Source organism: Jiella pacifica, from assembly GCF_010500815.1.
Lineage (GTDB): Bacteria > Pseudomonadota > Alphaproteobacteria > Rhizobiales > Rhizobiaceae > Jiella > Jiella pacifica.
In genome coordinates this window covers 56,301-113,088 of record NZ_JAAAMG010000013.1, presented here as the reverse complement: position 1 = coordinate 113,088, position 56,788 = coordinate 56,301, and the positions used below count along the sequence as shown (strand labels likewise).

50 protein-coding genes (2 of these 50 only partly in view) are annotated in these 56,788 nt (G+C 67.1%); 19 read left to right on the top strand and 31 right to left on the bottom strand.

Annotated elements, in window-relative coordinates; all coding sequences use genetic code 11:
* From gbd to GTK09_RS16205, 10 genes are all read right to left on the bottom strand, one after another.
* Positions 1 to 720: the 5' portion of a 4-hydroxybutyrate dehydrogenase gene (gbd, locus tag GTK09_RS16250; protein ID WP_163464408.1), read on the bottom strand. Its footprint begins 390 nt before the window's first position; 720 of the gene's 1,110 nt are visible here — the first part of the coding sequence; it begins with the start codon at positions 718 to 720; its stop codon lies off the left edge, out of view.
* Positions 721 to 805: 85 nt separating this feature from the next.
* Positions 806 to 1,969 (bottom strand): fumarylacetoacetate hydrolase family protein, encoded by a 1,164-nt coding sequence (locus GTK09_RS16245; protein WP_163464406.1) that lies wholly within the window; start codon positions 1,967 to 1,969, stop codon positions 806 to 808.
* Between the two features lie 222 nt (positions 1,970 to 2,191).
* Positions 2,192 to 3,190: an ABC transporter permease gene (locus GTK09_RS16240; RefSeq protein ID WP_163464404.1), complete on the bottom strand. Its 999-nt coding sequence runs from the start codon at positions 3,188 to 3,190 to the stop codon at positions 2,192 to 2,194.
* A 62-nt stretch (positions 3,191 to 3,252) separates the two neighbouring features.
* Positions 3,253 to 4,761, bottom strand: coding sequence for a sugar ABC transporter ATP-binding protein (locus GTK09_RS16235; protein ID WP_163464509.1), 1,509 nt, complete (start codon positions 4,759 to 4,761; stop codon positions 3,253 to 3,255).
* A gap of 82 nt (positions 4,762 to 4,843) precedes the next feature.
* Positions 4,844 to 5,929, bottom strand: coding sequence for a sugar ABC transporter substrate-binding protein (locus GTK09_RS16230; protein ID WP_163464402.1), 1,086 nt, complete (start codon positions 5,927 to 5,929; stop codon positions 4,844 to 4,846).
* A gap of 229 nt (positions 5,930 to 6,158) precedes the next feature.
* Positions 6,159 to 6,872 carry a ribose-5-phosphate isomerase RpiA gene (rpiA, locus tag GTK09_RS16225; RefSeq protein WP_163464401.1) on the bottom strand — a complete coding sequence of 238 codons (714 nt, stop codon included), beginning with the start codon at positions 6,870 to 6,872 and terminating at the stop codon, positions 6,159 to 6,161.
* Positions 6,873 to 6,909: 37 nt separating this feature from the next.
* On the bottom strand, positions 6,910 to 7,749 hold the full coding sequence (locus GTK09_RS16220) for a MurR/RpiR family transcriptional regulator (protein WP_163464399.1): 840 nt from the start codon (positions 7,747 to 7,749) through the stop codon (positions 6,910 to 6,912).
* Positions 7,746 to 8,435: a phosphoglycolate phosphatase gene (gene gph / locus GTK09_RS16215; RefSeq protein ID WP_163464397.1), complete on the bottom strand. Its 690-nt coding sequence runs from the start codon at positions 8,433 to 8,435 to the stop codon at positions 7,746 to 7,748. The genes GTK09_RS16220 and gph overlap by 4 nt, the downstream gene beginning before the upstream one ends.
* Positions 8,432 to 9,982 (bottom strand): xylulokinase, encoded by a 1,551-nt coding sequence (gene xylB / locus GTK09_RS16210; protein ID WP_163464395.1) that lies wholly within the window; start codon positions 9,980 to 9,982, stop codon positions 8,432 to 8,434. The genes gph and xylB overlap by 4 nt, the downstream gene beginning before the upstream one ends.
* Positions 9,982 to 11,436: an NAD-dependent succinate-semialdehyde dehydrogenase gene (locus tag GTK09_RS16205; protein ID WP_163464393.1), complete on the bottom strand. Its 1,455-nt coding sequence runs from the start codon at positions 11,434 to 11,436 to the stop codon at positions 9,982 to 9,984. The genes xylB and GTK09_RS16205 overlap by 1 nt, the downstream gene beginning before the upstream one ends.
* Positions 11,437 to 11,876: 440 nt before the next feature.
* Here GTK09_RS16205 and GTK09_RS16200 point away from each other — a divergent pair, with 440 nt between their 5' ends.
* The 3 genes from GTK09_RS16200 (at position 11,877) to GTK09_RS16190 (ending at position 14,913) form a co-directional block, all read left to right on the top strand.
* Complete coding sequence (locus GTK09_RS16200; protein ID WP_163464391.1) at positions 11,877 to 12,641, top strand: SDR family NAD(P)-dependent oxidoreductase; 765 nt, start codon at positions 11,877 to 11,879, stop codon at positions 12,639 to 12,641.
* A 73-nt stretch (positions 12,642 to 12,714) separates the two neighbouring features.
* Positions 12,715 to 14,457 carry a D-lactate dehydrogenase gene (gene dld / locus GTK09_RS16195; protein ID WP_163464389.1) on the top strand — a complete coding sequence of 581 codons (1,743 nt, stop codon included), beginning with the start codon at positions 12,715 to 12,717 and terminating at the stop codon, positions 14,455 to 14,457.
* A 210-nt stretch (positions 14,458 to 14,667) separates the two neighbouring features.
* On the top strand, positions 14,668 to 14,913 hold the full coding sequence (locus GTK09_RS16190; protein WP_163464387.1) for a DUF2188 domain-containing protein: 246 nt from the start codon (positions 14,668 to 14,670) through the stop codon (positions 14,911 to 14,913).
* A gap of 21 nt (positions 14,914 to 14,934) precedes the next feature.
* Here GTK09_RS16190 and GTK09_RS16185 read toward each other — a convergent pair whose 3' ends face one another.
* The 4 genes from GTK09_RS16185 to GTK09_RS16170 all read right to left on the bottom strand — a co-directional run bounded on the left by GTK09_RS16185 (position 14,935) and on the right by GTK09_RS16170 (position 20,115).
* Complete coding sequence (locus GTK09_RS16185; RefSeq protein ID WP_163464384.1) at positions 14,935 to 17,001, bottom strand: 3-hydroxyacyl-CoA dehydrogenase NAD-binding domain-containing protein; 2,067 nt, start codon at positions 16,999 to 17,001, stop codon at positions 14,935 to 14,937.
* Between the two features lie 268 nt (positions 17,002 to 17,269).
* On the bottom strand, positions 17,270 to 18,160 hold the full coding sequence (gene kdgD / locus GTK09_RS16180; protein WP_163464382.1) for a 5-dehydro-4-deoxyglucarate dehydratase: 891 nt from the start codon (positions 18,158 to 18,160) through the stop codon (positions 17,270 to 17,272).
* Between the two features lie 60 nt (positions 18,161 to 18,220).
* Positions 18,221 to 18,964, bottom strand: a complete 744-nt coding sequence (locus GTK09_RS16175; protein ID WP_246217948.1) for a FadR/GntR family transcriptional regulator — start codon at positions 18,962 to 18,964, stop codon at positions 18,221 to 18,223.
* Positions 18,965 to 19,131: 167 nt separating this feature from the next.
* A complete protein-coding gene (locus GTK09_RS16170) occupies positions 19,132 to 20,115 on the bottom strand; it encodes a 2-hydroxyacid dehydrogenase (protein WP_163464378.1) in 984 nt (327 codons plus the stop codon).
* Between the two features lie 238 nt (positions 20,116 to 20,353).
* Between GTK09_RS16170 and GTK09_RS16165 the strand changes: the two genes are divergently transcribed.
* The 5 genes from GTK09_RS16165 (at position 20,354) to GTK09_RS16145 (ending at position 25,486) form a co-directional block, all read left to right on the top strand.
* Positions 20,354 to 21,259 carry a dihydrodipicolinate synthase family protein gene (locus GTK09_RS16165; RefSeq protein ID WP_163464377.1) on the top strand — a complete coding sequence of 302 codons (906 nt, stop codon included), beginning with the start codon at positions 20,354 to 20,356 and terminating at the stop codon, positions 21,257 to 21,259.
* Between the two features lie 102 nt (positions 21,260 to 21,361).
* A complete protein-coding gene (locus tag GTK09_RS16160) occupies positions 21,362 to 22,345 on the top strand; it encodes a Bug family tripartite tricarboxylate transporter substrate binding protein (RefSeq protein WP_163464375.1) in 984 nt (327 codons plus the stop codon).
* Between the two features lie 56 nt (positions 22,346 to 22,401).
* Positions 22,402 to 22,878, top strand: a complete 477-nt coding sequence (locus GTK09_RS16155) for a tripartite tricarboxylate transporter TctB family protein (protein ID WP_163464373.1) — start codon at positions 22,402 to 22,404, stop codon at positions 22,876 to 22,878.
* On the top strand, positions 22,878 to 24,398 hold the full coding sequence (locus GTK09_RS16150; RefSeq protein ID WP_163464371.1) for a tripartite tricarboxylate transporter permease: 1,521 nt from the start codon (positions 22,878 to 22,880) through the stop codon (positions 24,396 to 24,398). The genes GTK09_RS16155 and GTK09_RS16150 overlap by 1 nt, the downstream gene beginning before the upstream one ends.
* Positions 24,399 to 24,550: 152 nt before the next feature.
* Positions 24,551 to 25,486 carry an AEC family transporter gene (locus tag GTK09_RS16145; protein WP_163464369.1) on the top strand — a complete coding sequence of 312 codons (936 nt, stop codon included), beginning with the start codon at positions 24,551 to 24,553 and terminating at the stop codon, positions 25,484 to 25,486.
* Between the two features lie 26 nt (positions 25,487 to 25,512).
* Here the strand turns inward: GTK09_RS16145 and GTK09_RS16140 are convergent, their stop codons facing one another.
* Positions 25,513 to 25,836 carry an NIPSNAP family protein gene (locus tag GTK09_RS16140; protein WP_163464367.1) on the bottom strand — a complete coding sequence of 108 codons (324 nt, stop codon included), beginning with the start codon at positions 25,834 to 25,836 and terminating at the stop codon, positions 25,513 to 25,515.
* A gap of 226 nt (positions 25,837 to 26,062) precedes the next feature.
* Here GTK09_RS16140 and GTK09_RS16135 point away from each other — a divergent pair, with 226 nt between their 5' ends.
* Positions 26,063 to 27,301, top strand: a complete 1,239-nt coding sequence (locus GTK09_RS16135) for a mandelate racemase/muconate lactonizing enzyme family protein (RefSeq protein WP_163464364.1) — start codon at positions 26,063 to 26,065, stop codon at positions 27,299 to 27,301.
* Positions 27,302 to 27,357: 56 nt separating this feature from the next.
* Here GTK09_RS16135 and GTK09_RS16130 read toward each other — a convergent pair whose 3' ends face one another.
* Positions 27,358 to 28,218 carry a DMT family transporter gene (locus GTK09_RS16130; protein WP_163464362.1) on the bottom strand — a complete coding sequence of 287 codons (861 nt, stop codon included), beginning with the start codon at positions 28,216 to 28,218 and terminating at the stop codon, positions 27,358 to 27,360.
* Positions 28,219 to 28,338: 120 nt separating this feature from the next.
* Here GTK09_RS16130 and GTK09_RS16125 point away from each other — a divergent pair, with 120 nt between their 5' ends.
* Positions 28,339 to 29,745 carry an aminotransferase-like domain-containing protein gene (locus GTK09_RS16125; RefSeq protein ID WP_163464360.1) on the top strand — a complete coding sequence of 469 codons (1,407 nt, stop codon included), beginning with the start codon at positions 28,339 to 28,341 and terminating at the stop codon, positions 29,743 to 29,745.
* Between the two features lie 59 nt (positions 29,746 to 29,804).
* Here GTK09_RS16125 and GTK09_RS16120 read toward each other — a convergent pair whose 3' ends face one another.
* The 6 genes from GTK09_RS16120 to GTK09_RS16095 all read right to left on the bottom strand — a co-directional run bounded on the left by GTK09_RS16120 (position 29,805) and on the right by GTK09_RS16095 (position 37,300).
* Positions 29,805 to 31,382: an acetolactate synthase large subunit gene (locus GTK09_RS16120; protein WP_163464358.1), complete on the bottom strand. Its 1,578-nt coding sequence runs from the start codon at positions 31,380 to 31,382 to the stop codon at positions 29,805 to 29,807.
* Between the two features lie 194 nt (positions 31,383 to 31,576).
* A complete protein-coding gene (locus GTK09_RS28030) occupies positions 31,577 to 32,539 on the bottom strand; it encodes a 3-hydroxyacyl-CoA dehydrogenase NAD-binding domain-containing protein (RefSeq protein ID WP_312869903.1) in 963 nt (320 codons plus the stop codon).
* Positions 32,536 to 34,449, bottom strand: coding sequence for a TRAP transporter permease (locus GTK09_RS16110; protein WP_163464356.1), 1,914 nt, complete (start codon positions 34,447 to 34,449; stop codon positions 32,536 to 32,538). Before GTK09_RS16110 ends, GTK09_RS28030 begins: the two co-directional genes overlap by 4 nt.
* 141 nt (positions 34,450 to 34,590) lie before the next feature.
* Positions 34,591 to 35,565 (bottom strand): TAXI family TRAP transporter solute-binding subunit, encoded by a 975-nt coding sequence (locus GTK09_RS16105; RefSeq protein WP_163464354.1) that lies wholly within the window; start codon positions 35,563 to 35,565, stop codon positions 34,591 to 34,593.
* Positions 35,562 to 35,945, bottom strand: a complete 384-nt coding sequence (locus tag GTK09_RS16100; protein ID WP_163464352.1) for an AtuA-related protein — start codon at positions 35,943 to 35,945, stop codon at positions 35,562 to 35,564. Before GTK09_RS16100 ends, GTK09_RS16105 begins: the two co-directional genes overlap by 4 nt.
* A complete protein-coding gene (locus tag GTK09_RS16095) occupies positions 35,945 to 37,300 on the bottom strand; it encodes an acyclic terpene utilization AtuA family protein (protein ID WP_163464350.1) in 1,356 nt (451 codons plus the stop codon). The genes GTK09_RS16100 and GTK09_RS16095 overlap by 1 nt, the downstream gene beginning before the upstream one ends.
* Positions 37,301 to 37,415: 115 nt before the next feature.
* Between GTK09_RS16095 and GTK09_RS16090 the strand changes: the two genes are divergently transcribed.
* From GTK09_RS16090 to GTK09_RS16050, 9 genes are all read left to right on the top strand, one after another.
* Positions 37,416 to 38,360, top strand: coding sequence for a LysR family transcriptional regulator (locus GTK09_RS16090; protein ID WP_163464349.1), 945 nt, complete (start codon positions 37,416 to 37,418; stop codon positions 38,358 to 38,360).
* An 83-nt stretch (positions 38,361 to 38,443) separates the two neighbouring features.
* Entirely contained in the window at positions 38,444 to 39,004 is a 561-nt protein-coding gene (locus GTK09_RS16085; protein WP_163464347.1) for a carboxymuconolactone decarboxylase family protein, read from the top strand.
* Positions 39,005 to 39,149: 145 nt separating this feature from the next.
* On the top strand, positions 39,150 to 41,831 hold the full coding sequence (locus tag GTK09_RS16080; protein WP_163464345.1) for a type 1 glutamine amidotransferase family protein: 2,682 nt from the start codon (positions 39,150 to 39,152) through the stop codon (positions 41,829 to 41,831).
* Positions 41,832 to 41,962: 131 nt separating this feature from the next.
* Positions 41,963 to 43,039, top strand: a complete 1,077-nt coding sequence (locus GTK09_RS16075; protein ID WP_163464343.1) for an ABC transporter substrate-binding protein — start codon at positions 41,963 to 41,965, stop codon at positions 43,037 to 43,039.
* Entirely contained in the window at positions 43,029 to 43,925 is an 897-nt protein-coding gene (locus GTK09_RS16070) for an ABC transporter permease (protein WP_163464341.1), read from the top strand. The genes GTK09_RS16075 and GTK09_RS16070 overlap by 11 nt, the downstream gene beginning before the upstream one ends.
* 10 nt (positions 43,926 to 43,935) lie before the next feature.
* Entirely contained in the window at positions 43,936 to 44,715 is a 780-nt protein-coding gene (locus GTK09_RS16065; protein WP_163464339.1) for an ABC transporter permease, read from the top strand.
* The gene (locus GTK09_RS16060) at positions 44,702 to 45,760 is read left to right on the top strand and encodes an ABC transporter ATP-binding protein (protein ID WP_163464337.1); all 1,059 of its coding nucleotides are present in this window, start codon (positions 44,702 to 44,704) and stop codon (positions 45,758 to 45,760) included. Before GTK09_RS16065 ends, GTK09_RS16060 begins: the two co-directional genes overlap by 14 nt.
* Positions 45,761 to 45,767: 7 nt before the next feature.
* The gene (locus GTK09_RS16055) at positions 45,768 to 46,379 is read left to right on the top strand and encodes a cysteine hydrolase family protein (protein WP_163464335.1); all 612 of its coding nucleotides are present in this window, start codon (positions 45,768 to 45,770) and stop codon (positions 46,377 to 46,379) included.
* The gene (locus GTK09_RS16050; RefSeq protein WP_246217947.1) at positions 46,376 to 48,646 is read left to right on the top strand and encodes an MGH1-like glycoside hydrolase domain-containing protein; all 2,271 of its coding nucleotides are present in this window, start codon (positions 46,376 to 46,378) and stop codon (positions 48,644 to 48,646) included. The genes GTK09_RS16055 and GTK09_RS16050 overlap by 4 nt, the downstream gene beginning before the upstream one ends.
* A gap of 46 nt (positions 48,647 to 48,692) precedes the next feature.
* Here GTK09_RS16050 and doeB read toward each other — a convergent pair whose 3' ends face one another.
* From doeB to ehuA, 9 genes are all read right to left on the bottom strand, one after another.
* Positions 48,693 to 49,709: a N(2)-acetyl-L-2,4-diaminobutanoate deacetylase DoeB gene (gene doeB / locus GTK09_RS16045; RefSeq protein ID WP_376768009.1), complete on the bottom strand. Its 1,017-nt coding sequence runs from the start codon at positions 49,707 to 49,709 to the stop codon at positions 48,693 to 48,695.
* A 5-nt stretch (positions 49,710 to 49,714) separates the two neighbouring features.
* A complete protein-coding gene (doeA, locus tag GTK09_RS16040; protein ID WP_163464333.1) occupies positions 49,715 to 50,896 on the bottom strand; it encodes an ectoine hydrolase DoeA in 1,182 nt (393 codons plus the stop codon).
* A 16-nt stretch (positions 50,897 to 50,912) separates the two neighbouring features.
* Positions 50,913 to 51,905, bottom strand: coding sequence for an ectoine utilization protein EutC (gene eutC, locus GTK09_RS16035; RefSeq protein WP_163464331.1), 993 nt, complete (start codon positions 51,903 to 51,905; stop codon positions 50,913 to 50,915).
* Positions 51,905 to 52,897 (bottom strand): hydroxyectoine utilization dehydratase EutB, encoded by a 993-nt coding sequence (gene eutB / locus GTK09_RS16030; protein ID WP_163464329.1) that lies wholly within the window; start codon positions 52,895 to 52,897, stop codon positions 51,905 to 51,907. Before eutB ends, eutC begins: the two co-directional genes overlap by 1 nt.
* Position 52,898: 1 nt before the next feature.
* Positions 52,899 to 53,675, bottom strand: a complete 777-nt coding sequence (eutA, locus tag GTK09_RS16025; RefSeq protein ID WP_163464327.1) for an ectoine utilization protein EutA — start codon at positions 53,673 to 53,675, stop codon at positions 52,899 to 52,901.
* Positions 53,672 to 54,349: an ectoine/hydroxyectoine ABC transporter permease subunit EhuD gene (gene ehuD / locus GTK09_RS16020; protein WP_163464325.1), complete on the bottom strand. Its 678-nt coding sequence runs from the start codon at positions 54,347 to 54,349 to the stop codon at positions 53,672 to 53,674. The genes eutA and ehuD overlap by 4 nt, the downstream gene beginning before the upstream one ends.
* Before the next feature lie 15 nt (positions 54,350 to 54,364).
* Complete coding sequence (ehuC, locus tag GTK09_RS16015) at positions 54,365 to 55,024, bottom strand: ectoine/hydroxyectoine ABC transporter permease subunit EhuC (protein ID WP_163464323.1); 660 nt, start codon at positions 55,022 to 55,024, stop codon at positions 54,365 to 54,367.
* Between the two features lie 464 nt (positions 55,025 to 55,488).
* Positions 55,489 to 56,346, bottom strand: coding sequence for an ectoine/hydroxyectoine ABC transporter substrate-binding protein EhuB (ehuB, locus tag GTK09_RS16010; RefSeq protein ID WP_163464321.1), 858 nt, complete (start codon positions 56,344 to 56,346; stop codon positions 55,489 to 55,491).
* 72 nt (positions 56,347 to 56,418) lie between these two features.
* On the bottom strand, positions 56,419 to 56,788 hold the 3' portion of the coding sequence (ehuA, locus tag GTK09_RS16005; RefSeq protein ID WP_163464319.1) for an ectoine/hydroxyectoine ABC transporter ATP-binding protein EhuA. 407 nt of this gene lie beyond the right edge of the window; 370 of the gene's 777 nt are visible here — the last part of the coding sequence; its start codon lies off the right edge, out of view — the gene reads right to left on this strand; it ends in the stop codon at positions 56,419 to 56,421.

The following is a 56,788-nucleotide window of genomic DNA, read 5'->3' as shown; positions in this document are numbered from 1 at the left end:
CATGTCGCGCCGCGCAGCGACGTCGGAGCCGTCGGCGACCGCCCGCTCGATGGCCCTGAGGCCGCAATCGAGCCCATGCAGCGCGATCGCTTCGGCCGGCGGATTGAAGGCCGGCGCCATGTAGGTTTCGAGGCAGTGTGAAATGGCGTCCATGCCGGTGGCGGCCGTCAGCTTCGCGGGCAGCCCGTAGGTCAGCTCCGGATCGCAGAGCGCGATGGTCGGCAGGTTGTGCGGCGACAGGATGCCGAGCTTGCGGCCGTCCGCCGTAATGATCACGGATGCACGACCGACCTCCGAACCGGTTCCGGCGGTGGTCGGGATGGCGATCAGCGGCGCGATCCGGCCATGGATCTTTCCCGCGCCTCCGTTGACGGCGGCATATTGGCCCAGCGGCGGCTCGTGGCCGGTGAGAATGCGGACAGCCTTGGCGAGATCCAGCGAAGAGCCGCCGCCGAGGCCGACGATGCCGTCGCATTCCTTGGAGCGATACAACTCCAGCGCCGCCATCACCGCATCTTCGGTGGGATTGGCGGGCGTGCCGTCGAAGATCACCGCATCGGCCAAACCGGCGGTGACCCGCTCGACGAGGCCCGTCGTCACCAGCCCCCGGTCCGTGCAGACGAGCGGGCGCTTTACGCCGAGCTCCGCAAGAAGATCGCCGAGGCGGGAAATCTCGCCTTCACCGAACTCGATTCGCGTCAGATATGAGATCAGCGCCATGGGGCACCCGCCATGCCGAAACGATTGAGCGTCCGCATCAGTCCCTCCCTGTCACACATATCGTGACGCATATGATCAGGCGACGCTAGGCCCGCGCCGAAGGCCCGCCGATGAGGCGTCGCGCGGCGAGATTGCGCATCAGGGCGCGCGCGCCGAAGGTCCAGGGCGGACACTCCGTCGACAGGGCGACAGTGTTTTCAAGACAGCCGAGCTTCGGGGCTGCGATCCGGACGACGTCGCCGACCTTGTGCGTGAAGCCCTCGCCCGGATGGTCGCGATCCTGCGTCGGCGCGAAGAGCGTGCCGAGAAACAGCATGAAGCCATCCGGATACTGGTGATGGCGCCCGACGGTCTGGCTCACCAGATCCTCCGGATCGCGGCTGATCTGGCTCATCGAGGAATGCCCATCGAGACGAAAGCCTTCCGGCCCGTCGATCGTCAAAGTGAGTTCGGCCCGGCGGACGTCGTCGAGCGTGAAGCCGTCGTCGAACAGCCGGATCATCGGCCCGATCGCCGTCGAGGCATTGTTGTCCTTGGCTTTCGAGAGGAGCAGGGCCGAACGACCCTCGAAATCACGCAGATTGACGTCGTTGCCGAGGGTGGCGCCGAGGATGCGCCCCGCCGACGAGACGGCGAGGACGATCTCCGGCTCGGGATTGTTCCAGTTGGAGCGCGGATGGAGGCCCACCTTGCTGCCCGTCCCGACCGCCGCCATCGGCTGGCATTTCGAGAAGACCTCGGCATCCGGGCCGATCCCGACCTCGAGATACTGGCTCCACAGCCCTTCCTCGATCAGCGCCGCCTTGGCGCGCTCGGCCTCGGGCGACCCGGCGCGGATGTCGCGCAGGCTCTCGCCGATGGCAGCGCCGATGCGGCCGCGGATCGCCTCGGCGCGCGAGGGGTCTCCGCTGGCTTTCTCCTCGATCACCCGCTCGATCATCGAACTGGCGAAGGTGACGCCGCAAGCCTTCACCGCCTGCAGATCGCAGGGCGCCAGAAGATAGGGCTTGCTGCCCGAGCGATCGGTTTCCGCGGCGATCTCCGCCAGGGCGCCGAGATCCCTGCCGACGGCTGTGCGGACATAGGACGCCGGATCGGCCATTTCGCAGATGTCGCTGACGGTCGGTGCCGTGGATGAAGTGATGTCGACGAGCCGTCCGTCGCGCAAGGTGACGACGGCCGGGCCGTTCGCTTCGGGCGAAAAGGCGCGGCCGAGATACAGCCCCGAAGGCTCATCGATGACAGACATGGCGTTCCCTGTATGCAGTGTCGTGAACGGAACCACAGAAAGCGCGGTCGCGCCCGGGGGCAAGGCCGAACTGGCATCTATCCCCAGCGTCGCTTGCTATCAGCGTCGGAAAAACGGGCGACGCCGCGGTCGCGCCCTGACGCGCCGCGGCGAAGAAGCCCCCCGGCCCCGGACACGACCCGCTCGTGGGGGGCACCGAGCCACGGTCGGGAGCCGGATCCGCTATTGGAAATAGCGCACCCGGATGGCGTCGATGGCCACGGCGATGAAGATCATCACGCCGCCGATCATGCCGACATAGAAGGACGGGACGGCGATGATCGCAAGGCCGACCTGGATGACGGTGAGCAGCATGACACCGCCGAACACGCCGACCACGTTGCCGCGCCCGCCGAAGACGCTGACGCCACCGATGATGGGCGCCGCGATGGCATAGAGCAGGAAGCTGCTGCCTTGGTTCGAGGTGATCGCCATCTGCCATGAGGCCAGCAGGAAGCCGCCGATCCCGGCGAGGAAGCCGGCGATCGTGAAGGCGACGATCTTGGTGCGATCGACGCGGATGCCGGCGGAATTGGCCGCGGCGGCATTGCCGCCGACCGCGTAGATGCTGCGACCGAGGACGGTGCGCCGCAGGAGGACGGCCATGAAGATCAGCGCCACGACGAAGACCAGCGGCATGATCGGCCAGCCGTCGATCGTCGCCTGGCCGATCCAGGTGTAGCCCTCCGGCAGGCTGGTGATGGTCTTGCCCTGGGTGAGCGCCAGAAGCGCGCCCTGCAGGATGATCATCATCGACAGGGTCTGGATCAGCGAGACCATGCGCAGCCGGGTGATGCACAGCCCGTTGAAGAAGCCGATCGCCGTCGCGACGGCGATGCCGAACAGGGCGCCCAGCCACCACGGCGCGCCGTAGTCGGTGACGGCCAGCGCCCCGACGGCGGAGGAGAAACCGAGATTGGCCGGGATCGACAGGTCGATCTCGGCGACGAGCAGCGGCAGGGCGACGGCAGTGGCCAGCATGCCGAGCACGGTCGCCTGGACCATGATGTTCTGGAAATTGAAGACGGTGAAGAAGAACGAGTTGAACAGGCCGAAGAACACCACGAGGATGGCCAGCCAGATCCACACGACATTGTGCAGAACCCAGCCGACGATCGCCCGATTGGAGGTGCCGCTGCGCGGTCTGGGCGCCGCCTCCGCCTTGATCGAAACGTTGCTCATGATCGAACTCCTGGATGGTGCCGGCGTGGCGCTGAGGGCCTCGAGCCGTATTCTACGCCGCGTCAGCCGCTGATTTGCCGGAGGCGGTCCTTGCTGATCGCCTCCCCCGTCAGCTCCCCGACGATGCTTCCGGCCGAGAACACGCAGACGCGATCGACCAGGCGGATCATCTCGTCGGAGTCGGTGGTCACGACGATCACGGCGACGCCCTGTCCGCTCAATTCGTCGATGATCCGGTGAACGTCCTGCTTGACGCCGACGTCGATGCCGCGCGTCGGCTCGTCTAGGATCAAGAGTTTCGGCTCCGTCGCCAAGACGCGCCCGAGACAGACCTTCTGCTGGTTGCCGCCGCTGAGCGTGTCGATGGCGACCTCGGGGTTCGGCGCCTTGACGCCCATGCCGGCGAAGTAGCGCGAAATGATCTCCCGCTCCGCCTCCACGTCGACGAAGCCCCGGCGAGAGAGCGCCGGCAGCGAGGACAGGGACATGTTCGCGCCGATCGACAGATGCCCCACCAGACCGTCCTTGCGGCGGTCGTCGGAGAGAAACGCGATGCCTCGCCGATAGGCCTCGAAGGGATGGCCGGGAAGCTTCACGGCCGGCGAATTGGGCTCCAGCCGCATCGTGCCATCCTTCGCATGGACCAGCCCGAACAGGCAGCGCGCGAACTCCTTGGCGCCGGCGCCGGGCAGGCCTGCGAAGCCGACGATCTCGCCGGGATGAATGCGAAAGGCGTCGACGGCGACGTTGCGGGCGCGAACGCCTTCGACGACGATCGCCGCCTCATCCGCGCCAAAGGTACGGCGCTGGCGCTGGAACAGCGAAAGGCCGCGGCCAAGCACGAGTTCGGACAGCATGTCGGAGGTCATCTCGCCGACGTCGTCGGAGCCCCCCGCGAGCTCCCCGTCCCGCAACACGCTCACGGCGTCGCAGATCTCGAGGATCTCGTCGTTGTAGTGCGAGATGAAGATGAAGGTGACGCCTTCGGCCTTGAGGCGGCGCATGAAGGCGAAGAGCTGCTGACGCGCCTCGACGTCGAGCGAGGCGGTCGGCTCGTCGAGGATGACGACCCTGCCGCCGCTGAACATCGCCCGAAGGATGTTCAGCTTGCGGCGCGCCACGGCGTCCAGCGTTCCGGCCCTTTGGCCCGGATCGATGTCCGTGTCCTGAAGCATCCTGGCCGCGTCCCGGCGAAGCCGTTTCCAGTCGATCAGCCAGCCCTTGCGCGGCCAGATGCCGAGAAGAAGGTTCTCCGCGACGCTCATGTGATCGATGATCATCGGCTCCTGGGTCACCAGGAAGACGCCGGCCTTCTCCATTTCCTTGACGTCGTGGCCCTGCACCTCGATCCCGTTCAGGGTGATGGTGCCGCTGGTCGGCTGCCGTTGGCCCGAGATCATGCCCACCAGCGTGCTCTTGCCGGCGCCGTTCTCGCCCAGCAGGCCGTGGATCGAGCCGCGGCGGACCGAGAGGCTGACGGATTTGAGGGCGGAAAACCGTCCGTAGGTCTTGGTGAGATTGGCAATGCGCAGGATATCGGCGTCAGCCGTCCCGGCATTGCCGACTGTCATATGCTGCACCCGGCTCTCCCTGGCTCATCCTCGCGCATCGAGGCATGCGGGCCCTCGCCCGCATGCCCGGGACGCATCGGGCCTATTTGTAGGCGATACCCCATTCCTGCTCGGCGATGTTGCCCCAGTGGCGCTTGTCCTCGGCGTTCGAGGCATCGATGACGAAGGGCGGAATGATCAAGGCGGGGCCGGTCTTGGAATCGACGATTTCGCCCTTTTCCCAGAAGTACTTGTCGTTCTCGTAGGCGCCGAGCGGAACGGCCTCGCCCTTCATCGCATGCTTCTCGAGCATGTCGACGGCGATCTGGCCGTAGGCGATCGGATCCTGCGAGACGCAGGCATCCATGTAGCCTTCCTTGATCAGCTGCAGCGCGATCGGCTCGCCGTCGATGTTGATGAAGATGACATGGCCCTCCTCACCGACCTTCTTCCAGCGGTCGCGCTGCTGCAGCGCGGTGGCGATGCCGCGGGCCGGGCTGTCGCTCGGCGCATGGACGGCGTCGAGATCCGGATATTCCGACAGCGTGGACAGCGTCACCGACAGCATCAGGTCGAGCTGGCCTTCGGTCGGCCGGCTGAGCAGCTTGATGTCGGGATGCTTGGCCATCTCGGCCTCGAAGCCCTCCTTGCGGAGGCGCCAGGCGACGCTCTGCAGGGCGCCGAAACAGTTGAGCACCGTGCCCTTCTTGGAGCCGTACTTCTTTTCCAGCCGCTTGATGATCTCCTGGGCGGCCATGACGCCGCCCTGGTAGTTGTCGAAGGAGACGGTGATCGCCACGTCGCCGCCGTCGGCGGGCGTATCGATGATGGCGACCGGCACCTTGCGCTGGTTGTAGCGGGCGATCGACGAGGCGATCGCCTGGCTGTCGATCGGGTCACAGACGATCGCCGAGGGCTGGCTCAGAAGCAGGCTCTGCCACTGCTCGAGCTGGCGGGTGTTGTCGAAATTGGCGTTGGTGGCCTGGAACTCCCACTCGCGCCCCTCGACGGCGCGCCGCACCGCCTCTTCCTGGATGACGAAGAAATAGTAGTCGAGGCTCTTGTTGCTGAACGGCACGAAGACGCGGTCGGCGGCCTTGGCAAAGCCCGGCATGCCGAGGCTGGCGGCGCCGAGGGCGAGCCCGCCCCTCAGGACGGAACGGCGTGAGACGTCGAATTTCTTGAACATTTTATCCTCCCAGATGTGGTTCGATGTGAATGTAGTTTTACTAGTACGTTTTACATCACGGGGCCTGTCCGCCGTCAAGGCGACTCATCAACCCAACCCGACATTTCGGCGATTTTCTTCAGTTATTTCAGTGTATCAACGACTGGAGACAACCGTCCGGGGCCCACGCGGGCGAACGATCTCATTCGCTCACTCGCGTCGCATCTTGTAAAACTAGATTTACTCCAGTTCAGTTCGCCGATCGCTCGCTCACATACGCGGTTCCGTCGAAGCAGCCGACGACCATGGCGCTCGACTCGCGGGTGAAGAGACCATTCTCCACCACCCCCGGGATCATGTTCAGCGCCACCTCCAGGCCCTCGGCATCGCCGATCGACCCGCAGTGGCAGTCGATGATGAAGTTGCCGCTGTCGGTGACGACCGGCGCGCCATTCTTCATGCGTCGAACGAGCTCCGTTCCGGCAACGCCGTAGTTTGGCAAGGTGCGCCGGATGGCCCTCTCGGTCTGCTGCCAGGCATATTGGACGACCTCGACCGGCAGCGGAAAGCGACCCAGCGTGTCGACGATCTTGGTCTCGTCACAGATCGTCACCATGCGGCGGGAGGCATGCGCGACGATCTTCTCCCACAACAGGCACGCTCCGCCGCCCTTAATCATCCGGAACTGCCGGTCGATCTCGTCCGGACCGTCGATCGTCAGGTCGAGCATGTCGATGTCGTTGACGTCGGTCAGTTCGATCCCGACTTCCCGCGCCACCGCGCTCGTGCTGTTCGACGTGGTGGTGCAGGTGAGCTTCAGGCCGTCGGCGACCCTGGCGCCGAGTTCCCGCACGAAAATGTGCGACGTCGTTCCCGATCCGAGGCCGACCTTCATGCCGTCCCGTACGTAGGTGTCGATCACCTTGATGCCGGCCAGCCGCTTGGCGTCGTCTTGTGTCGTCATGTCAGATCCTTCGATCATGAGCGGCGCATCGGCCGCGTCAGAGCTTTTCGGTAAGCCAGGAGTCGAGGGCCGGCAGCTGGTCGGGAAATTCGTTGCCCGTCATCACGGCGATGGCCGTGACCAGCATGTTGACCACCAGGTGATGGTTCAGCCGCGAAGCCAGCGGCGTCAGAAGTTCGGTGTGGTCGTAGGGCGTCACCGCGATCACGTGATCGCTCACCGCCGCCAGCGGCGTGTCGCCGGCGGTGATCGACAGCACCGTCGCGCCCTTTTCCCGCGTCGCCTTGGCGAGCTCGACCATCTGCCGCGTCGCGCCGGACTGGGAGAAGATCAGGGCGAGTTCGCCGGGCCGGGCGAAACCGGCCTGGGTGCGCTGCCGTTTCTCGCCGAGGATCGCCGAGCATCGAAAGCCGAGGCGCTGGAACTTGTGCTCGGCATCGATCGCCGTCACCTCGGAAATGCCGGTGGCGTAGATCGCCAGCCAGGAGGCGGCGTGGATGGCCTTGGCCCCAGCCTCGATCTGTGCCGGAACGAGGTCTTCCAGCGCGCGCTGGATGGCGCTGAGCGAATTTTCGCAGGTCTTGCGGACGATGTTCTCGACCGTGTCGTCCGCGGTGATCTTGTCGTAGTGGAACGGCGCCCGGGGGACGATGTTCTGGGCCAGATTGACCTTGAAATCCTGATAGCCGTCGAAGCCGAAGCGCCGGCAGAAGCGGATGATGGTCGGATCGCTGACGCCGCAATCCTTGGCCAGCACCGCCATGCTCATGTGAATGACGTCGTTCGGCCTGGCATTGACTGCCTCCGCCACCCGGCGCTCGGCCGCCGCCATCTTGGGCATTTCCTCACGGATCTGGTGGAGAAGGCTCTGGATCATGCCGGCACGTCCGCCGCCTTCGCCCGGCCGAGATGAAACAGCAGATCGCGCAGCCGCGAGATCCGGGTCGCGTCGGCATCGACGACGTGCGAGCCGCCGCCCCACGGCACGATGAAGAACGGCACGCCGGCACTGCGCGCACAGGCGCTGTCGACCTCGGTGTCGCCGACATAGGCGATCTCGTCCTTGTCGAGCCCCATTGCGTCGACGACCGCGAGAAGATGCGCCGCGTCGGGCTTGCGCCGCGGCGCCGCGTCGGCGCCGATGGCGCTGTCGAAAAGCTCGGCGATGCCGAGGATGGACAGCACCGTCTGCGTCAGTCCGTGCGGCTTGTTGGTGCAGATGCCTAGCCTGAGTCCGGACGCCTTCAACGCCCTCAGGTCTTCAGCGACATGGGCGAAGAACGTCGTGTGCGTCGCTGGTGCCTCGGCGTAATTCTGCAGATAGGCATTCTTCGACGCCTCGACGAAGGCGTCGTCGGTCGGCAGGCCCTGCTCCTGCAGGATTCTCAGAAGCAGCGTCTTCGGACCATCACCGATGAAGCGTTCGACATAGTCGGTCTCGAGCGGCGCCCAGCCATGCTCGGCGAGGACGCGATTGACGGCCGCCGCGATGTCAGGCGCGCTGTCGATCAACGTTCCGTCGAGGTCGAAGACGACCGCTTTGATCTGGCCCTCGGCCGTCATGCTTGCTCCTCAGTATCGAAGATCGGATCGGCCAGCCTTCCGAAGGTGCCCTGCAGCGTCGGATAGAGCGTCCGGTAGATGCCGAACATCTCGGCGTAGACGCCCCGCTGCTTCGACGGAGACTGCCGCGACACCGGTCGGCAATGGCTGGCCGCGATGCTCGCATCCGGCCAGATGCCGACGCCGACGCCGGCGACGATGGCCGCGCCGAACGCTCCGCCCTCCGCCGCGCCCTCGGTGGTGACGACGTCGCAGCCGAAAACGTCCGCCTGGATTTGCCGCCAGAAGGGCGAGGCCGCGCCGCCGCCGGAGGCGCGGATGCAATCGGCGGCGATGCCGGCTTCGGCCATCAGGGCGTAGATGTCGCGCAGGGCGAAGACGACGCCTTCCAAGACGCTGCGGATCACGTCACTTTCGCCGTGACGCGCGGTCAGGCCGAGAAACGCCCCACGCGCATCGGGGTCGGGATAGGGACAGCGTTCGCCGTTGAGATACGGCAGGAAGATCAGCCCGCGGGACCCGGCCGTGCTGGCGGCGGCGCGCTCCATCAGGCGGTCGAAGGGGATGTCGTGCCAACCGTTCTCGGTGAGGTCGCCGAACCCCTGCGCCAGCCGCCGCAGCCAGGCGAGAGCGCCCCCGGCATTCAGCGAGACACCCATGCAGTGCCAGCGGTCCGGCGCAACGTTGCAGAAGACCTGCAGGCGGCCATCGGGATTGTCGCGCGGCGCATCGAGCGCGCAGGCGAGAATGCCCGCGGTGCCGACGGTCGTCTGCAGATCGCCGGGATCGATGACGCCCGAGCCGATGGTCTGGATGACGGAGTCGCCGCCACCGCCCACCACCGGGAGCCCTGCGGGCAGACCGAAGAAAGCGGCGGCCGAGGCCGAAACCCGGCCTGAGACCTCTTGGGATTCATGACACGCCGGCAACATCGCCGGATCGATGCACGCCGCCTCCATCACCGTCTGCGACCAAGCCCGCCGACGAACGTCGAAAAGGCCGGTGCCCGACGCGTCGGAGACCTCCGTCGCAAGCTCACCGGTCAGCCGCAGGCGCAGGTAGTCCTTGGGATTGAGCACATGGCGCAGCCGGCTATAGAGCTCCGGCTCGTGCTTGCGCATCCAGACGATCTTGCCGCCGGTGTAGCCCGGCAGCATCCGGTTGTTCGTCTCGGCGAGCAGCGCCGGCAGGCCGCCGACCGCCTCGGTCATTTCCGCGCATTCGACCGCAGTGCGCTGGTCGTTCCACAGGATCGCCGGACGCAACACCCGATGCGCCTCGTCCAGCGGCGTCAGCCCGTGCATCTGGCCGGAGAGGCCGATGGCGACGACTTCGGTCGCCGGACGCTTGGCGAGGACGCCGGAGATGGCGGCGCGCGCGCCGGTGATCCAGTCTTCCGGATCCTGCTCCGACCAGCCCGGCCGCGGCGCGCTGGCGTCGTAGGTCGCCGTGTGGGTCGCAAGGACCGTGCCGGCAGGATCGAGCAGCAGCGCTTTGCAGCCGGACGTGCCGATGTCGATGCCGAGGATCGCCGTGTCAGCCGCCATCAGGCATCCTCCGGCTCGTCGAAACAGATCCGCACATGCTTGAAGTTGAAATATTCCAGCATACCCTCGCGGCCGTGCTCATAGCCGACGCCGCTCTGCTTGCGACCACCATAAGGGGCGTTGATGATGCCGGCGTCGACGTTGTTGATCGCGACGTTGCCGTAGTCGAGCCGGGACGAGATGTAGCGCATCTCGTCCATGTGCTTGGTGTAGGCGTAGGAGGCGAGGCCGTAGGGGGTGTCGTTCGCCTTCTCGACCGCCTCGGAGAGGGTGCGGAACGGAGCGACGCCGACCAGCGGACCGAAGGTCTCCTCGGTCATCACCTGCATCTCGTGGGTGCAGTCCGCGAGAACCGTCGGGCGGAAGAAGAAGCCCTTCCTGAATTTCTCGCCCTCCGGCGGGCGACCCCCGGCCATCAGCCGCGCACCCTTCTGCAAGGCGTCGGCGAGATGGGCTTTCGTCTTTCCGAGGGGCTCGGCCGAGGCCATGGCGCCGAGATCGGCGCCCGGATCGTCGAGGCCGTTGTCGATGGTCAAGGCGTCGGCCGCCGCCGCAAGCTTCGACAGGAACGGCTCGTAGACGCTTTCGGCGACATAGATGCGATTGATGGCAATGCAGATCTGGCCCATGTTGCGGAACGAACGCCGCGCCGCGCCCTTGACCGCCGCGTCGAGATCGGCGGTGGCGGTGACGATCATCGGGCAGTTGCCGCCGAGCTCCAGGGACAGCTTCTTCACCGTCAGGCTGGATTGCTGGATCCTGAGGCCGACCGCGCCCGAGCCGGTGAAGGCGACCTTGTCGACGAGCGGGCTTTCGACGAGATGCTGGCCGACGCTCGACCCCTTGCCGGTGACCATGTTGACGACGCCGGCGGGGATGCCGGCATCATGCAGGGCGCGGGCGATCGCCAGCGGCGAGAAGGGCGTCAGTTCCGGCGGCTTGACGACGATCGTGCAGCCGGCGGCAAGCGCCCCGCCGATCTTCCAGCCGATCAGCTCGGCCGGATAGTTCCAGGGCGAGATCGCCGCGACGACGCCGATCGGCTCGCGAACGACGAGGCTCTGATAGGCGTTGCTTTCGTTCGGGATGATCTCGCCGTGAACGCGGACGCCTTCTTCCGCATAGAAGTGCAGGGTCTGGGCGAGCTTGGACACCTCGCCCCTCGCCTCGTTCAGCGGCTTGCCCTGCTCGGTCGTCATCGCCCGCGCGATGTCGTCCTTGCGCTGGTCGATCAGTTCTCCCGCCTTGTGCAGCAACTCCGCCCGCTTGAACGGAGAGAGGCCGGCCCATGCCGGAAACGCCTTGCGGGCGGCGTGGATGGCGCGATCGATCTCTTCGGTGGTGGCGTTGGTGATCGTCCCGATCGTCTCTTCGGTCGCCGGATTCTGCACCTGAAGGACGTCGCCGGTGCCCGGCACCCACTCGCCGCCGATCAGCATTTCGCTCTCGAACATCCGTTCGCCCTTCCGTCACGGCCGCTCATCGCCGCAGCGCCTGCGCGCCCTGTCATCATCGTGGCGGCATAGCTAAACTAGATCTGCGTCGAACGGAAGGCTGAAATTTGTGGAAATCCTTCAGTGGGGACTCGTAGCGCAATCCATCCCGGAATGTGGCGCAGCCCGGTCATCGGTCGATTTGAATGGAAGAAATATCCGTCAAATTAGATTCATAGAGATGCTTTTTCGCGTACCACTGTAACGCCTTCGCTTCGAATAATGGATCGGTGGCTCCCTCCCCGTTGACGGTCTCAGCACCCATCATATAGTTTTGCTATATCTCTCTTCCGGCGATGATCCGGCACTGCGTCGGCTTTTCGATACCAGACGCCGCCATGGTCGGGATGATGCCTCGCCGTTCGATGCCACTATGCGGAAAACCCGCCGAAGGAACTGCCATGACGGATTATCGCCGAAAGCTCGACCTTTCCGGCAAGACGGCGCTGGTGACGGGCGCCGGGCAAGGGATCGGGGCGGCGATCGCCATGGCACTCGCGCAAACGGGCGCCGACGTGCACTGCACCGATATCGACGCCACCCGCGCCGAAGCGACGGGCGCGGCGCTGCCCACGGGCCGGGTCGCCGGCATTCACCGGCTCGACGTCACCGACACGGCGGCGCTTCGGTCACTTGCGGACAAGCTTCCGGCCCTCGACATCCTGGTTTGCAACGCCGGGGTCGTCACCAACACACCAGCCGAGGAGATGGACGACGACGAGTGGCAGAAGGTCGTCGACGTCAATCTGACCGGCGTCTTCCGCACCTGCCGCGCTTTCGGTCGGAAGATGGTTGCAAACGGCAGGGGATCGATCGTCAATGTCGGCTCGATGTCCGGCCAGATCGTCAACTGGCCGCAGCCGCAGTGCCACTACAACGCCACCAAGGCCGCCGTGCACCACCTGACGAAATCCCTGGCGGTGGAATGGGCGGCCCGCGGCGTGCGCGTCAACGCCGTGGCGCCCACCTATATCAACACCCCGCTGATCGCCGGCGTCGCCGAGGGATCGGCCGAGTTGGTCGACCAGTGGCTGAAGATGACCCCGATGGGACGTCTCGGCGAGCCGGAGGAAATCGCGTCCGTGGTGCAGTTCCTCGCCTCCGATGCGTCGAGCCTGATGACGGGATCGATCGTTTCGGTCGATGGCGGCTATACGAGTATCTGACGATTCCTCGGGCGCCGAGCGAGCGGCCGGATCCGCAAATCGAACAGGGAGGGGAGATGTCTCCCCGCGCAGCATGAGCGATCTCGTCGCAGAACTTCAGGACATAGTCGGAGCGCGTCACGTGCTGACCGGCCAGAATGCGACGCGGCGCTTCCGCAAGGGCTACCGCTACGGCGACGGTGACGTCCTCGCGGTGGTTCGGCCGGGCAGCCTGGTCGAACAGTGGCGTACGCTGAAAGCCTGTGTCGCGGCGGATGTCGCGATCATCTGCCAGGCCGCCAATACCGGCCTCACCGGCGGCTCGACGCCAGACGGCGATGGCTACGACCGGCCGATCGTCATCGTCAACATGCTGCGGATGGACCGCATCCATCTCCTCGATTCCGGCCGTCAGGTGATCTGCCAGCCGGGGTCGACGCTGAACCAGCTGGAAAAGCGGCTGCGCCCGCTCGGCCGCGAGCCCCATTCGGTCATCGGCTCGTCCTGCATCGGCGCTTCGGTGACCGGCGGCATCTGCAACAATTCCGGCGGCGCGCTGATCCGCCGCGGCCCCGCCTTCACGCAGATGGCCCTTTTCGCGCAGGTCACGGAAACTGGCGAACTACAATTGGTCAATCACCTGGGGATCGAGGTCGGCAACGACCCCGAGGTGATCCTCGCGGCGATCGATGGCGGCTCGTTCGACGAAAGCCAGATCGCGTTTCCGGCCGATCGCTGGGCCTCGGACCGCGAGTACCAACACCATGTCCGGCAGGTCGACGCAGCCTCACCTGCCCGCTTCAATGCCGACCCGCGCCGCCACTACGAGGCGTCCGGCTCGGCCGGCAAGGTGGCGGTCTTCGCCGTCCGGCTCGACACGTTTGCGGCCGACGAGGACGTTGCCGTCTTCTACATCGGCAGCAACGACCCGGCGGAGCTGGAAGCCATCCGGCGCGAGATCCTGACCGGTTTCGACAACCTGCCGATCGCCGGGGAATACATGCACCGCACCGCCTACGACGCCAGCAGACGGTACGGGAAGGACCTGTTCCTGTTCATCAGGCATTTCGGCACGGACAACGTGCCGAAGGCCTTTGCGGTCAAGAGCCGGATCGACGGGATCACCGAAAAGCTCGGCCTCGGGGGCGCCATCTCCGACCGCTTCCTTCAGGGGGTGTCGCGCCTGTTCCGGGAACATCTGCCGAAGCGGATGAACGATTACCGAGAGCGCTACGCCCACCACCTCTTGCTCAAGATGGGCAATGGCGGCTCGGCCGAGGCGCGCGCCTATCTCGAAGGCCGGTTTCCGTCGGCCACCGGAGACTTCTTCGAATGTGACGCCGAGGAGGGGAGCGCAGCCTTCCTCAACCGCTTCGCCGTCGGCGGCGCGATCGTGCGCTACCGCGCCGTCCATCCCACGACGGTCGAGGACATCGTCGCTCTCGACGTCGCCCTGCCCCGCAACACGCTGGACTGGTTCGAACGGCTGCCGCAGGAGATCGAGGACAAGATCGCCTTCAAGATGTATTGCGGCCACTTCTTCTGCCACGTCCTCCACCAAGAATATCTCGTCCGCAAAGGCGAGGACTGCCTGGCGATCGAGCACGCGCTGTGGAAGCTTCTCGACGCGCGCGGGGCGGAATATCCGGCCGAGCACAATGTCGGGCATCTCTACGACGCCAAGCCGGCCTTGCGGGACTTCTACCGCAAGCTCGACCCCACCAACACGTTCAATCCTGGCATCGGCAGGACGTCGAAGCTGAGATGCTGGGCCGGAGAAGCAGAAAACGAAGCCGTGTGCGACTGCGCCACGCAGCATGTGCGGACGGTTGCCTGATCGAACGCGGGGCGTTCCGCGGCGGCGCGCATGACCTGGAGAACGGCAGGCCGCAGCCCCGAGCCGAGCCGTCCTGTCGAGCGGCCTTGCGCCAATGCGCGCGTCGCACGCCTTGCCGGCCGGCGGATCGACAGCATTTGGGTCGAGGACTTTCGAGGACGGCGCCAGCCAAACGGGCGGCAAGTCCTCGCTTCGAATGGAGAACGGCCCATGGCACAGATCACCTATCACATCGTCGAGCATGACGGCGGCTTCGCCTACAAGCTGGGCGACGTCTATTCGGAAACCTTCGCAACCCACGACGCGGCCTTCCTCGCCGCCCGTCAGGCCGCCGTCAGGCAGCAGCAGCCCGGCGAGACCGCCGGCATCGTGTGGGAAGACGCCGGCGGCAAATGGCACGCCGAGGTCTCGTCCGGGGGTGACAGGCCAAGGACGGCGGTCGAGGACGACACTTAGGTCGCAATTTCTGCAGGCCCCTCACCCGCCGATCCGCTCCAGCATCGCCTCGACGTCGCCACGCCTGAAGCCGTGGCCGACGGCGGCCGCGACTTGCGGAAGCGCTGCCAGAACGGCGGAACGGCCCTCATGGGCGGCCCACCAGAGCGGGCCGCCGCGCCAGCGGGGAAAGCCGTAGCCGTTGACGAAGGCGACGTCGATGTCGCTGGCACGCTGGGCGATCCCCTCGTCGAGCACCAGCGCCGCCTCGTTGACCAGCGCCGCCAGCGCACGGTCCCGGCATTCCTCGTCCGGGATCGCCCGGCGCTCTCGCCCCGCAGCTTCAGCCTCTGACAGGATCAGGCGCTCGACCGCCGGGTCGGGATGGCGCTTGCCGCCGTCGTAGCGATACCAGCCGGCGCCGGTCTTGCGGCCGAGCCGGCCGACGTCACAGAGCATGTCGGGAAGCTTGACGTAGCGCTCGGCGGGATCGCGCGTCGCCGCGAGGCGTTTGCGGCGGGCAAAGGCGATGTCGAGGCCGGAGAGGTCGGAGACGGCGAGCGGGCCCATTGCCATGCCGAAGCCCTCAAGCGCGGCATCCACCTGCCAGGGCAGCGCCCCGTCCTCCACCAGCATTTCCGCCTGGCCGCGATAGGCGGCGTAGAGCCGGTTGCCGACGAAGCCCTCCCCGACCCCGGCGACGATCGCCGTCTTCTTCAGCCTGCGGCCGAGCCACAGCCCGGTCGCCAGCGTCTCGTCGGAGGTCTTTGCCCCCCGCACCACCTCGAGCAGCTTCATGACGTGGGCGGGGCTGAAGAAGTGCAGGCCGACGACCCGGTCCGGCCGGCCGCTCGCGGCGGCGAGCGCGTCGAGATCGAGATAGGAGGTGTTGGAGGCAAGGATGGTCTGCGGCGCGGCGATCCGCCCGAGATCGGCGAGAAGCGCCGACTTTACCGCCATGTCCTCGAAGACCGCCTCGACGACGAGCTCGACCTTTGCCACGGCGGCGAGATCGGCGACGGGCGAGAGCCGCGCCCGCATCCCGGCCGCTTCGTCCTCGCCGATCCTCCCCTTCGCCGCGTCGCCGGCGACGAGGTCCTCGACGCGCTCGCGGCCGGCCGCGAGAGCGGCTTCGTTCTGCTCGATCAGAACGACGCCGAACCCCGCCCGCAGCAGCGCATAGGCGATGCCCGCGCCCATCGTGCCGGCGCCGATGACCGCCGCCAGTTGGATTTTGCGAGGCGCGGCCGAAAGACCGTCCACCCGCCCGGCCGCGCGCTCGGCGAAGAAGACGTGGCGAAGCGCCACGGCCTCGGGGCTCAGGCGGATATCCTGAAAGATACGGCGCTCCTCGGCAAGGGCCTCGTCGAAGGGCGTGGTGGCGGCAAGCTCGACCAGCCGGGCGGCCGCGATCGCCGCCGGCCGATGCTTGCCGGCCTTCAATGCCGCGCTCCTTGCCGCCTCCAGTTCGGCCGGATCGGCGGCTGGAACCGCAAGGTCGCGAACCCGCCGCTTGCCGCCGAGCCGCCGGGCAAGGTCCGCAGCAGCCATGCGCAGATCGTCGCCCGCAACGGCGTCGATCAGTCCGAGCCGCAACGCTTCCTCGGCCGCGATGCGCCTGGCGCCGCAGATCATCCCGAGCGAGGTTGGAATGCCGGCAAGCCGGGGGAGACGCTGGGTCCCGCCGGCTCCGGGCACGATGCCGAGCCCGACCTCGGGAAGTCCCATCACGGTTCCGGTTGCGGCGACGCGGCCGTCGCAGCCGAGCGAAAGCTCGAATCCGCCGCCGAGGGCCGCCCCGTCGAGGGCCGCGACCACCGGCAGGGCCATCGCCTCGATGGCGGCGATGACGGACGGAAGCTGCGGCTCGCCGAGCGGCGCGCCGAACTCTTTCAGATCGGAACCGGCGACGAAGGTGCCGTTCGCCCCCGCCAGGACGACGCCGACGATCCCCTCCATGCTTTCGATTGCAGCGAACGCCTCGAGAAGGCCGCGGCGTACGTCGTGGCTGCCGGCATTCACCGGCGGATTGTCGATGACCACGACAGCGACATCGCCGTCGATCCGAAGCTCGATCTTTCCGTTGCCGAACGTCTCGTCGCGGTTCATGGCGACCACCTCCCCAATTCATCTGATGAGGCGGCTTTAGACCATATTCCGAAGCCTGCCGAGCAGCGCCCCGCCCCGCCAGGGGTCGCTACCGCATCGGCGCCCCGGAGAAAACAGGCTTGGTGCGTCGCGCCGCGAGTTTCCCTTCGAGCACCGGAACACGGCACCCGGACATGACAACGCCCGGCGATGCCTGCATGGATCATCGCCGGGCGCGAAGCCGCTTGCAGCCGCGCCGGCGGCGAGGAGGCACCGGCGCTCGGGCGGATCAGATCAGTTCGCGGAGCATGGCCTTTTCCTCCGCCGTCAGATCGGTGAGCGGCGGGCGGACCGGGCCGGGCGTGCGGCCGACCAGCTCGACGCCCGCCTTGATGATCGACACGGCATAGCCCACCTCGCGGTCGCGGATCCTGGCGAAGGGGAAGAAGAACGCGTCGAGGATCTTCGCCATCGTCGCCTTGTCGTCGGCGCGCATCGCCTTGTAGAAGCTGACGGCAAGCTCCGGCACGAAGTTGAACACGGCCGAGGAATAGGTGGTGACGCCGATGGCGTTGTAGGCCTCGGCGAAGAGTTCGTGGGTCGGCATGCCGCCGACATAGCAGAGCCGATCGCCCAGCTTGGCTGTGATTTGCCTGACCTGGCCGATCTGTCCCGTACCGTCCTTGAAGCCGACGAGATTCGGACAAGCCTCGGCGAGGCGGGCGACCGTGTCTGCGGTGGCGACCGAATTGGCGCGATTGTAGATGATGACGCCGAGACCGGTAGCGTCACAGACCGACTTCACATGCCGGAAGATGCCCTCCTGCGACGCGCCGATGAGATAATGCGGCAGGAGCAGCAGCCCGTCGGCGCCATTGGCTTCCGCCGTCCGGGCGATCTCGGCCGCCAGACCGGCGCCGTAGCCGCAGCCGGTGATGATCGGCACGGTACCGGCAGCTTCTTTGGCCGCCTTCGTCACGTCGCCGACTTCCTTCGGCGTCAGCGAGAAGAATTCCCCGGTGCCACCGGCGGCGAACAGCGCCGCTGCCTCGAAGCCGGACAGCCAGTCCACATGCGAGCTGTAGCTTTCCAGGTCGAGCGACAGGTCCGGCTTGAAATGGGTGACCGGGAAGGAGAGAAGGCCCGAGGAGATGCGCTGCTTGAGTGTTTCCGGCGACATGTTTTCCCACACGTAATATGATGACTTCTGGGAAAACGTATGATGACTGGTCGCACCTTGTCAATCGGCAGCTTCGGCCCGCGCTGCAGGTCGGATGATGGCGCGGTAGCGCTTGATGCCGCCGAGGAGGTGCCGGCGCATCGCATCGCGCGCCCGTTCGGGATCGCGGTTCCAGATCGCTTCGGCGACTTCGGCATGCTCGGCGAGCAGCTGGCGATCGCGGTTTGGCAAGGGGTCGATGCCGCCCATGGCGCGGCGAAACTTCACCCGCGGGATGATCCGCTGGCCGATATGCGACAGGAACAGCTTGAACCGCTCGTTGTTGGTCGCGGCGGCGATCGCCATGTGGAAGTCGAAGTCGGCATTGTCGGTCGACTGGCCTGCCTCCACCAGCTTCTCGAAGGTCTCGATCTGCGCCTGAATCTCCGCCTCCTGGGCGGGCGAGCTGCGCAGGGCGGCGAGGCCGGCGGCCTCGACCTCGATGCCGAGCCGCAGTTCCAGCTCCTCGATGATGTCGGAAATCTTGTCGGTCGCTTCGAGGAACAGGCTGGGCAACGTCTCACGCTGTCGGGGCCCGAGCACGAAGACGCCGACGCCCTGGCGCGATTCGACCAGGCCGTCGGCCCGCAAGGCGGCGATGGCCTCCCGGATGACGGTCCGGCTGAAGCCGAAGCGCTCGACCAGCACCGGCTCCGTCGGCAGCTTGTCGCCGGACGCATAGTCGCCGGCATCGATCTGCGCCCGCAGCGCGTCGACGACCCGCGACGTCCGAGTGCGTCGATCCTTGAGCTTCTCAACCGCCAAGCCTGTCACCTCCAATCCGCGCGGGCGCTGAAGCCCGCTCGCACGCCCCGTCTACTCCAGATGCCCGAGCGCGACACTTCCGGTCGATAACATATGACGACTCTCCCTGCAGCCGCTCGCGAGCGGGACGCCGTTTCGCGCCCAGAACGTGCAGGGGAGACCGCCGATCACTGTGCCGGTCGCACGACGTTGGCAAGCGGCTCGCCAGCGACGAGGCGATCGACGTTGCCGGCGATCGTCCGGCGGCGCCGGTCGATCGTGCCGTCGGTCCAGCCGGACATGTGCGGCGTCATCACGACGTTCGAAAGCCCGGCGAAGTCGAAGCGCGACGGGCTCGCCGCCTCGCCCTCGGCGCCGGGATAGCGATACCAGGTATCGATGATAGCGCCGCCGATCCGGCGCAACGACAGGGCTTCGAACAGCGCCGCCTCGTCGACGACCGGCCCCCGGCCGACATTGACCAGCACCGCCTCGGGCTTCATGTGGCCGAAGGCTTGGTCGTCGACGAGGCTGCGGGTCTCCTCGCTCAGCGGCAGGGAGACGACGACGAAATCGGCGGACGCGTAGAAATCCGGCAGCGCGTCGAGGCCGTAGCTGCGGTCGACGAGATCGCCGGGCTCGACGGGGCTCCGATTGGCCGCGTGGACGACCATGTCGAAGGCCTTCGCCTTCTTGGCGATGGCCTTGCCGATATGGCCGAAGCCGAGCAATCCGATGACCTTGCCGGCGATCTCCCCATGGACGTTCGCCGGCGATCCGGAGCGATAGGCCCAGTCGTTCTGCCGGAGGCGTCGATCGGCATCGACGAGGCGAACCTGGTGTGACAACAGCCCGGCCATGACATATTCGGCGATCGCCGGCTCGTGGCCGAAGCAGTTGCAGACGGCCGCCGACGCCGGCAGCGCCGAAAGTTCGACACCGTCATAGCCGGTGGCGCAGACCTGATAGAGTCGCAGTTTATTCGGGCTGGGCATGTCGGCGTCGAAGCGATTGCCGACGATGACATCCGCCTCCGCGAAGGCGGCGCGCTGGGCATCGTCGGCGAGTTGGTCCGGCAGGATCACGAGCTCCGCACCGACGTCCAACAGCGTGTCGAATCCCTCGACGAACGAGGCGGCGTTCCGCCCGTGAAATACTATGCGCAGCGCCATCGCCATCCCCTCATTCTCTCAGTTCCACGCCCTTGTCCGCTCCTGCCGGTGACGATCCCGGTCAGCCGGAAGCACCCTCGCCTTCAGGCTCGACGATCGGCATTGACAGGCCGATACATCGATGTCTTTATGGCAGTAATCATACGGCAGACGCAAGTGATCATATGTCTTGAGGGTCGGCATTCGACCTCGACGGAAAGGCACTTCCAGCGGTCCGCCTGAGCATCCGGGAGGGTTCATGCTCGAAGCCATCGAGGGCGTCTTCATCGTCGCCCAGACGCCGTTCGACGACCGACAGGACATCGACCTTCCAAGCGTCGACACGCTGGTCGACTTCTATGCCCGTCATGGCGCGAACGGCCTCACCGTGCTCGGCGTCAGCGGCGAAGCCGGCAAGCTGACCGGCGAGGAGGCGCTCGCCGTCGCCGGCCGCTACATCGCCCGTGCCGGAACGATGCCGGTGATCGTCGGCGTCAGCAGCACGAACCTCGCCCATCTGTCGCGCCTCACCAACGCGGTGATGGATGCGGGCGCGGCCGGGGTGATGATCGCGCCGGCGCCGGGCATCCGCACCGACGAGGATCTCTTCCGCTATTTCGAGACGGTCTTCGCCGCCATCGGCGACGTCCCCGTCGTCCTGCAGGACTTTCCCTTCGCCACCAATGTCGGCATGTCCGTTCCGGCGATCCTCGAACTGGTGAAGCGCCACCCGCAGATCCAGGTTCTCAAGGAGGAGGATCTGCCGTCCTTGAACAAGATCACTCGGCTGCGCCAGGCCGGCGGCCGGCGCATCGCCATTTTGACCGGCAACAACGCCATGTATCTGCCGCTGGAACTTGAGCGGGGCATCGACGGGCCGATGGCGGGCTTTTCCTATCCGGAAATGCTGTCCGGCGTCTTCCGGCTGCACAGGGCCGGCGACATTCAGGCTGCGAACGATCTCTTCGATCGCTACCTGCCGCTCCTGCGCTACGAGGCCATGGGGTTCTGGGGCGTCGCCGCCCGCAAGGAGGCGATGCGCCGCCGCGGGGCGCTGGCCCACGCCACCATGCGCCAGCCCGGGCCGGCACTGACGGCCGACGATCACCTCGAAATCGACCGGCTGATCGCCCGCGTCGAAACCCGGCTCGCCGAGGCCGCCTGACCCTGGCACCGTGTGAGACGCCGGGCGACCGGCGCCGCATCGGCCGGCATCTTTCGGCCAAAGCTTCAATCCGCAAGTTCATCGACAAAGGGAGGAATGAGCATGACATATCTGAGGACGACCGCCGTTTTGGTCGCCGCCGCGGCGGCACTTTCGGTTGCCGCGCCGACCATGGCGCAGGATTTTCCGACCAAAGACATCCGCCTCGTTGTGCCTTGGGCGGCCGGCGGCGGCACCGACGGCATCAGCCGCAAGGCGAGCTCGATCGCCGAGAAGGAACTGGGCCACACGATCTATGTCGAAAACGTCGACGGCGGCATGAGCGCCAACGGCATCATGAACGTCATGTCGGCGCGGCCCGACGGCTACACGCTCGGCGTCTTGACCTATGACAGCGTCATCACGGTTCCCTATCAGAAGCTGCTGCCGAGCTACGATCTCGCCAATCTGCAGATGGTCGGCCGCCTGACCCTCGAGCCCGACGCGATCATCGTCGGCAAGGATTCGCCCTACAAGAGCGTCGACGACCTGATCGCCGCCGCCAAGAAGGAGCCCGGCGAGATCAAGGTCGCGGTCCAGAACACCGGCTCGCGCACCCATCTCGCCATGCTGAAGTTCGAGAAGCTCACCGGCACCGACCTCGACCTCATCGCCTATCCCGGCGGCGCCAGCCCGCAGAAGGAAGCGATGCTGTCCGGCGAGGTCTCCATTGCCGTCACCAGCCTCGGCGACTTCGCCAATCTGATCGACGAGGGCGACGCCCGCGGCCTGGTGGAATTCTCCGACACGCAGAATCCGACCTACAAGGACGTTCCGACCGCCAAATCCGCCAATCTCGACGTCCAGTCGGGCAGCTTCATCATCGTCGCCGCGCCGAAGAAGACGCCGGAGGACGTCGTCGAGAAGCTCGCGACGGCCTATGAGAACGCCCTCAACAGCGAGGAATTCCAGAGCTGGGTCTCCAAGGTCGGCGTGACGCCCGCCTGGCTCGGACCCCAGGAAGCGACCGCCTTCATCAAGGACGAGCAGGACCGGATCTTCGCCCAGTTCGACGCTCTGAAGGAAAGCGGCGCGATCAGCCAGTGACGGCCGCCGGCGGCGGCATCTAGCCGCCGCCATTCTCTCGCTCTTCGAGACATCCCATGCGATCCAGACTTCTCGGCGACGGCCGCCTCGTCCTTCCCGCCGTCCTGTTCGTGGTCACCACGATCTATCTCTACCAGGCCTTCCAGATCCATCCGCAATATGACGAGGGCATCGTCGGTCCGCGCTTCCTGCCGATCGTCGTGTCGATCGTCATGTATGCCGGGCTCGGCTTCCTGGTGTTCGACATCCTGCGCGACCGCTCGCCGCGGCCGGAGCGGGCGAAGCTCGAGTTCCGCAACTTCCTGCCGGCGGTCGCCGTGATCCTCGCGACCCTCGTCTACATCGCCGTCTTCGAGACGATCGGCTACGTCATCTCGACGCTTATCTACGTCTTCGCGCTGCTCTTCGTCTTCAAGTTCGACCAGAACGTCCTCTGGCGGGTGATCTATTCGATCGTCATCACCGCCGTCTTCTACATCCTGTTTCACACCCTGTTCGATGTCAGGCTGCCGACGCTGACGGAGTGGTTCTGATGGAATTTTCGCTCCACATCCTCGGCGGCTTCCAGGCGCTGCTCGATCCGACGGTCCTGTTCTACATGGTCCTCGGCTTCCTGATCGGCACCTTCTTCGGCGCCGTGCCGGGGCTGACGGCGGTGCTCGCCATCGCCCTTCTCCTGCCGATCACCTACAGCCTCGACGTGGTGACGGCGCTGGTCATGTGCGCCAGCATCTTCATGGCGGGCATGTATGCGGGCAGCATCACCGCGACGACGATCAACATTCCCGGCGCGCCCTCCTCCATGATGACCGGCGTCGAGGGCTTCCCGTTGATGAAGCAGGGCTTCGGCGCCAACGCGCTCGGCCATGCGGCGCTCGGCTCGATGATCGGCGGCAGCATCGGCGCCGTCTTCCTCATCCTGTTCACGCCGATCGCCGCCAAGCTCGCGCTGTTGATCCAGACGCCGGGCAAATTCTCGCTGATCCTCTTCGCCCTTGTCGTCATCGGCATCTCCCAGCGCGGCGCCATCGCCAAGAGCGTCGTGACGACCGCCCTCGGCGTGATGATCGCGACCATCGGCATCGACGTGATGCAGCCGGTGGCGCGCTTCACCTTCGGCACCTCCGCCCTCGTCGAGGGGATCAACCTGATGGCCGTGGTGATCGGCACCTTCGCCGTCAGCGAACTGCTGATCCAGGCCCGCGACGTCGTCCATGCACGGACGGTCGACAAGGCTCAGGTCGCGAACTTCGCGATCAAGCGGCGGGACTTCATTCCGTTAATGGCGGAGGTCCGCGAAATCGGCGTGTGGACCTATCTGAAGAGCACCATCATCGGCTTCTTCATCGGCGTCCTGCCGGGCGCCGGCGGCTCGATGGCGGCCTTCGTCGCCTATGCGGATGCGATGCGCCGCTCGAAGCGGCCGGAGCTCTACGGCAAGGGCAGCCGCGAGGGCATCGCGGCGGCAGAGACCGCCAACAACTCGATGTGCGGCGGCGCCTTCGTGCCGATGCTGATGTTCGGCATTCCCGGCGATCCGACCACGGCCGTCGTCCTCGGCGTCCTGGTCATCAACGGCCTGCAGCCGGGCCCGAGGCTTCTCGACAACCAGATCGACCTGATCGCGCCGATGTTCGCCTCGCTGTTCATCAGCGCGCTGATCCTCATCCCGCTGACCCTGTTCCTGCTCGGGCCCTACTTCGTCAAGATCGTCTCGATCCGCAAGGCGCTGCTCTATTCCTCGATCGCCGTCGTCGCCCTGGTCGGCAGCTACGTCGCCACCTACTCCAGCTTCCAGATGATGCTGGCGCTGGTCTTCGGTATCGTCGCCTTCTTCCTCAGGACGGCGAACTATCCGACCGTGACGCTGCTGCTCGGCTTCATCCTCGGGCCGGACCTCGAACAGTATCTGCGGCGCTCGCTGCAGCTCAACAAGGGCGATCCGTCGACCTTCCTGACGAGCCCGGACAGCCTGTTCTTCCTGGCCCTCACCGCCCTGTTCTTCTACTTCATGGTGATCAGGCCGCCGAAGACGCCGGTAACGGCAACGTAACCGGTCGCGGGGCATGCAGGGTCTCCCGCTCTCCGTTCGCCGGCTCGTGAAGCTTCGGGCTTTGCGGCCGACGAACGTCTCCCGCAAGGCTCGTTCCTCGCCGTCGCATGGTGGTTGCGGCGAGACACGGGCAACCCGTTCCGGTCCGCCCGATGCTCCTGTCGCTTGCCGACCGCCTCTTCCCTGTCTTCCTCTTGATCGCCATCGGTTACGTTCTGGCGCGCAAGAACATCCTGACGAGGGAGAGCCTCGGCGGGCTGACCAAGTTGACCTACTGGGTGCTGATCCCGGCGACGCTGTTTTCCACCGTCACCTCGATCCATGTCGGCGAGACCCTCAATCTGCGGATCTGGGCGGTCTATTTCGGCGCCGTGCTGACGACGGCCCTGGCGATCTATGCCGTGCTCCTGACGATGCACGACATGGCGAGACGCGAGCGCATCGTCATCGCCTTCGGGGCGGTCTATTCCAACATCGGCATCGTCGGCATTCCGGTGGTCGGGATCCTCTATGGCGACGAGGGGCTGGTGACGCTGACAGCGATCATCAGCATCCACGCCTTGGCGCTGATCACCCCGATGGTCGTCCTGATGGAGGGCAGCCGTGCGCGTGGGACCGCCGGCGGGTCGGTGCTGTCGACGACGCTGCGCAGCCAGTTCCGCAATCCGATCATCGTCGCGATCGTCGTCAGCCTGACGATCAGCGCGGCCGGTTTCGATCTACCCGGATGGCTGTCGGCACCGGCCGAGATGCTGAAGGCGGCGATGCCCGCCGTTGCGCTGATGGTCATCGGCGCCGGCCTGCACGGCCAGGAAATCCGCAGCAGCGCGGCGAGCAGCGTCGTCGGCGTGATCGGCAAGATGGCCGTCCTGCCGCTGACCGTGTTTCTTTTCGCCTGGCTGGCCGGGCTGCCGCAGACGGTCGTCGCGCCGCTGGTGATCTGCGCCGCCCTGCCGCCCGGGATCAACTCGGTGATGATGGCGGCGGCCTACGACACCGCGGTCAATCGGATCGCCACGCTGGTTCTCGCTGCGACCCTCGCCTCGCTCGTCACCATCCCGGTCCTGGCCCTGCTCCTGGCCGCGTGACTGCGGCCGGGAGCAGGGCGCGCTTCTCAGCGCTTGATGGGCGCGAAAGGAGCCGGGGTCATCAGCCGGTTTTCCTGGCTGACCAGATAGGCGGCATCGCCGCTCTTGACGAGATAGGCCTTCCACTCGGGATCGGCGGCGAGCGCCGCGCGCTTCTCCTCGCGGTCGGCCGCGCTGTCGTAGACCCAGATGTGGGTGTAGGAATTCACCGGCCCGGTCTCCGTTACCAGATAGGCGAGCGGCTCACCGAGATGGCGGCTCTGCACCGGATAGCCATGCTCCTCGTAGAGCGCCATGTGCTTCTTCAAGGTTCCCGGCCGGCAGGCATAGGTGCGGACGTCATAGAGCATTCGGGGGTTCTCCTCTCCCATCGCGCCGCAGTGGCGGGACCTGTGCCAGCAAGTGGCACGTTTCCCGGCGGCGAGCACCACCGTCGTCATAGACGGATACGCGCAGATTGAAAGCGGTCTTAATATATTAATGTTTCAATTGGCGTAACCCTTTCCTCTCGGAGCGGACGATCCCCGAGACGTCGCCCCCTTCCCCTATCTCACCACCGGACCAGGACCAAGCCTCATGAAGATCATCGGCCTCGAAACCATCCAGATCGCCGAGTTCAGCAATCTGGTCTGGGTTCGGTTGCATACCGACGAGGGCCTGATCGGCCTCGGCGAGACCTTCCGCAATCCGCAGGCGATCGTCGCCTACATCCACGAGACCTGCGCGCCCTATCTGATCGGCAAGGATCCGCGCCGGCGCACCGCCCTCACGGAAGGGCTGCGGCGCGACGTCGGCAACGCCTTCAAGGGATTTCCCACCCGCAGCGTCGAGGTGCGCGGCAACGCCGCCGTCGACATCGCGCTGTGGGATCTCTGGGGCCAGGCGGCCGGCCAGCCGATCCTCGCTTTGCTCGGCGGCAAGATGCGCGACGGCATCCGCATGTACAACACCTGCGCCAACAGCGCCTACAACAACGTCGCCCGGCCCGGCGGCAACCAGCAGGTCTTCGGCCGCGACACCCCTGCGCCAGATGCCATCGGGCCTGAAGAAGACCTGCTGCTCCAGGTCTACGAGCCGCGGCGTCTCGCCCGCGAACTTCTGGAGGCCGGCATCACGGCGATGAAGATCTGGCCCTTCGACGTCGCCGCGATCCGCAACAAGGGCGCGAGCATCGGCGCCGCGGAGCTGAAGGACGCGCTCTGGCCGATCGAGGAGATCCGCGCCGAGGTGGGCGACGCCATGGACATCCTGATCGAGCTGCACGGCCTGTGGAAGCTGCCGCCGGCCCTGAAGATCGCCAAAGCCCTTGCCGATTACGACGTGTTCTGGCTGGAAGACCCGCTGGCCCTCGACAATTTCGCCGATCTCGAAACCTATCAGCGCGAGGCCCCGGCGATGGTCGCGGCGAGCGAGAACCTCGGCACCGTGCCCTGGTTCCGCGAGGCCTTCATGCGTGGTGCCATCGACGTCGCGATCTTCGACATGGCCTGGGTCGGCGGCATCACCGAGGGCCAGCGCGTCACCCATCTCGCCGACGCCTTCGACCGCACCATCGCGCCGCACGACTGCACCGGCCCGGTGACGCTGATCGCCAACACCCATCTCCTCGCCCACGCGCCGAACGCGCTTTTGGCCGAGACGGTGCGCTCGCATCTGACCGGGTTCTACAAGGCGGTGATGACCGAGTTGCCGCGGGTGGAAAGCGGGATGATCTACCCGCTGGAGGGACCGGGCCTCGGCGCCGGCCTCAATGCCGACGTCCTGGCGCGCGGCGATCTGACCCGGAAGGTGAGCGGGACGCTCGCCTCGGAGTGACCGAGCCGCTTCGAGAACGATTGCCCGGAGCCTGATGAAACGCGACGCGCGACAGCTCAGGCGAAGCGCTTCGCGCCGGCGACGCAAAGAACGACGACGACCGTCGATGCGAGCATCGTCCAGGCGATCGTCTCGCCGAGGAACAGCGCGGCCAGCGTCAGCCCGAAGAACGGCTGCAGCAGTTGCAGCTGGCCGACGCCGGCGATACCGCCGATCGCCAGGCCCCGATACCAGAAGACGAAGCCGACCAGCATGCTGAAGACCGAGACATAGGCGAGCCCGATCCATGCGGGAACGCCGATGCCGCTCCAGTCGGGCGGCATGGTGACGAGCGCGGTCGCGGCCATCGGAGAGAACGCCAGGAGGAGCGCCCAGGAGATCACCTGCCAGCCGCCTAGCCGGCGCGACAGCCGCGCGCCTTCGGCATAGCCGAGCCCGCAAAGGACGATCGCCGCGATCATCAGGAGGTCGCCCTCGAGCGACGCCGCCCCGCCATTCGACAAGGCGAAGCCCGCGACCGTCGCCGCACCGAGGATCGAGAACAGCCAGAAGGCCGGCTTCGGCCGTTCGCCGCCGCGCAGGACGGCGAAGAGCGCGGTGGCGAGCGGCAAAAGGCCGATGAAGACGATCGAATGGGCCGCCGTCACGTGCTGGAGCGCCAGCCCCGTCAACAGTGGGAATCCAACGACGACACCTGCGGCGACGACGGCGAGCGGCAGAAGATCGCCCCGCCCCGGCCGCGCCTGACGGAACGCCGTCAGAAGCAGCGCGGCCAGCAGCGCCGCGATCGCCGCCCGGGCGGATGTCAGGAAGGTCGGGGTGAAGTCGGCGACGGCGACCCGCGTCGCCGGCAGCGATCCGCTGAAAATGATGACGCCGACAAGGCCGCTGCCCCAGCCCGCGGTGGTTCGTTCCATGTGCCCTCGCTTTCCCGCCGTCGGGATCGCAGATTCGGCCCTGGCGCGGACAGAGACACTTCAATACAATCCGGACGAACTGTATGGATGCGGCAGACCACACGGTCGCACGGAGCAAAGATGGACGGCGGCGAAACCACCCGCACCGGGGCGCTGATGAACGCCATCCGCAGAAAGATCGCCAGGCGGGCGCTCGGGCCGGGCGACCGCCTGCCCTCGGTTCGGGGCTTCGCCGCGACCATGGGCGTGTCGCCGTCGACGGTGGTCGAGGCCTATGACCGGCTCGCCGCGGAAGGCGTCATCCGCGCCCGGCGGGGCTCCGGCTTCTACGTCACCGGCGCCGACCTGCCGCCGCTGGCACTGGCCGAGATGGGCGCACCGCGCCGCCGGGAGGTCGATCCCTTCTGGGTGTCGCGGCAGTCGCTCGATGCCGACCCTTCGGCCCTCAAGCCCGGCTGCGGCTGGCTTCCGGCCGACTGGATGCCCAACGCCGCCCTGCGCAAGGAGCTCAGGGCGGCGAGCCGGGCGGACGATGCGCTTCTGTCGGACTACGGCACGACGCGCGGGCAGCTGGCGCTGCGCCGCCTGCTCCTGGCCCGCTTCGCCGAGGAAGGTATCGCCGCGACGGCGGACCAGATCCTCCTGACGAATTCGGGGACCCAGGCGATCGACCTGATCTGCCGCCTGCTCCTGAGGCCCGGCGACACCGTCCTCGTCGACGACCCCTGCTACTTCAATTTCCGGGCGCTGCTGCGCGCCCATCAGGTCTGCGTCGTCGGCATTCCCTTCACGCCGACGGGGCCGGACGTCACGGCCTTCGAGCGCGCCGTGGCCGAGAACGGGCCGCGCCTCTACGTCACCAATTCAGCGCTGCATAATCCGACGGGCGCGACGATTTCGCCGCAGACGGCGCACCGCGTCCTGAGCGCCGCCACGGCCCACGGAATGACCATCGTCGAGGACGAGATCTTCGCCGATTTCGAGCCGGACCCCTCGCCCCGCCTTGCGGTTCTCGACGGGCTCGACCGCGTCATCAGGATCGGCAGCTTCTCCAAGACGCTCTCCGCCTCGATCCGCTGCGGCTATGTCGCCGCCCGGCCCGACTGGATCGAAGGGCTGATCGACCTGCAGATCGCCACGCAATTCTCCGGCCCGAGCCCGCTCGCCGCCGAGCTGATCGCCGGTGTTCTCGCCGGCGGCAGCTACCGCAAGCACATGGAAGAGATCCGCCGGCGCCTCACCCGCGCGCGCCGCGACGTTGCCGCCCGGCTGGAGCCGCTCGGCATCGTCCCCTGGCTGATGCCTCGCGGCGGCTTCTATCTCTGGTGCCGCCTTCCCGACGACGTCGATTCGGCACTCGTCGCCAAATACTGCCTGGAGGAGCAGGTCGTCCTCGCGCCCGGCAACGTCTTCAGCATCTCCGACAGCGCCAGACGGTTCCTCCGCTTCAACGTCGCCCAGATGGGCGACGAGCGCGTCTCCGCCGTCCTTCGAAGGGCGATGTCGGCTTCAGCTCGATCGCCGTGATGCCGGCCCGCACGGCCGCACCGTCGTCGTCTCGAACCTCGGCAGCGCCGCCCCACCGCTCAGATGACAGCCTCGATCAGGAACGGACCCTTGCGGGAATTCGCCGCGCGCAGGAGATCGGCGAGAACCTCTCCGGTCTCGGCCCGGGCGGACTCCACACCGTGGCCGCGAGCGAGCCCCAGCCAGTCGAGCGGCGGGTCGTCGAAGCGCAGCATGCGACGGGCATTCTCGCCATACTCCCGGATGCCGACATTGCGCATCTCGTGTTCCAGGATCGCGTAACGCCGGTTCGACAGGATCACCGTGGTCACGGCGAGACGCTCCCGCGCCTGGGTCCACAGCGCCTGGATCGTGTACATGGCACTGCCGTCGGCCTGCAGGCAGACGACACGCCGGTCGGGACAGGCGACGGCGGCGCCGGCGCCGAGCGGCAGGCCGATGCCGATCGACCCGCCGGTGATCTGCAGATAGTCGTGCCGGGGCGAGGCGTGACTCGCCGGGAAGAAGGCACCGCCGGCGCTGACGGATTCGTCGCAGACGATGGCGTTTTCCGGCAGCAGCGCGGCGACGATGGCACAGGTGCTCGCGGCCGTCAGGGGCCCCTGCGGCAAGGCCGGCGCCGGGTTCGGCGGGCTCGTTCGATTGGATGCGGATGCCTGCTGCAGGTCCACGCCGAGACTGTCTGCCAGGAGCGCGAGCGCCTCGCTGAGATCCTCGTCGACCTCGACGAGCTTGTGCAGGCTCCCTGCCGGATCGTGCAAAAGGCTGGGCTTGTCGGGATAGGCGAAGAAGCCGACCGGCGCCCGCGCATCGATGAGGATGACCCGTGCGGCGCCGGCGAGATAGGCCACGGCATCGTCGACAGCATAGGGAAGCTTGCCGATCGGCACCCGCCCGGCGCCGCGCTCGATCCGCGCGTTGAACGTTTCCGCGATGAAGTCGGCTCCGGACTTCTCGGCGATGGCCGCAACCAGCGCGAGGGCGCCTTCGCGTACCGCCCTGCCCCCGACCAACAACACGGTCCGCCCCGGCTTTTCCATCTCTCGGGCGATGGCCCGGACCTTGGCCGCATCGGGGCGCTTTAGCGCAGGCCGCTGCAACGGCACGATCGGCCCCGGTTCGGCGCGTCCCCACGCCATGTCGGCCGGCAGAACGAGCGTCGCGACGCCGGGGGTCGAGACCGCCGCACGCCAAGCTTCGGCCGCTTGCGCCGCGACCTGATCAGGATGGCTCCCCCGGCCCAGCCAGTTCGACATCGGCCGGGCGAGGCTGTCGATGTCGCTGGCGAGCGGCGCCTCGTATTCCAGGTGATAGGTGGCGTGGTCGCCGACCACGTTGATCAGCGGTGTGCGGGCGCGTTTGGCGTTGTGCAGATTGGCGAGACCGTTGGCGAGGCCAGGCCCGGTGTGGAGAAGGGTCGCTGCCGGCTTCTCCGCCAACCGCGCATAGCCGTCGGCGGCACCCGTCACCACGCCCTCGAACAGGCCGAGGACGCAGCGCATCTGCGGCCTCCGATCCAGCGCCCCGACGAAATGCATCTCGGAGGTGCCGGGATTGGCGAAGCAGGTGTCGACCCCTTGCGCGATCAGGGAATCGCACAGCCGCTCCGCGCCGTTCGTCTCGCCTTCAGCGCTCATCGCCGTCACCTCCTATGTGCATGCTCATGCCGGATCTCCCCAGGGACGGCAGCCGTGCGCCGTCGTCTCTCCCCGCGTGAATCTAGATCACCCGCACCGCGGAGCGAGAGCCGGATTCGTCCGCACGCCGGCAGGCCCGATCGCCAATGCTCCCGATCTCAAGCAGGAAGACCCGGCTGGTTCGGATGATGCCTTCAGCCGGACTTGCCGTGGAAGGCCGCCAGCAGCTGGATCAGCTTGCGGTCGCGCGCGTCGCAAAGCTCCGCGACGCTGGCTTTTCCCGCTTCCGCCAGCGTTCCGGCTATCAGCGTCTCCCGGAGCTTGGCGGTGAGTTCCGGCGTTCCGAGATCGTCCCAGCGCCGTTGCTGGCTGTCGCCGAGATGGTCGAGATAATGACGGATGCCGCCCTCGCCGCCGCCGAGATGATAGATCATGTGCGGTCCGTTGGTCGCCCATCTGAGGCCCGGGCCGTTGCGAACGGCAGCGTCGATGTCCTCGACGGTGGCGATCCCCTCGGCGACGAGATGAACCGCCTCGCGGTAGAGCGCTGCGCCGAGGCGCCCGGCGATGTGGCCCTGGATCTCCTTCTTCAGAAGCACCGGCGACTTGCCGACGAGCGCGTAGAACGCCATCGCCCGATCGAGCACTTCGGGATCGGTGAGCGCACCGCCAGAGACCTCGACCAGTGGCAGGAGGTGCGGCGGGTTGAACGGATGGGCGGCGATGCAGCGCCCGGGGATCGCGCAGGCGGTCTGGATGTCGCCGATCAGAAGCGCCGAGGTCGACGAGGCGAGGATGGTCTCGGGCGAGACGAAGCGCTCGATTCCAGCGAAAAGCGCGCGCTTCAGTTCGAGCTGTTCCGGCGCGTTCTCCTGGACGAGTTGGACGTCGGCGAGGTCCGGGCCCGGCGCCTCGGCAAATCGCAGGCAGCCGAAGTCAGGTTCGCCCGTCGCCCGGCCGAGTTCGACGAGGGCGGGCCACATGGCGCGAACGGTCTCGCAGAGCCGATCCCTCGCGCCGGGAGCCGGGTCGATCGCCAGGACGTCCAGCCCGTTGGCGAGAAACACCGTCGCCCAGCCGGCGCCGATCAGGCCGGTGCCGATCACCGCGACCGTTTCGATCGGCGATGTCGGTTTCGAATGCGGGGCTTCGGTCACGGGCGCACCTCGCCGGGCTCGGACTGCGGAAGGGGGACTGCGGCACTCGACGTCCCGGCCATCTCCCGCGCCTTCTGGCCGCCGACGAAGAACGCCGCGGCGAGGACGAGCGCGGCGACGATGGGAAGGCCGACGATCGGCACGAAGGCGAGCGCGATGACCAGAAGATAGATCGCAATATCGAGGACACGCTGGCCGAAGAGCGGCATCCGCCCGAGCAGGCAGGGAATGGCGATCACCAGCACGAGCCCGGTCATCAGCGCGTCGACCACGGCCATGGTGCCGCCCGCTCCGATCATCCCGGGATAGATCAGCAGCAGGAACGGCACGACATAGGTCATGGCGCCGAGCCGCACGGCCTCGCGCGCTGCCGGCAGCCAGTTGGTCTGGGCGATGCCGGCGGCGACGAAGACGGCGACGCAGACCGGCGGGGTGATCACCGAGATCGTCGCGAAATAGAAGACGAACATGTGCGCGGCGAGCGGCTCGACGCCGACCGCCGTCAGCGCCGGCGCCAGCACGGCGGCGACGAGGACGTATGCCGCCGTCGTCGGCAGGCCCATGCCGATGATCAGGCAGACGATGCCGACGATGAGCGCGACGAGGAAGGTCGAGTTGCCGGCGAGCGTGACGATCAGCGACGACAGCGTCACCCCGATGCCGGTGAGGTTGATCATCGCGACGAGGATCTGCGCCCCGGCGAGAAGCACGCCGATAATGACGAGGCCGCGGCCGGCATCGTCGAGCGAGGCGACCAGCTGGCGGCCGATCTCCCGCGGCGAACGCTGGCCGAGGCTGACGGCGAGATAGGCGACGAACAGGCCGACAATGCCGTAGAAGGCCGCCGTCTGCACCGAGCGACCGGCGAAGATGCCGAAGAACAGGCCACCGAGGGCGGCGACGATCGGCAGGACGCGGCGCCATTTCACGATCGCCGCCCAGGCCGGGATCTCGGTCTCGTCGACGATCCGCATGTTGCGCCGGACCGAGACGACATGAACGGTCATGAACACCGAGAGATAGAAGAACAGCGCCGGCAGGATCGCCGCGACCATGACGTCGACATAGGAAACGCCGAGGATCTCGGCCATGACGAAGGCCGCAGCGCCCATGATCGGCGGCGCCAGCTGGCCGCCGGTGGAGGCCACCGCCTCGACGGCGGCGGCGAAGGGCGCCGGATAATTCAGCCGCTTCATCAGCGGGATGGTGAAATTGCCGGTGGTCGCGACGTTGGCGACGGCGCTGCCGGAGACCATGCCGAACAGGCCGGAAGCGATGGTCGCCATCTTGGCCGCCCCGCCCGGGCTCTTGCCGCCGAGCCGCATGGCGAGATCCATGAAGGTCTGGCCGCCCCCGGTGTTGAGCAGGAACGCGCCGAACAGGACGAAGGCGGCGATGACGGTCGCCGCGACGCTCAAAAGCGATCCCCAGATGCCGAGATCGCCGAGGAACAAGGTTTCGGTGACGAAATAGGCGTCGAACTGGCGATGCCCGAGCTGCCCCGGGATGTAATGGCCGAGCAATGCGTAAGCGAGGCCGACCACCACGAGCGCCGGGAAGATGATGCCGACCACCCGCCTGCCGACTTCCAGGACGACGACGACGAGACCGACCGTCATGGCGAGATCCGAACCCGTCGCCCAGGGCAGGCTGTTCATGATCGTATCGTAGTTGAGGACGATGTAGCCGCAGGCAATCCAGGTGACGACCGCCGCGCAGAGATCGACGAGAATGCCGGCGACGCGAAGGCGTGTTCCTCGCCAGAGCGGATACAGCAAGAGGCCGAGGGTGACGACGAGGCCGAGAAAGACGGCGCGCTGCACCAGGCTTTCGAACGGCCCGAAGGCCGAGGTGTAGAGGACGAACAGTCCCGTCAGAACGGCGAGAACCCTCGCTGCCGTGTCGCGCATCGCTCCGCCTCCCGAGCCGGATTGATTCCGTCCAACGGGCGGACGCGCCGGCGTCCCTGCCCGTAGCTTCACATGCCTACGCCGACGAGCGGGCGAGACTCCCGGCGCTCGAAGGAGCGGCCGAGAGCCTCGCCCCGACTGCTACTCCTGCGTCGGACGCAGCGCCTCGGGGATGTCGATGCCCTTTTCCTCGTAGTAGCGCGCGGCGCCCGGATGCAGCGGCACCGTCGCGTACTGCATGGTCAGCTTGGCGAGGTCGACGCCCTTCTGCGAGGCGAGCGCATTGGCCTGGACGGTCTCGTCCTCCACCGCCGCCTTGGTGATCTGATAGGCGGTCTCCTCGTCCATCTCGGCGTTGGCCGAGACGGCGAGCGCGAAGCTCCAGGTCGTATAGGGCGGGATGCCCTCGCCGGCCTTCTCGATCTCGACGACCGAGATGTCCTTCATCTTTTCCTTTAAGGTCGCGGCCTCATCGTCGGAGAGCGAGACGACCGTGATCGGCGTGAAGGTGTTGATGTCGAGCGAGGAAGCGTCGAGCTTCTCCCCGGCACCGGACTTCACATAGCCGACGAGGCGATTGTCCTTGACCTGATCGACCACGTCCGTCGTCGAGCCCGGCACGAAGTCGGGCGCGATGCCGAGGGTCTGGAACACCGCCTGGGCAGTCGCCTCGGTCGCCGAGCCGCGGATGCCGGGGTTGAAGCGCTTGCCCGCAAGATCGGACAACCTTTCGACATTGGCGTCCTTGCGCACCACGACGTTCTGCGGCGCCGGCGAATAGACGAAGAGAAGCGGCGCCTTCATCGCCCGGCCGTCGAATTCGTTGGTGCCCTCCCAGGCATGCTGCACGACATTGGTGGTGACGAGGCCGAGATCGACCTGGCCGCGCTCCATGCGGCGCAGATTGTCGAGCGTCGCGCCGGTTTCGGCCACCGAGGCGGTGACGCCCGGGACCTTGTCGTTGATCAGCTGGCCGAGCGCGACGAAGTAGCCGTATTGGCTGGACGAAGCCGAGGTCGAGCCGATCAACAGCCGCTTGTCCTGGGCGCTGGCCGGACCTGTGACCACGAGCGACACGGCGGCAAGCGCCGCGGCGGCGAGAATGGTGCGTTTCATTGGTTCTCCTCCCTGAGATATCCGATCTTTGCAATCGTTTCCTCGTCCACCGCGATCTCCATTTCGAGCAGGCGGAACGACAGACTCTTGCCGTGGCCGTCGAGGTTGAGGCTGGCATTGACGCCGCCGTCGAGAACCCCGTCGATCACGAAATTGAGGGCGCCGAGGCGCGGCAACTCGTAGCGCGCGATCTCCCCCGGCCGGCGCTCGGCGAAAAGGTCGCGAACCCGCTCGACGGTCACGGCCGAGACCAGCAGCGGATAGAACTCCGGCCGGTAGGCGATGACCGCGACGTTCAGCCGGTCGCCCTTGTCGCCGGCCCGTCCGTGGGCGAGCTCGTGCAGCGCGACGCTTCGCGTCGAAGCGGAGACGGTATCCATCAGGCGTCCCCGTGAAAGCGGTAGGAGGGCGTGACGCTCGCACGCGGCACCAGCACCGAACCGGTCGAGACGCGCGAGCGCACGCTGGTGCGCACGCCGCCGCCGCCCGCCGGCCCGCAGGTGTAGAGCGCCCCGACCTCGTAGATTGCCGCCTCGACGGCGCGCCGGTCCTTCGCGGCGACGGCGATCCGAAGCCTGACGTCGCGACTTTCCGGCAGCTCCCGTGCGCTCAGAAGCAGGCCGCTATCGTCGGCAAAAAGGCTTGTCGAACCAATGAGATCTGCCCGAAATTTCAGATCTTTGTCGACCCGGCGCTTGACGGTTTCCATCGCCGCTCTCGCCCGCGCGAGGGCATTCGGTCCGGCATAGGAAATCTCGCCCTCGCCGACGAAGCCGCCCTCGTAGCAGACGGTGGCCTTAAGGGTCTCAGGCCGCGGCTTGCCCCCCGCCCCAGACACCCGGACGCGGTCCCGGCCGATCTCGCGGACTTCGACCGCGGTTAGATCGAGGACGACGTCGGGAGTAAGATAGGCCGCGGGATCGTGGATCTCGTAGAGGAGCTGCTCCTTCACCGTACGCTCGCTGACGCAGCCGCCGGACGATCGCGGCTTGGTGACGACGAGGGAACCGTCCGCGCTCACCTCGCAGATCGGAAAGCCGATCGCCTCGAGGCCGTCGACGTCCTTGAAGCCGGGATCGCAGAAATAGCCACCGGTCACCTGCGCTCCGCATTCGAGCAGATGGCCGGCCATGGTCGCTGCGGCAATCAGGTCACAATCGTCGAAGTCCCAGCCCAAATGCGCCACGATCGGCCCGACAGCGAGAGCCGGGTCGGCGACGCGGCCGGTGACGACGACGTCGGCGCCGCCCGTCAGCGCCGCGGCGATCTCGCGGGCGCCGAGATAGGCGTTGGCGCTGATCACCCGCTCGCCCGCAGGAACGCCCGTCGCGAGCAAGGCAGCGAGATCGGCGTCGTTCGAGCCGGACAGCAGATCGTCACCGCCGACAATCGCGATCTTCGGCGCGCGGCATCCGAGCCGCTTGGCGAGATCTGCGATCGCCTCGGCCGCGCCTTCAGGATCGGCCGCGCCGAAATTGCCGACGATGGCAATGCGGTGATCGAGACAGCGCTTCAGGACGGGGGACAGGCGGCCTTCGAGATGGGCGTCATAGCCGATGCGGCCTGCAGCCCGCTCGAGCTGCGCCAGCGCCAGGGTCCGTTCGGCGAGGGTCTCGAACATCAGGCAGGCAGGCCCACCGGCTTCGGCCAGCGCGTCGACCACCGGAACGGCCGCATCGAGACGGTCGCCGCCGAAGCCCGCGCCGCAGCCGATCCGAAACACGGGGTCCGCCATCGGTCTCCTCCCATTCCACCCTCGCGATCGGCGAGAGCGTCTCCTCGCTTCAAAGGTCGCCCGGGATGATCTATTTGTCGAATTTAATGATCAAATAGTTCGATTTGCAAAATCTATGACCATGCAGATGCGCCAGGTGCGCGCCTTTCTCGAACTCGCCGAAACGCTCTCCTTCAGCGAGGGCTCGGCACGGGTCGGCCTGTCGCAGCCGGCCTTCAGCCTGTCGATCCAGAAGCTCGAAGAGGCGCTGGGCACGAAGCTGTTCGACCGGACATCGCGCACCGTTTCGCTCACCCGCGAGGGCGAGGCCTTCCGGCCGCTGGCACGGCGCCTTGCCGCCACTTTCGACGAGACGGTCGAGGAGATGGCCGATCTCGTCGCCGTCCGGCGCGGCCGCGTGGCACTGGCAGCCCTGCCATCGCTCGCCGCCCGCATCCTGCCCGATGCCGTCGCCCGTTTCGCCACCTCCCATCCCGGCGTCTCGATCCGGATTGCCGACGTGCTGCACGGCGCCGTGGTCGATCTCGTCCTCGCCGGCCGCGTCGACTACGGTTTCTCGGTCGAACCGGAGAACCAGGACGAGCTGAGCTTCACGCCCCTCGTCCGCGACAGGTTCGTCGCCATTCTCCGGGACGACGACCCGCTGGCCGATCGGACGCGCCTGACCTGGGATGCCCTCCTCGCCCGGCCCCTCGTGACGATGACGGGCGTCACCAGCGTGCGCCGCCGGCTGGACGCGGCGGTCGCAGGGCGGAAAGCCCCGAAACTCGTCGGCGAAGTGAACCAGCTCGCGACCGTCTCCGGCCTCGTCCTCGCCGGGCTCGGCGTCTCCGCCCTGCCGGCCCTCTGCCTGCCGGTGGTGATGCGTCCGGGGCTGACATGGCTGCCGCTGGACGAGCCCGTGGCCGAGCGCAGCCTCGGCCTCGTCCACCGCCGCAAGCAGAGCTTTTCGGTGGCCGCCAAGGCGTTTCTCGGCGAACTCCGCCGCCTGCCGAAAAGCCCGGTCCTGACCGAACTCGGCGACGAGATCCGCTTCGACCCCCACCTGGGCAGCGCTTGACGGGGGCGCGGCAACCGGCGACTGGAGCCCGGACACATGCCCGGCGGCCCCGCGAGGCGCAGCCGATACGAAGGATCCTCATCATGGCAAAACGACCGATCGACCTCGACGAGAACGCCCTCACCCCCGAGCAGCAGGTCGTCTTCAACGCCATCGCCTCCGGCCCGCGCGGCGTCGTCGAAGGGCCGCTGAGGGTGTGGCTGCAGTCGCCTGCATTGGCCGAGACGGCCCAGGCGCTCGGCGCCTTCTGCCGCTACGGGACCCGCCTGCCGCCGAAATTGTCGGAGCTGGCGATCCTCGTCACCGGCGCCTTCTGGCGTTCCGGCTTCGAATGGGCCGTGCACGCGCCCATCGCGATCCGCGAGGGCCTGTCCACCGCCGTGGTGGAAGCGATCCGCCGGGGCGAGCATCCCGACTTCGGCGAACCTGCCGAGGCGGCGATCTACGACTTCGCCAGCGAGCTTCACCGGGATCACCGGGTCCGTGACGAGACCTATGCCCGCGTCACCGCCCTTTTCGGGCAGGAAGGCGCCGTCGAACTCACAGGCATCCTCGGCTATTACACGCTGATCTCGATGACGATCAACGCCTTCGAGGTTCCCCTGCCCGAAGGCGCGACAGACCCTTTCCCCGCAGAGAACTGATCGGTGTCGCCATGTTTCAGTCGAAGGACCCGGTCGGCGCGCGGTGCTTTTCGGTCTTCCTGAGGGTTCGGAGACGGTTCCTCGACAAAGCGCCGCAAGGCCCTGAATTCGCCCCCAGGGTCCGTTCCGATACCGAGGTGGTCCATTGAATACGTCCGGCCCGGTGACCAGCCCGTCTTCCCGTTTCGCCATCCCGGGGGCCGAGTTCCGGCCCGCCGCCTTCTGGTTCTGGAACCGGATTCCCGGCGAAGATGAAATCCGCCACGGCCTGGCCGAAATGAAAAAGGCCGGGCTCGGGACCTTCATGATCCAGGCACGGCTGTCGCTGCCGCGCCGTGACTACCTCTCGCCGGCCTATCTCGATGCGTGCAGATACGCCTTCGCCGAAGCCGCGAAGATCGGCCTCGAAGCGGTGATCTATGACGAATATGCCTGGATGTCCGGGCATGGCGGCGGACGAACCGTCGCGGGCGCCGATCACCTGCGTGAACGCCACCTGTTCTGGGCGCGGGGCGAAGCCGAAGGCGCCGGAGTTGGTTCCGACGGGCAGCTGGAACTCACCGTCTCCGGCATCCGTTCGGGCTTTCTGGACTTCCTCGGCGAGGCCGCTTGCGACTGGATCTACGAGGGCGGCGAGGCGCGCTGGGACGACTGGACCCTCGTCTCTGCGCTCGCCCATGGGGACGGCGCGAATACCGTGCCGGTCGAAGCCAAGATCCTCGCGGCCGATGCCTCCGGCTGCCGGATCGCCGTCGATGCCGGCGACCTCACCTGTCCTATGGTCACGGTCTTCGTCTCGGCCCGCTGCGCCTCGTCGCGGATGATCAACTACCTCCTGCCCGAGGCCGCGCAGCGGTTCGCCGAGACGGTCTATGCACCGCTTGCCGAAGCTGCCGAAGCGGCGGGGCCTGGCATCGCGCGGGCGTTCTTCTTCGATCATCCCTATGCGGGATTCTACGGCTGGCACGAGCACTGCGGCGAGCTCGGTCACAGCCTCCTGTGGAGCGACGATTTCGGCCGATCGGTGGCGCCCGGGGACCTTTTGGCGCTCGTCGGATGCGTCGGCCTGGAGACCGCCCGGCGGCGCCTCGCCTTCTTCGCGGACCATGCCCGCCGGATGCACGAAGCCTTCTTCGGGACGCTGCGGCGCTGGTGCGACGAGCGGGGTTTCGACTTTACCGGTCATGAACTGCTCTCCCATGTCGGCCAATGGGGCCTCCGAGGCGGTCTCGGCGCGCTCGATCCGCGCGGGATGCCCGGCGTCGACCATTTCGGTCTCGACGCCTTCCGTACGGTGACGGCCGTCGACGCCGCCGACTACGGCTCCCAGCTCGCTGCCAAGCTCGGCGACTCCGTGGCCCGCTCGAACGGCCGCAGCCGCTGCATCGTGGAGCAGTATTCGACCGGACGGGAGATGGCTCGGCCCGGGCTTGCCGGGCAATGGGACCTGACGATCGAGCGGCTGAGGGCGCAGGCCATCCGGCATACGCTGCTCGGCGCCCGGCAGTTCCTGTTCCACGCCGTCTATCTCGACGACGGACGCCCCTACTCCGCCAACGACTGGCGGGCGAACCCGCGCTTCGATTTTCCGCCGGGGCTGAACTTCCAGCCCTGGTGGGAGGACCTGCCCGAGGTCTTCGACGAAGTCGCCAGGCTTTCCGCCTTCGTCGAAGAGGGAGAGCCGCTCCGGCCCGTCGCCCTCCTCTATCCACTCGCGGCCTTGTGGCAGGAGGGCGGCGATCCGCCCTCAGCCGAGCATTTCGGCTGGTGGGCGGAGGCGCTGGCGCGGGCCGGGATCGGCTACGACGTCCTCGACGAGCGCGATCTGGAACGCGGCACCGTCGTCGACGGCGATCTGGTCACGCCAGGGGGCCGCTACGGAATGGTCATCCTGCCGGACGCGCACATCCTGTCGGCAGCCGCGACGATCGAGCGCCTGCGGACTTTCCTCCGCGAAGGTGGCCGGCTCTTCGCCTCCGGCCGTCTGCCGGACGGGCTATCGAACGGACTGCCGAACGCGCTGGTGGAGACATCCGTCCGGCATCTTCCGGCGGCAGACCAGACCGCGGTCGAAGGCTTCGTCCGATCGCTCGACCGCCCTTGCCCAAGCCTCCATCTCGAAGCCGCTCCGGCCTGGAACGTGGTGGCGCGCCATGGGACAGGCTGGCGTCTGGCGGCCTTCAACGAGGCGGCAGAGCCCAGAATGCTCCAGCTAAAACTCGGTAACGACGCGATGCTGGCGGAGCTTTGGAATCCGCGGAGCGGCACAGTGAGCCCGTTTCCGCTGCCACCCGACGAACGGATCGAGTTGCCGGCGCAGGGTTTGATTTGCCTGGAGATCCACCCGGACGCCAGGCAGCGCGGAGCCAGACCCGGCGAACGGCCGAGGGCATGGACACCCGCCCTGATCACGCCCATTGAGCTGGCGAGCGGCTGGGAGTTTCGCGCCGTCGGCGCCGGCGATCGTTTCGTGCCGATCTCGGTCACGGCCGGATGGGAGCGCCAGGGCTTCCCCAACCATTCCTGTGCCGGCATCTACCGCCGCCGCATCACGTTGCCCCGCCTGAAGCCCGACCAGCGATGGGATCTCGTCCTCGACCGTGTCGCCGAGACGGTCGAATGTCGCGTCGACGGACACAGCATCGGCCGGAGGCTGTTCGGCGAAAAACGCTTCGCGCTCGAAACCTCGGGCGAGATCCTCGTCGAACTCCACGTCCGCAACACCGGGGCCAACCGCTACTATGCGGATACGCCCTTCGCAGCCGATCCGCCCACTCCGTCCGGCCTCCTCGGCCCGCCCCGCCTCGTCGCGATGGAGAGCCGCTGACAGGGCGACCGCACCGCTCGCGAACTTCGCCGGAATTGCAATTTTCGGCCGATTGACCGCCCTTTGGGATGATGCTTTATTCGTTTGTACGCTAATAAAAGCGGGCATCGATCGGGGGGAGTGCTGCAATCATGCTGAAGTTGACGCGACGTCGGACGCTGGCCGTGATGGGCGCCGGACTTGCCACCCTCGCAGGCTCCAGATTGCTCGTCGGACCGGCACGCGCGGCCGATCGCATCACCGTCCTCAACTGGCAGGGCTACGGCACCGACGAGAGCTGGGCCGTCGAAGCCTTTACCGCGGAAACCGGCATCGAGGTGGTCCACGACTACTTCAATTCCGAAGCGGAAATGCTGACGAAGCTGCGCACCAATCCCGGCGTCTACGATGTCGTGCTGATCAATAGCGCCCGCTCCCAGCAGGCGGCGGGCGAGGATCTCCTGACCCCGCTCGATCTGGCGAACTTCTCGAATGCGTCGGGTCTCGCGCCGGCACTCAGCGACAACGCCTATCTGAAAACCGACGGCAAGCTCTACGGCGTCTCCTGGGTGTGGGGCATGAACGCGCTGGCGATCCGCGACGGCATGGACAAGCCGGCAAGCTACGCCGCGCTGGCCGCGCCCGACTACCAGAACAAGGTCGCCCTGTTCGACGACGCCGTGACGATGATCGGCATCGGCGCCTTCCTGTCCGGGCAGGACATGAACGATCCGAAGGATCTCGACAAGGTCGCCGAGCAGCTCAAGGCGATGAAGCCGAACGTCAAGCTGCTCTGGTCGAGCGAAGACCAGTGGAACAAGGCGTTCTCCGCCGGCGAATTCGACCTGTCGGTCTACTGGTCCGGCGCCGCCGTCCGCTCGCAGCGCAAGTTCAAACTGCCGCTCCATTTCGTCGTGCCGAAGGAAGGCGCAATCGGCTGGCTCGACAGCCTCTCCATTCCGGCAACCAGCCAGAACCAGGACGCGGCGGCGAAGTTCATCAACTACATGATCGACCCGAAATTCTACGTCGAATGGGCGACGAAGGTCGGCGCGCCGGCCTCGGCCAACGAAAAGGCGATGGAAGAGCTGCCGGCGGACGATCTCAACCGCGAGATCCACAAGCCGGAATACATCGAGACGATGACCCTGATGGCGCCGCTGCCGGACGAGCGCCGCACGGCTTTCAACAATCTGTGGCAGGAGGTGAAGGCGTTCTATGCCGCCTGAGGCCGGCGTGGCCGGCCTTCCGGCCGCGCGCCGCCGCATGCCGCCCTGGGTCGCCACGGCGGCGTTGCTGCTGCCGAGCTATGCCTGGCTGACCCTGGCGGTGCTTTTGCCGCTGGCGGCGATGTTCGCCTTTTCCTTCCTGCATGCGACGCCGCTCGGCAACAAGCCGGTCGTCTGGACGCTCGAGCAGTATCGCGCCTTCTACGACCAGCCTTATCTGCTCGGCGTCGCCTGGGCGTCGCTGTCGATCGGGCTGTGGACGACCGGCATCTGCGCGGTCGTCGGCTTTGCCGCGGCGCTGGCTTTGGTTCGCGCCACCGCCGGCCGGGCGCGGGAGACACTTTTGATCCTCGTCCTCCTGCCGTTCTGGACGAACGGTCTCGTCCGTGTCTTCTCCTGGACGATGGTGATCCGCGAGGGCGGCTTCCTCGACACCTTCGTCCGCTGGTTCTGGCCCTCCGCACCGTCATTGGGCTTCCTCTACACGACGCCCGCCATCGTCCTCGGCCTGGTGCACGGCTACCTGCCCTACATGGTGCTCACCTGCTACATCGCGCTGCTGTCGATCGACGAGGCGGTGATCGAGGCGGCGCAGAGCCTCGGGGCGAGATGGTGGACGGTGCTCTTCAAGATCCTCGTGCCGCTCGCAGCCCCCGGCCTCGTCACCGGCGCCATCCTGATCTTCGTGCCGGTGATCGGCGCCTTCATGGAACCGCGCATCCTCGGCGGCCGGGTGGGCGTGACCATGGGCACGGTGATCGAGGACCAGTTCACCCAGGCGTTCAACTGGCCGCTCGGCTCCGCGCTGGCCTTCACCATGCTGGCGGTCGTCCTCGCGGTGTTCGCGACCTTCTCCGGCGTGCTGCGCCGCTCGGCCGCGACGTGAGGGGCCGAGCATGATCAAGATCGCCCGCCTGTTTCTCGCCCTCGTGCTCGTCTTCCTCTATCTGCCGATCGTCGTGATGGCGGCGATGGGCTTCAACGCCTCGCCGCTCTATGCGCTGCCCTTCGACTTCACCACCCATTGGTACCAGGAACTCGCCGGCAACGGCCGGCTGATCGAGGCCGGTTGGAACAGCATCTGGCTGGCGGTGCTGACGTCGGTGATCGCCACCGCGCTCGGCACGCTTGCCGCGCTCGCCCTTTGGCGGCGTACGTTTCGCGGCCGGTCGATTTTGCGTATTCTGCTGTTGCCGCCGATCGCCATTCCCTGGCTGATCACCGGCACGGCGATGCTGGTCTTTTTCTTCTGGACCGGCATCGGACGCGGGCTCCATGCCATGCTGATCGGCCATGTCGCCCTCGCCATCCCCTATGTCGTGCTCGTCGTCGGCACCGGCCTGCAGACGCTGCGGGCCGATCTCGAAGAGGCGGCCATGAGTCTCGGCTCGACGCCGATCCACGCCTTCTTCCGGGTGACGCTGCCGCTGCTTCTGCCGAGCATCGTCGGCGCGGCGCTCTTCGCCTTCGCCGTCTCGCTCGACCAGTTCGTCATTTCCTATTTCCTGTCGGTACCGGGCATGACGACCCTGCCGGTCGAGATCTATTCGGCGATCCGCAAGGGCTTCACGCCCGAGATCAACGCCATTTCCACCATCCTGCTCGTCGCCTCGATGATCGTCATCCTCGGCTTCGCGCGTTTCGCCAGACCGGGAGGCATCGGTGAGCGGAGTTGACGTGACCGCCGTCGCCAAGAGCTATGGCGCCACCAAGGTCCTCACGGACATCACCCAGAGCTTCGAGAGCAGCAGCTTTACCAGCCTGCTCGGCCCGTCCGGCTCCGGAAAGACGACGCTCCTGCGGATCATCGCCGGCTTCGTCGCGCCCGACGAGGGGGCCGTGCGCATCGCCGGCGCCGACGTCACCGGCGTCCCGGTCCATGCGCGCAACATCGGCATGGTGTTCCAGTCTTATGCCCTGTTCCCGCATATGAGCGTCGCCGCCAATGTCGGCTTCGGGCTCGGCCGGCGCGGCATTCGCGGCAAGGTGGCGAAGGCGCAGGTGGACGAGGCGCTGGAAATGGTGCGACTGCCGGGCTTCGGCGGGCGCTATCCGAGGCAGCTTTCCGGCGGCCAGCAGCAGCGTGTGGCGCTGGCGCGGGCGATCGTCATCCGGCCGGACGTGCTTCTCCTCGACGAACCGCTCTCGGCCCTCGACCGGCGGCTGCGCCAGGAGATGCAGGTCGAGCTCCTGCGCATCCAGCGCGAAAGCGGCCTGACCACCATCTTCGTCACCCACGATCAGGAAGAGGCGCTGACTTTGTCGGACAAGGTCGCCATCCTCGATCGCGGCCGGATCGTCCAGATGGGCCGCCCGGCGGAGGTCTACGAGCGGCCGCGCACCAAGTTCGCCGCCGAATTCCTCGGCGACGCCAATTTCCTGACCGGGAAAATCCGCGGCAACACGGTCGAGATCGCCGGCGCGACCATCGCCACGCAAGACGCCCTGCCGGCGGACGGCACGAGCGTGACGGTCGCCGTGCGGCCGGAGAAGATCGCGATCCGGCCGGCGGATTCGGCGGGAAACGACGCGCTGGAAAACAGGTTGCCGGCGACGGTCTCCTCGGTGATCTATACGGGAACGGCGCTGACCTACATGCTCCGGACGGGAGACCTTCACCTGAAGGTCTTCGCCCAGAACAGCGACGGCTCGCCTCTCGCCGCGGGGAGCGCCGTCGTCCTCTCCTGGGCGGCGCGCCACAGCGTGATGGTCGAAGGCTGAGGCCACCATGCCGCTCGCCGAGCTCCTGCCCGCTTCCACCGTCCATGTCGTGATCGACATGCAGCGGGTCTTCGCCGAGAAGACGCCGTGGCACACGCCCGGCCTCGACGCCATCCTGCCGCCGATCCTGAGGCTGATCGAGCACCGCCCCGAACGCGCGTTCTTCGCCCGCTTCCTGGTTCCGAAGCGCGCCGCCGACGCGCCGGGGTGCTGGCGGCGCTACTACGAGCGCTGGCCGGAGCTGACGGGCGAGCGAATGGAACCGGCGCTTCTCGACCTCGTCGCGCCGCTCGACCGCCTCGCGGTGGCTGAGCGCATCATCGACAAGACCACCTATTCGATCTTCACCCCGCAGGATACGGAAGAGCGCCTGCGGGCGATCGGCGCCGACACGCTGGTGTTTTCCGGTGTCGAAACCGACGTCTGCGTCCTCGCCTCGGTGGTGGATGCGATCGAGCGCGGCTTTCGCGTCGTCGTCGCCATCGATGCGCTGGCGAGCGCCGCCGAGACGTCGCAAGACTGGTTGATGGAGCACCTGGCGACCCGCTTGCCCGAACAGATCGAGCTTGCGAGTGTCGACGAAATCACCCGGGCGTGGCCGCGAGAGAACGAGACATGAAACGCCCGCTGATCGATCCGACCATTCCCGCCGACCGCGCCTGGAACACGTGGTCGGACCGGCCGGCGGAGATGGTGTTCCTGCCGCTGGGCGTTCGCATCAGCCCGGTGCTCTACGCGACCAGCACCCGCAAGGCGACGACGATCCAGGCGCGCGACTGCCGGCTCGGACGCCACGCGATCGACGGCAGCCTCATCGAGATCGAGACGAGCCACGCTGGCACACGCCTTTCCCTGTCCTATGCCAAGCCGGCCGATCCCTTTGTCGTCACGGGGCGATGGGAGGGTCTGGAGCTCGGCGAATGGGGCCTGCGCTTCTGGGTGACGATCTGCCTGTCGGCGGACGGCGGCGAGACGGTCACTTACAAGCCTGAGGAACGCGCGACACTGGTCAAAGTCGGCCAGCGCTTCGTCGCCCTCGTGGCTGAGGACGAGCCGGTCCAGGTCACGGCCCACGAGGACGTTTCGGCGCTTGCGAGCGATTTCGAGGCGAACGGCTATTTCCACCTCGCCAGCCGGGGCACCGCGGCTCCGACGATCGCCTTGCGCTTCAACCTCGAAATGATGCGGGCGGGACGCTTCGCCGCGGCGGTCGCCGACGACGCGGACCTAGCCGTTGCGAAGGCCCGGGGGGCACTGGCCGCAGCATCTTCGCAGCAACCGGAGAAGCAGTCGGCCGAGCGCGCGGCGCCCGCCCGGGCGCTCGAAGCCGTTCGCGACGTGATGGCCTGGAACACCGTCTGGGACCCGGTCAACCGCAGGCCCTATACCGCCGTCAGCCGGATCTGGAACCTCGGCGAGTTCGCGGTCTGGTACAACGACCAGACCTATCACGCGCTGATGGCCGGGCTGTTCGACCGCGAGCTTGCCCGCGTCAACCTCGCTGCGGCGATGGCGAGCGCGACGCCGCAGGGCAATTTCGCCTGCATCGTCACCTCCAACGACGCCTGGGTCGACCGGAGCCAGACGCCGAACGGCGCCTTCGTCCTGTGGCTTCTCTACCTGCGCACCGGCGAACGCTCGCTGCTCGAGACCTGCTACGAGCCGCTCGCCCGCAATCAACGCTGGTGGCGCGCCCACCGCGACCCCACGGGAGCCGGCCTCGTCTCCTGCGGCACGTCGGACGTCGGCGAGGCGCTCTACAAGGGCACCGCCTTCGGCGCCCGAAACGAGACGGGAATGGATAATTCCGCCACCCACGACGAGGCGGAGTACGATCCGACGACCCGGACGCTTTCGACCTTCGACGTCGGGCTGAATTCTTCACTGGCGCTCGACGCGGAAATGCTCTCGCTGATTGCCGCCGAACTCGGTCGCCGCGAAGAGGCGGAGGAGTTCGACCGGCTCGCCGGAGAAACGCAGCGGCGCATTTCCGAAGAGTTGTGGGACGACAGCCGCGGCCTGTTCGCCAACCGGCAGCGGAATGGCGGCTTCGTCAGAAGCGTCGGGCCGACGAGCTTCTATCCGCTCGCCTGCGGCGCCGCCTCGCCGGACCAGGCCGATCGCCTCCTTAAGCACCTCGCCGACCCGGCGACCTTCGGCGGCCGCTTCGTCATGCCGAACGCGTCCCGCGACGACCCCGCCTATCGCGACAACGTCTATTGGCGCGGCCGCATCTGGCCGAACGTCAACTGGTTCGTCTGGCAGGGCCTGCGCCGCTACGGCTTCGATCGGCAAGCGGCGGAACTGGCGCAGAAGAGCCTCGCGCTGTTCGAAGCGTCGTGGCGGGAACAGCGCATCGCGGCGGAAAACTACAATGCCGAGACGGGTTCGGCGACCGATCAGCTCGACGCCGACCGCTTCTATGGCTGGAGCGCGATGCTGCCGCTGATCGCGACCGGCGAACTCATGGACTTCTCGCCCTGGCGCGGCTGGAGCGTGACCAACGCCGGTTCGGACGTCGTCTTCGGCCCGGTGGACAGCCCGCTCGGCCAGATCCGGCTGGCCGTGAGGCAAGGGTCGCTGAGGCTGACGCGCGGCCCCGATGTGATCTTCGAGACCCATCGCCAGGGCATGTTCTCCGAGATGACCTTCGGTCCGGCGTCGTTTTCCTGCCGCGTCCCGGCCGGGACGGTCGAGGCGACCTTGGCCTTTCCGCAGATCCCCGGCAGCGCCATCGTCGCGGCCAAGCTCGGCACGAAGGACCTTTCGGCCGATCCCGCTTCCAGCCATCTGGCTCTGACGCTTCCGCCCTCGGCCGGGCCGGAGCCGCTGGCTGTCTGGTTCCGGCCTCAGCAGGCGCCACACCGCATCCATGCATCCGGCTGACAGCCGCCGGCCGTGGCGCAGGTGACCCCGCCGGCCGCTCGACCGGTCAGTCGACGACGCCGAGCACTGCGATGCAGTCACCGGCCTTGACCAGGCCGGGGAAATGCCGGGCGACGAGGATTCCGTCCATCTTCGCGGTGTAGGTGTAGGGCTCCTGTCCCGTCCGGTCGATCGGCCAGGAGCGGCCGATCGGCTGGCCTTGCTTCACCGGATCGCCGAGATCGACCAGCGGCTCCATCAGCCCGTCGATCTCCGAGAAGGTGAAGCAGCGGTCATCAGGCATGTCGAGCCAACGGGTCTCGCGGATCTCCGGCTCGCCTTTCAGGATGCCGGCATGGCGCAGCAGATCGGTGACGCCGCGCTTGGCGATGCCGGCGGTGCGGGCACTTGCCGTCCCGCCGCCGCCGAGTTCGGTCGTCACGAACACCTTGCCCATGGCTTCGGCCGTCGTGTCGAACATCCCGACCGCGTCGATCTCCAGCATCTTCACCGAATAGGGCGCGCCGAACGCCCGGACCGCGGCAAAGCAGGCCGCCTCCTGCTGCTTGTCGTCGAGAACGTGCGCGGCGGCAAACGGCAGGAAGTCCAGCGTCCTGCCGCCGGAGTGGAAGTCGAGGACGATGTCGCCCATCGGCAGGAGATTGCGGGTGACGAAGTCGGCGATCTTCTCCGTCGGCTGGCCGAAGGGCCGACCCGGGAACGACCGGTTGAGATTGCCCTTGTCGATCGGCGAGGTGCGCGTCCCGGCCCGGAAGGCAGGGTAGTTCAGCGCCGGAACGATGATGATCCGGCCCGTCACCTGCGACAGGTCGAGATTGCGGGCGAGATCGAACAGCGCGATCGGGCCCTCGTATTCGTCGCCGTGATTGCCGCCGGTGAGCAGCGCCGTCGGCCCGTCGCCGTTCCTGGCGACGGTGATCGGCGTCAGGATCGAGCCCCACGCCGAGTCGTCGCGGCTGTAGGGCATGCGCAGGAAGCCGTGATGAATGCCGTCAGTGTCGAACTCGACCTTGGCGACGACGGGCGATGGCGGCAGCTCGGCCATCGGTTCGGGTCCGAACATGGGGATCAGTCCTTGACGAACAGCTTACGCGGCACGTTTGCCAGGAGTTCGTAGCCGGTCTCCGTGATGGCAAGGCTCTCGGTAATCTCGAGACCCATGTCCTCAAGCCAGAGGCCGGTCATGAAATGGAAGGTCATGCCGGGCTTCAGCTCGGTCCGGTCGCCGGGGCGAAGGCTCATGGTCCGCTCGCCCCAGTCCGGCGGATAGGACAGGCCAATCGGATAGCCGGTGCGGTTGTCCTTGACGATCCCGTATTTCTTCAGGACCGCGTAGAACGCGTTGGCGATGTCCTCGCAGGCATTGCCGGGTTTCGCCGCTGCAAGGCCGGCCTCCATGCCTTCGAGCGTCGCCTTTTCGGCATCGAGGAAGGCCTGGCTCGGCTTGCCGAGGAAGACGGTGCGCGACAGCGGACAATGGTAGCGGTTGTAGCAGCCGGCGATCTCGAAGAAGGTGCCCTCGCCGACCTTCATCGGCTTGTCGTCCCAGGTGAGATGCGGTGCCGAGGCATCCGCACCCGAGGGCAGCAGCGGCACGATCGCCGGATAATCGCCCCCGTAACCGTCGACGCCGCGTGTTCCCGCGTCATAGATCTCGGCGACGAGATCGCATTTGCGCATGCCGGGCTCGATCCTGTCGACGATGCGCTGGTGCATCGCCCCGACGATCCGGCCCGCGATGCGCATGTAGTCGAGTTCCTGCGCGCTCTTTTCGGCGCGCTGCCAGTTGACCAGCCCCGTGGCGTCGACGAAACGCGCCCCAGGCAAGTCCCGGCACATGGTCTCGAAGGCGGCGGCGGAGAACCAGTAATTGTCCATCTCGACGCCGATGGTCAGGCGATCGAGGCCGCGATCCTTGATCAGGGTGGCCAGCGCCTGCATCGGGTGGCGCTCGGTCGACTGAACGTAATGATCGGCATAGCCGACGATGTCGTCGTGACCGAGATAGGCCGTCCGCTTGGCGCCATTGGCATCCTGGCCGCGGCCGAACCAGATCGGGTCGCCTTCGGGCGGCACCAGCACGCCCTGATGGACGTAGAAGGACCAGCCGTCATAGCCCGTCAGCCAGGCCATGTTGGAGGGGTCGGAGACCCACAGGGCGTCGACGCCCCTGGCCGCCATGGCGCGGCGGGTCTTGGCAAGCCGCGCGGCATATTCCTCGCGGGTGAATTTCAGCTGGGGCACCGACATCGGGCCGTCTTTCCTGTCAGGTTGCAAAGGGAGTGCCGCGATCGCCGGAGCGCGCGCGGGCATGGGCAAGGGTGGCGATCGCCGTATCCTGGACGCCGGTTCCGGTGAGGTCCGCGATGGTGATCGCATCATCGAATGTTCGACCTTCGGAAAGGCCTGCAACGATTTGACCCATTTCAGGAAAAGTCACTTCGGCCGCGACCACTCCGGCGGCGATGGCGTGGTGGAGTTCGCCGAGCCGCCGGGTCTGCTTGAGGCTGTCGGCGACGTAAAGGTCGGCGCGGGCAATGGCCGCGGGCTCGATCTCGTTCTTATGCTCGGCATCCGAGCCCATGGCGGTGACATGCTGGCCGGGCTGCAGCCAATCGGCCATCAGGACCGGCGTTTCGGAGGGCGTGGTGGTGACGACGACGTCGGCGCCGTCGACGGCGTCCCGACCCGCCGCAACCGCCGTGACCGCCAGGCCCAGCTCGGTCGACAGCTCGGCTGCCACCTGTTCCGCCTTGGCAAAGTCTCGGGCCCAGATCCGCGCCTCGCGGATCGGCCGGACCAGCGTCAGCGCCTGCAGCTGCAGCCGCGCCTGGACGCCGGCGCCGAAGATCGCGGCGACCGAGGCGTCTTCCCGCGCCAGATGGCGGGCGGCGACGGCGCCGGCGGCGGCCGTCCGCACGTCGGTGAGATAGCCGTTGTCGAGGAACAGCGCCTCGACGAGGCCAGTCCTTGCCGATAGCAGCATCATCAGCCCGTTGACGCTGGGCAGGCCGAGCTTCGGGTTGTCGAAGAAGCCGGGGCTGACCTTGATCGCAAAGCCCGACAGCCCCGGCACATAGGCGGTCTTCACGTCGACCTCGCCGCGATGCTCCGGGATGTCGAGACGCATGATCTCCGGCATGGCGACCGGCTTCGTCGCCAGCGCCAGGAAGGCCGCCTCGATGGCGTCGATGGTCTCGATGTCGAGGCTGACGAACTGCCGAAGCTCGGCTTCGGTCAGGATGCGGATCTGCGGCATCAGGCGGCCTCCTCCAGCCCGTTCGCGCCGGCGACGATGCGGGCATGCTGATCCATAGCGACGTTGCGACCGGACAGGACCGCGACGGTCGGGCCGCGCATCTCGATCTTGCCGGCAAGGAGCGCGGCGATGCCGACGGCGGCACCGCCTTCGAGGATTTCGCGCTCCGCGAAATAAGCGTGGCGGATGCCGGCCGCGATCTCGGCCTCGCTGAGCAGCACCACCTCGTCGACGAGATCGCGCACCATCGCAAAGGTCAGGCGGTTGTCGAGGCCGATGCCGCCGCCGAGCGAGTCGGCAAGTGTTGGAAGTTCCTCGACCTCGACCGGATGGCCGGCGGCAAGGCTCGCCTGCATCGCCGCGCCGCGCGCCATGGAAATGCCGACGATGCGGGTCTTCGGCGATCTTGCTTTCACGGCCGCCGCGATGCCGGCGATCAGACCGCCCCCCGACAGCGGCACCAGCACCGTCTCGACGTCGGCAATGTCCTCGACGATTTCGAGGCCGATCGTTCCCTGTCCGGCGACGATGTCCGGATGATCGAAGGGCGGCAGCGGCACCATGCCGTCCTCGCGCGCCAGCCGGTCGACCTCGATCTGCGCATCGTCCTGGCTCTTGCCGACGACGCGAAGCTCGGCGCCGAGCGCGGTGATGGCGTCACGCTTGTTCTGCGGCACGAGGTTCGACAGGCAGACGACGCAGCGCGCGCCGGCCGTCTTTGCCGCATGGGCGAGCGCGCGCCCGTGATTGCCGGTAGAGGCGGCGACGACGCCCCTCGCCCGCTCCTCGTCGGTCAGGGACAGGACGGCATTCGTCGCCCCGCGCAGCTTGAAGGCGCCGGTCTCCTGCCAGTGTTCGAGCTTCAGATGGACCGGCACGCCGCAAAGATCCGAGAGCGCCGCAGAGCGCTCCATGGGCGTGCGGCGGACATGGCCGGCGATGCGCCGCGCCGCGGCCTCGATGTCTGTGATCGTCACCGCTGCATCCGTCATCTCACGCCGCCTTCGGCAACTTGTGACCGAACAGCCGCCCGGCATTCGCCAGCTTCAACGCGGCGTCGCAGTGCTGCAGGCACTCCCAGATCGTCGCCTGGTTGGAGGTGACCACCGGCCGGCCGATCCGCGCTTCGATGTCTGCGACGACCGAAACCGCACGGAGCGCCGTGCAGGAGATGAACAGCGCCTCTGCCTCGTCGGTCATCGCGGCTGCGGCGACCTCGATCAGCGCAGTACGCGAGATCCGCGCCATCACCCGGTCGTCGTCGAAGCCGAGGCAGCTGACGGCCGACAGCTCGAAGCCCTTCTTCTCCATGTACTCCACCAGCGGCCGGGTGGTTTCGGCGAGATAGGGCGTCAGCACCGCGATCCTGCGCGTGCCGAGGGCGGTCAACGCGTTGGCCGCGGCGAGCGCCGGCGTCACCACGGGAATGCCGGGCTTACCGGCCTGGACCGCCTCGGTCACGGCGACGTCGCCGATCACCGCGGAGGCCGAGGAGCAGGAAAAGCAGACCGCGTCGAGATCCGAGCCCGGCAGGATCGCGGCCGCCGCCTCGGCGAGGCGGGGGCGCATGGCGAGGAGGTTTTCCGGTGTCGTCGGATTGGCGTACTCGACACGGCTTGCATAGACGCCGATCTCGTCCGACGACACGAGGCGGGCATAGTCCAGTTCCGTCGTGTGGTCGGTCGACAGCAGGATCAGCCCGACCCGCCGCGCAATCGGCCGCTCGTCCAGGCTGACGGCCGAAGGCGAAAGCTCCCGCATCGCCGTCATGTCGCCGCCCTGCCGCGATTGCCGTAGCTGCCGAAACGGCGCTCCAGATACTTCACCCCAATCACCGAGATCAGGCTGATCACCAGGAAGAACACGCCGACGAGGGTGATCGGCTCGACATAGCGATAGTTGTAGTTGGCGATCGAGCGGGCCTGGTTCATCAGTTCGAGGACGGTGATCGCCGAGAGCAGCGGCGTCTCCTTGAACATTGCGATCAGATAGTTCGCCAGCGCCGGGATCACCGGCATGATCGCCTGGGGCAGGACGATGTGGCGCCAGGTCTGGCGGGCGGTGAGATTGCAGGCCTTCGCCGCCTCCCACTGGCCACGCGGGACGTTGTCGATGCCGGCGCGGTAGACCTCGGAGGTGTAGGTCGCATAGTGCAGGCCGAGGCCGATGACGCCGGCGACCAGCGGCCCGAGCGTGATGCCCGCCTCGGGTAGGATGTAGAACAGGAAGTACAGCTGCACGAGCAGCGGCGTACCGCGCACGAATTCGACGACGCCGGCGGTCGGTTTCGAGACGAAGCCGTTGTGCGAACGGCGCATGACCGCCAGGACGAGGCCGAGCACGACGGCGAGGACGTAGCCGAGCAGCGTTGCGATGATGGTGATCTTGGCGCCCTCGGCGAGGGTCGGCAGGATCTGCCAGACGAATTGCCAGTCCCAGTCCATGAGCAGTTCCCTCCCTTAAGCCCGAACGCCGTCGAGGCCGCGCGTCAGGCGCCTTTCGAGGGATCGCACGGCAAAGCTGATCACCGATGCGATGGCGAAGTAGAGAAGGAGGATGGTGATGAAGGGCACCGCCGTATTGCCGGTCTGGGCGCGCACCACCTGGGCCTGGAAGGTCATGTCGGAGAGCGAGATCAACGAGACGATCGCGGTTCCCTTGAGCAGTTCGATGGCGTTGTTGCCGAAGGTCGGCAGCATGATGACGATCGCCTGGGGAAGGATGACGTGGCGCATCGTCTGGTAGCGGGTGAGATTGACGGCGACGGCGGCCTCCTTCTGGCCCTCATCGACGGCTTGGACGGCGCTGCGCACCACCTCGGCGCCGTAGGCTCCGACGTTGAGCCCGAGGGCGAGGACACCCGCCTGCATGGGGCTGAGGGTGAAGCCCATCAGCGGCAGGACGTAGTAGATCCAGAACAGCTGGACGAAGATCGAGGTGCCGCGGAAGAACTCGATGTAGCCGACGGAGATCCACCGCACCGGGGCGAAGGGCGATATCCGGCCGAGGCCCGCAACGAGCGCGACCGCCAGCGCGAAGGCGCAGCCATAGACGGTGAGCTGGATGGTGATCCAGGCGCCGTGAAGAATGAGCTGCATGTAGCCGAGCCACATCTCCATGAAGGTCCGGGTCCTCGAAGGGTTGGTGTGTCTGGTTCGATGGCGCCGGCGGGACGGGTGTCCGCCGGACCTTTGGCTCCGGACCTGCGAAGGTGGCAGCGAAGCGACCCGGACCTGATGTAGCCCCGCGTGAGCGGAGCCAACCGCAGGACGAGCCGAACGACGAAGCGGCGGGACGCCCATCCATCCGCGGCGTCATCCTCGGGCTTGTCCCGAGGATCTACTGCCATCGATGGGAGGGGCTCATTGCCCGACCGATCGCTCTTCATCGATCCCGCGACGGCCGGTTCGGGAGATCCCCGAGACGGGCCCGGGGATCATGCCACGTGTCTGCCTGCGCCAAGCGCCCCTCGCCCTTCGAGGCTCGCTGCGCTCGCACCTCAGGATGAGGGGCTAATGCAAAGCGTGAGCGCAGCGGATTCCTGCGCTCCGTGCAAGGGGCTCCTTCAAAGAGCCCCCGCCTCTCACTCCGCTGCGGCGCACAGCTTCTCGCGCGAGGTCTTCATCGCCGCGGCGGCCGAGAAGCCGTAGGGCTCGACGAGGGCGGCGAACTCGCCGGATTCCTTCAGCTCGGCGAGGCCCTTGTCGAAGGCGTCGCGCAGCGCCGTCTGGTCCTTGGCAAAGGCCGCACCGTCGCAGGCGATGGGCGAATCCTCGACCGGAGCGATGACCTCGAGACCGTCGCCGCCTTTTTTGGCCAGCGAGTTGATCGACAGGACGGGCAGCGAATAGACGTCGATGCGGCCCTGCTCCAGCATGGTCAGGCCGCTCTGCGGATCGGGGACGACGATGACGCGGCTGCGCGGCACGCCGGCTTCGAGTGCCAGCCGCTCCTCGGTGCCGCCGCCCGGCGCGCCGATGGTGGCGTCGGAGCTGTCGGCGATCGACTTGAAGGTGGTGAGCCCCTTCGGATTGCCCTTCTTCACCAGGAAGGCCTCGGCGTCGCAGAGCACCGGCTCGGAATAGGCCACGGCATTGCAGCGCTGCGGCTTCATGAACAGCCCGGCGGTGACGGCGTCGAAGCGGCCTGCCTGCAGACCCGGGATCATCGCGCCGTATTCGGAGACGACCGGCTCCAGATTGTCGATGCCGAGTTTCTTGAACACCGCCCGGGCGACGTCCGGTGCGGCGCCAGACACGGTCCCGTCGGACTTCAGCTCGGTATAGGGCGGCTCGTTACCGATGGCGACGCGCACCGAGCCCTTCTCCTTCAGCTGCTCGAGCGCATCCTGGGCCATGGCGGGCGCGGCGCTGGCGGCGGCAAGGCCGGCGACTGCGACGCCGAGGACGGCGCGGCGGGACAGGGAAATCAGGCGGTTCATGGCAACTCCGTTGGGTTGGGATTGGGGTGTCATGGTCGTCGCGGCGAGACCGGCAAGCCGCCGGCCGTGCCGCTAATGCGCGGCCAGCACCTTGCGCAGGAAACTCTGGGTGCGCTCGTGGCTGGGATTGGTGAAGATCTCTGCCGGCGGGCCGTCCTCGATGATGTGGCCACTATCGAAGAACAGCACCCGGTCGGCGAAATCCTTGGCGAAGTTCATCTCATGGGTGACCAGCAGCATCGTCATGTCGGTTTCGGCCGCAAGGCGCCGCATGACGTTCAGCACTTCCTCGACCAGTTCCGGATCGAGCGCCGAGGTCACTTCGTCGAACAGCATGATCTTGGGGCGAAGCGCGCAGGCCCTGGCGATCGCGACGCGCTGCTTCTGCCCACCGGACAGCTGCGACGGCATGGCATCCGCCTTGTCGGCGAGACCCACCATG

Bases quoted from the DNA above. Each gene is read 5' to 3' on its own strand.
- GTK09_RS16245 (WP_163464406.1), bottom strand. From the start codon at position 1,969: ATGTCTGTCATCGATGAGCCTTCGGGGCTGTATCTCGGCCGCGCCTTT.
- GTK09_RS16240 (WP_163464404.1), bottom strand. From the start codon at position 3,190: ATGAGCAACGTTTCGATCAAGGCGGAGGCGGCGCCCAGACCGCGCAGC.
- GTK09_RS16235 (WP_163464509.1), bottom strand. From the start codon at position 4,761: ATGACAGTCGGCAATGCCGGGACGGCTGACGCCGATATCCTGCGCATT.
- GTK09_RS16230 (WP_163464402.1), bottom strand. From the start codon at position 5,929: ATGTTCAAGAAATTCGACGTCTCACGCCGTTCCGTCCTGAGGGGCGGG.
- rpiA (WP_163464401.1), bottom strand. From the start codon at position 6,872: ATGACGACACAAGACGACGCCAAGCGGCTGGCCGGCATCAAGGTGATC.
- GTK09_RS16220 (WP_163464399.1), bottom strand. From the start codon at position 7,749: ATGATCCAGAGCCTTCTCCACCAGATCCGTGAGGAAATGCCCAAGATG.
- gph (WP_163464397.1), bottom strand. From the start codon at position 8,435: ATGACGGCCGAGGGCCAGATCAAAGCGGTCGTCTTCGACCTCGACGGA.
- xylB (WP_163464395.1), bottom strand. From the start codon at position 9,982: ATGGCGGCTGACACGGCGATCCTCGGCATCGACATCGGCACGTCCGGC.
- GTK09_RS16205 (WP_163464393.1), bottom strand. From the start codon at position 11,436: ATGTTCGAGAGCGAAATGCTGATCGGCGGCGAGTGGGTGCCGGGCACC.
- GTK09_RS16200 (WP_163464391.1), top strand. From the start codon at position 11,877: ATGACGGATTATCGCCGAAAGCTCGACCTTTCCGGCAAGACGGCGCTG.
- dld (WP_163464389.1), top strand. From the start codon at position 12,715: ATGAGCGATCTCGTCGCAGAACTTCAGGACATAGTCGGAGCGCGTCAC.
- GTK09_RS16190 (WP_163464387.1), top strand. From the start codon at position 14,668: ATGGCACAGATCACCTATCACATCGTCGAGCATGACGGCGGCTTCGCC.
- GTK09_RS16185 (WP_163464384.1), bottom strand. From the start codon at position 17,001: ATGAACCGCGACGAGACGTTCGGCAACGGAAAGATCGAGCTTCGGATC.
- kdgD (WP_163464382.1), bottom strand. From the start codon at position 18,160: ATGTCGCCGGAAACACTCAAGCAGCGCATCTCCTCGGGCCTTCTCTCC.
- GTK09_RS16170 (WP_163464378.1), bottom strand. From the start codon at position 20,115: ATGGCGCTGCGCATAGTATTTCACGGGCGGAACGCCGCCTCGTTCGTC.
- GTK09_RS16165 (WP_163464377.1), top strand. From the start codon at position 20,354: ATGCTCGAAGCCATCGAGGGCGTCTTCATCGTCGCCCAGACGCCGTTC.
- GTK09_RS16160 (WP_163464375.1), top strand. From the start codon at position 21,362: ATGACATATCTGAGGACGACCGCCGTTTTGGTCGCCGCCGCGGCGGCA.
- GTK09_RS16155 (WP_163464373.1), top strand. From the start codon at position 22,402: ATGCGATCCAGACTTCTCGGCGACGGCCGCCTCGTCCTTCCCGCCGTC.
- GTK09_RS16150 (WP_163464371.1), top strand. From the start codon at position 22,878: ATGGAATTTTCGCTCCACATCCTCGGCGGCTTCCAGGCGCTGCTCGAT.
- GTK09_RS16145 (WP_163464369.1), top strand. From the start codon at position 24,551: ATGCTCCTGTCGCTTGCCGACCGCCTCTTCCCTGTCTTCCTCTTGATC.
- GTK09_RS16140 (WP_163464367.1), bottom strand. From the start codon at position 25,836: ATGCTCTATGACGTCCGCACCTATGCCTGCCGGCCGGGAACCTTGAAG.
- GTK09_RS16135 (WP_163464364.1), top strand. From the start codon at position 26,063: ATGAAGATCATCGGCCTCGAAACCATCCAGATCGCCGAGTTCAGCAAT.
- GTK09_RS16130 (WP_163464362.1), bottom strand. From the start codon at position 28,218: ATGGAACGAACCACCGCGGGCTGGGGCAGCGGCCTTGTCGGCGTCATC.
- GTK09_RS16125 (WP_163464360.1), top strand. From the start codon at position 28,339: ATGGACGGCGGCGAAACCACCCGCACCGGGGCGCTGATGAACGCCATC.
- GTK09_RS16120 (WP_163464358.1), bottom strand. From the start codon at position 31,382: ATGAGCGCTGAAGGCGAGACGAACGGCGCGGAGCGGCTGTGCGATTCC.
- GTK09_RS16110 (WP_163464356.1), bottom strand. From the start codon at position 34,449: ATGCGCGACACGGCAGCGAGGGTTCTCGCCGTTCTGACGGGACTGTTC.
- GTK09_RS16105 (WP_163464354.1), bottom strand. From the start codon at position 35,565: ATGAAACGCACCATTCTCGCCGCCGCGGCGCTTGCCGCCGTGTCGCTC.
- GTK09_RS16100 (WP_163464352.1), bottom strand. From the start codon at position 35,945: ATGGATACCGTCTCCGCTTCGACGCGAAGCGTCGCGCTGCACGAGCTC.
- GTK09_RS16095 (WP_163464350.1), bottom strand. From the start codon at position 37,300: ATGGCGGACCCCGTGTTTCGGATCGGCTGCGGCGCGGGCTTCGGCGGC.
- GTK09_RS16090 (WP_163464349.1), top strand. From the start codon at position 37,416: ATGACCATGCAGATGCGCCAGGTGCGCGCCTTTCTCGAACTCGCCGAA.
- GTK09_RS16085 (WP_163464347.1), top strand. From the start codon at position 38,444: ATGGCAAAACGACCGATCGACCTCGACGAGAACGCCCTCACCCCCGAG.
- GTK09_RS16075 (WP_163464343.1), top strand. From the start codon at position 41,963: ATGCTGAAGTTGACGCGACGTCGGACGCTGGCCGTGATGGGCGCCGGA.
- GTK09_RS16070 (WP_163464341.1), top strand. From the start codon at position 43,029: ATGCCGCCTGAGGCCGGCGTGGCCGGCCTTCCGGCCGCGCGCCGCCGC.
- GTK09_RS16065 (WP_163464339.1), top strand. From the start codon at position 43,936: ATGATCAAGATCGCCCGCCTGTTTCTCGCCCTCGTGCTCGTCTTCCTC.
- GTK09_RS16055 (WP_163464335.1), top strand. From the start codon at position 45,768: ATGCCGCTCGCCGAGCTCCTGCCCGCTTCCACCGTCCATGTCGTGATC.
- GTK09_RS16050 (WP_246217947.1), top strand. From the start codon at position 46,376: ATGAAACGCCCGCTGATCGATCCGACCATTCCCGCCGACCGCGCCTGG.
- doeB (WP_376768009.1), bottom strand. From the start codon at position 49,709: ATGTTCGGACCCGAACCGATGGCCGAGCTGCCGCCATCGCCCGTCGTC.
- doeA (WP_163464333.1), bottom strand. From the start codon at position 50,896: ATGTCGGTGCCCCAGCTGAAATTCACCCGCGAGGAATATGCCGCGCGG.
- eutC (WP_163464331.1), bottom strand. From the start codon at position 51,905: ATGCCGCAGATCCGCATCCTGACCGAAGCCGAGCTTCGGCAGTTCGTC.
- eutB (WP_163464329.1), bottom strand. From the start codon at position 52,897: ATGACGGATGCAGCGGTGACGATCACAGACATCGAGGCCGCGGCGCGG.
- eutA (WP_163464327.1), bottom strand. From the start codon at position 53,675: ATGACGGCGATGCGGGAGCTTTCGCCTTCGGCCGTCAGCCTGGACGAG.
- ehuD (WP_163464325.1), bottom strand. From the start codon at position 54,349: ATGGACTGGGACTGGCAATTCGTCTGGCAGATCCTGCCGACCCTCGCC.
- ehuC (WP_163464323.1), bottom strand. From the start codon at position 55,024: ATGGAGATGTGGCTCGGCTACATGCAGCTCATTCTTCACGGCGCCTGG.
- ehuB (WP_163464321.1), bottom strand. From the start codon at position 56,346: ATGAACCGCCTGATTTCCCTGTCCCGCCGCGCCGTCCTCGGCGTCGCA.